Raw genomic sequence first — 55984 nt, 5'->3', positions numbered from 1 at the left:
GGCGTGCGCGTGAATGCCGTGGCACCGGGCTTCATCGCGACCCCGATCCTGGACACGATCCCGGCCAAGGTCATCGCCGAAATGGAGCAACGCGTGCCGCTGCACCGCCTGGGCAGGCCCGAGGAAATCGCCAATGTCTATGCCTTCCTGGCCAGCGACGAGGCCAGCTACATCAACGGCGCCGTCATCGAAGTCTCGGGCGGCATGTCGGTTTGAAGCGACGGGCCAACCGGCCCGACGGGCGCCAGCGTGACGGAATCGCGTGCTGTACTGCCCATTCACGCGCAAAGGTGCGCCCGGCACCCCCCGGCGCGGGCGCGGCTGTGCAATCATGGACTCCCTCGCTTCGTCCCGCCACGGCCCGCATGCAGACAGCTCCCCTTCCGCCCAACGAGGAACAACGCCTGGCCCGGCTGCGTGGCCTGTGCGTGCTCGACACCCTGCCCCAGAAGGCCTTTGACGATATCTCGGCACTGGCCCAGGTGATCTGCGGCACCCCCGTGGCGTTGATCACCCTCATCGACCGCGACAGGCAATGGTTCAAGTCCCGCATCGGGGTGGACGTGACCGAGACGGCGCGCGAACTCGCCTTCTGCTCACACGCCATCCTCGACCAGGACAAGGTCATGGTGGTGGAGAACATGGTGCAGGACGCCCGCTTCCAGGACCATCCGCTCGTCACCGGACCCACCAACGTGCGCTTTTACGCAGGCGCCCCCATCGTCACGGGCGATGGCTTTGCGCTGGGCACGGTCTGCGTGGTCGACCAGATGGCGCGCCAGCTGCATTCGGTGCAGCTCGACGCCCTGAGCCGCCTCTCTGCCCTGGTGGCCACGCTGCTCGAACACGAGAAAGCGCGCCAGGTCGAAGCCGCGCGCACCGCCCACGCAGCCAGACAGGAACACGAAGAACTCACCGCCATGGCCGCCGCAGGCCTGGACCTGCAGGCCTATATCGATGCAGACGGCGTGTACCGGCACGTCAACCAGACCTACCTGAACTACATCGGCTGCACGCGCGAAGAGGTCATCGGCCTGACCGTGAAAGAGCGCCTGGGCGATGCCACGTACCACAACATGGTCGAGGCGCAGATGGCCCGCGCCATGGCCGGCGAGACCGTGATCTACCAGCGCCAGTCCCAGTTCAAGGTCGCCGGGACGCGCCACATGGAGGTGGCCCTGCTGCCGGTGCGCGGTGCGGGCAACGAGGTCGTCGGGGTGGTCATGCGCGGGCGTGACATCCAGGAGCTCAAGAACAAGGAGCGGCTGCTGGGTGAGACCATCGTTCAGCTGGAGAAAAAGACGCTGGAGCAGGAGCGTTTCATCCACATCATGTCGCACGACCTGCGCGAGCCGATCAACTCCATCAACAACTTCACCTCGCTGCTGGAGGCCGACCACGCCCAGGACATGCCTCCACCCGCACGGCGCTACCTGGGCTTTGTGCGCGCTGGGGGTCTGCGCATGGCAAGCCTGCTGGACAGCCTGCTGCGCTACGTGCGCCTGGAGCGCCACGCGCTCGCCAGCGGCCCGGTGGACATGGCCGCGCTGGCCGAACAGGTGCGCGACGACCTCACCGCCGCCCTCACGCAGGCACAGGCCCGGATCGAGCTGGAGCCCATGCCCACCGTGCAAGCCGACGAAGCCCTGCTGCGCATCGCGCTGCAAAACCTCATCGCCAATGCCATCAAGTTTGCGCAGCCGCAGGTGGCTCCTGCGGTGCGGGTGAGCGCCACGCGGCAGAACGGTTTTGACCAGATTCACGTGGAAGACAACGGCATCGGCATTTCACCCGAGCACCAGGCCAGCATCTTCGACATGTTCAAACGGCTGCACACCCGAAAGACACACGATGGCTCCGGCCTGGGGCTCTCCATCTGCCGCCGGATTGCGGCCCTGCACGGTGGCCACCTCTCGGTGCACTCGGTGCCCGGCGAAGGCAGCCGCTTCACCCTGCACCTGCCTGTGCCGCACGGCACGCCCTCCTGAGGCCCGGCCATGTTCGCTCCGCAACGCTTCATCCTGGTCGACGACAACGAGGCCGACAACGTCTATCACGAGATCATGATCCGCCGCGCCGGCTTCACGGGCGACGTGCTGGTGTTCGAACGCGCCCAGGACGCCCTCGACTTCGTGCGCTCCGATGAGCTGGAGACCCCCACCTGCCTGTTTCTCGACATCAACATGCCGCAAATGGACGGCTTCGAGTTCGCCCGGCTCGCACAGCCCGTGCTGCAGCACAAGCCGTCCATGCTCGTGATGATGCTCACCTCCTCGGACGCACCGCAAGACAGGCTGCGAGCGAGCGACATGCCCTTGATTCAAGGCTTCGTGACCAAGCCGCTGACGCGAGAGCGCGTCCGGGACATGCTGGACGCGACCTGATGCGTGGCAGCCATGAGTCATACCCCCGACGGCCGCGAGGCACTTGACCCCGTTCAGCTGCGCGGCGTGCGCCCGGGCGACATGGGCTGGGTGGTGCAGCAGCATGGCGAGATCTATGCCCGCGAGTACGGCTGGAACAGCGAGTTCGAAGCCCTGGTGGCAGAAATCGTTGCGGGAATGATTCGCCAGCACGACCCGGCCTGGGAGCGCGGCTGGATCGCCGAGCTGAACGGCGAACGCGTGGGCTCGGTGTTTGTGGTGCGCAAAAGTGCCACCGAGGCCCAGTTGCGCCTGCTCATCCTCAGCCCCGCCGCACGTGGGCTGGGCCTGGGCGGGCGACTCACCGACGAATGCCTGGCCTTCGCCCGCGCCAAGGGCTACCGCAAGATGGTGCTCTGGACCAACAGCATCCTGTCCGCTGCGCGCGCCATCTACGCCCGGCGCGGCTTCGCACTCGTGCACAGCGAAGCCCACCACAGCTATGGGCAGCACCTGGTGGGCGAGACATGGGAGCTGACGCTGTAAGCCGATAATTCCGGCATGCCGCCCGCCCACACACCGCCCGACGCAGCCGAGCTGCCCCATCTGGAAGCCCCCCAGTCCAAAACCGACCTCTTCGTCTCCTTCACCTGGCTGGCCCTTCAGGGCTTTGGCGGTGTGCTGGCGGTGGTGCAGCGGGAGCTGGTCGAGAAAAAGCGCTGGATGACGCGCGAGCAGTTCGTCGAAGACTGGGCCGTCGCGCAGATCATGCCGGGGCCCAATGTGGTCAACCTCGCCATGATGATCGGTGGCCGCTACTTCGGTCTGCCGGGTGCCCTGGCCGCACTGGCTGGCATGCTGAGCGCCCCCATGGTGCTGGTGCTGCTGCTCGCCGCGCTGTACGGCAGCGTGGCCGACAGCGCGGTGGCCCAAAACGCCTTGCGCGGCATGGGCGCCGTGGCGGCCGGGCTGGTGACCGCCACCGGCATCAAGCTGATTTCAGCGCTCGACAAAAACGCCATGGGCATGGGCGTGTGCTTGGGCCTGGCCCTGCTCACGTTCATCGCCATCGCACTGCTGCGCTGGCCACTGCTGTGGGTGCTTCTCAGCATTGGCGGGTGTGCCTGCCTGTGGGCCTACCGCGTGCTCAGCGACGTCGACGCGGACCGCCAGAAGAAGGGCGAGGCCTGATCATGATGGTGCCCAACGCCGCCAACTGGCTCGACCTCTTCACCCACTTCGCCTCGCTCTCGCTGCTGGCGGTGGGCGGTGCCATCACCACCGCACCCGACATGCACCGCTACCTCGTCTACCAGAACGGCTGGCTGAGCGACGCGCAGTTCACCTCGTCCATCGCCCTTTCTCAGGCCGCGCCTGGCCCCAACGTGTTGTTTGTGGCCGTGCTGGGATGGAACGTGGGCCTGAATGCGGGGGGTGGCCCGGCGGCGGGCTGGTCGGCCTGGGCGCTGGCGTTCCTCGGTGTGCTGGTCACCATGGTCGCGATCCTGCTGCCGTCCTCGGTGCTCACGTACTCCGCCACACGCTGGGCACACCAGAACCGGGAACTGCGCGCAGTGCGCGCCTTCAAGACCGGCATGGCCCCCATCGTGATCGCACTGCTGATCGCCACCGGCTGGCTGCTTACCGGTTCGCACGACCACCCCGCGCGCGACTGGCCGCTGTGGATGGTGACGGTGTGCGCCACGCTGCTGGTGTGGCGCACCAAGCTCCACCTGCTGTGGATGATCGGCGCCGGCGCACTGCTCGGCGCGCTCGGCCTGGTCTGAAGCGCTACTGCTGCTGGTGCGCCTGCAGCATGGCGCCCATCTTCTGGTGAATGAGGTTGATCGCCTTCAGCGGGCGCACCATCACCTTGAAATCGACAATGCGGCCGTCGTCGTTCCAGCGGACCATGTCAACGCCATTCACCGTGATGCCATCGATCTCCACCTGGAACTCCAGCACGGCGTCACGCGGCCCCACCAGCTCGCGCACATACTGGAACGATTCGTTGAAGAACACCTGAAACGCCGCCGCCAGGTATTGCGTGGTCACCGCCCTGCCCGTCTGCGGCGTGTGCACCACCGGTGAATGAAACACCACGTCTTCGGCCAGCAGATCGCGCAGGCCTTTGACGTTGCGGGTCTTGACGAGCTCGTGCCAGGTGCTGAGGGTATCGATGGGCATGGGGTCTCCTTCGAGGTTGTCTGAGGGCGAGCAGAGGTTAACGCATGGGTGCTTGCCGCTGGCGTCTTGGCTCAGGGTGTAGCTGCGGCTGGTGCCGCTGATGCTGAGCGTGACGGTGCTCATGCGGTTGTGCGAACGCTGTGGGTGCTTCATGTGCTCCTCCAAAAAACTGAAAAACGTGTGACAGGGTGAATGGCAGGCCACGCTATTGAGGGGCGACGATGGTCAGGGTGTTGGCCGGGGTAGCCAGAGCGTCGGTGCTGCCGCCGGGCACGCGCAGGCGCAGCACGCGACTGCCAATGGCCGCGCCGGGCTCTACCAGCCCCTGAGCATCAGAAGCTTCTACTTGAGCAACGCCGAGGCGAAGCTGGTCGCGGCGAGCTTGAAGACCTTGCTCAAGACCACGGACGTGGTCGTGGACGAGAAGCTGAACTTGCTCATCGTTCGCGACACTCCGCAAGCCATCGCCGTCGTCGACCGGCTGATTTCCCTGCAAGACATGCCGGAACCCGAGGTGATGCTGGAAGTCGAGATCGTGGAGGTCAAACGCACGCGACTTCTGGACCTCGGGGTGCGCTGGCCAGATCAGTTGAGCCTGACGCCCCTGCCCCGCACCAGCGGCTCCCCCTTGACGCTGGCAGACCTGCGCAGCACCACCACTGGTGCGGGCATCGGCGCACTCACCATCAATGCGAAAAAGACCGACACCGATGCCAACATCCTGGCCAACCCGCGCATCCGCACGCGCAACCGGGAGAAAGCCAAGATCCTGATTGGTGAACGCGTCCCCAACATCACGGCCACATCCACAGCGACGGGATTCGTCGCCGAATCGATCAACTACGTCGATGTCGGCCTGAAACTGGAAGTGGAGCCGACCATTTATCTCGATGGAGAGGTTGCGATCAAGGTGGCTTTGGAGGTGAGCAACATCATCAGCCAGGTGCAGACCAAGCAGGGGTCTGTGGCTTTTCAGATCGGCACACGCAACGCTCAAACGGTGTTGCGCTTGAGGGACGGCGAAAACCAAGTGCTCGCGGGACTGATCAACGACGAAGACCGAAGGAGCGCGTACAAGGTGCCCGGCCTGGGCGAAGCTCCTGTGGTGGGGCGTCTTTTTGGCAGTCAAAGCGATGACGCAAGCAAGACGGAGATCGTGCTCTCGATCACCCCACGAATTCTGCGCAACGTGCGGCGCCCCAGCGCAGACATCATCGATTTCGAGTCGGGCACCGAGAACCGCTTGGGCGCCCTGACTGGCCCAGCGCCCAACAACCCCTCGCCAAACGCTGCTGACAAATCAACACAAACGCAACAAGCGCCAACGAATGGAGCGGGTAACTCGCAACCCTCGAGCATTGCACCTTTGCCCGAGAAACCTGCGGTGGCATCGCCCGTGGCTACAGGCGCCACGTTCTCTTTGAAAGCGCCCACCGACATCCGCGTGGGCGATGAATTCGACGTGATGGTTGGCCTGCAGTCCGAAGCACCTGTGGGGGCAGCGCCGGTCACGATGGGCTTTGATGCCCGTGCGCTGAGCGTCATTTCCGTGGTGGAAGGAAGCTACTTGAAGTCCGATGGCGCGGACACGACCTTCACCAGTCGCGTAGACCCAGCAGGACAAGTTTTCATGAGTGCCAAGCGCGCTGGAGAACGCGGGAGCACCGGCAGCGGCGTGCTCGCTGTCGTGCGCCTGCGTGCCAACAGCGCCCCCGGCCGCACGGCCAGACTGGAATTGCTGAACGCCGCGACCACGGGGGTCGATGGGGCAGCCCTTGCCAACACATTGCCCGCGCCTCTGAGCGTTCGGGTCAATCCCTGAGTGCGGCCACCATGCGCGGATTCACCTTGATCGAGCTGATGGTCACCCTGGCCATCTTGGCCGTGCTGGCCACGCTGGTGGTGCCTGTTGCACAGATTCAGGTGCAACGCCATAAAGAGCAAGAGTTGCGTGCTGCACTGCGCGACATCCGAACCGCCATCGACAACTACAAACGCGCGACCGACGAAGGGCGCGTGCGCAAAGACGTTGGCGCAAGCGGTTACCCACCGACGCTGGACGTGCTGGTGGACGGGGTGGAAGACCAGCGTGACCCCCAGCGGAACATGCTCCGATTTCTGCGCCGACTGCCACGCGATCCATTTCACGGCGATTCGAGCGACGACGCAGCCACAACATGGGGGAAACGCGCTTACGCGAGCGAAGCAGACGACCCTCAAGAGGGCAGCGACGTCTACGATGTGTACTCACGCTCCTCGCTGCGCGGACTCAATGGCGCTCTGCTGCGCCAATGGTGAGCAGCATGCGAGACGCCGACCCACGTGAGCCTTGCGGATTCACGCTCATTGAGCTGCTTGTGGTGCTGGCCATCGTGTCGACGCTCCTGTTGCTCGTGGCACCGCGTTACTTTCAAAGGGTCGACGTCGCGCAGGAAGCAGTTTTGCGCGACAACCTGCGCACCACGCGACAGGTGCTGGATCACTTTCAGGCTGACCACGGACGTTTTCCGGAATCCTTGCAAGAGCTGGTCGACAAACGATACCTGCGCGCGCTCCCTGTTGACCCGCTCACTGGGTCCGCCGATACCTGGACGTTTCTGCCTCCTCCGGAAGGCCTGGAAGGCACGGTCTACGACCTGCACAGTGGATCGCCGGATACCGCGATGGACGGCACGATGTATGCAAACTGGTGATTCGCGACGCCGTCAGGGCGGGTACGCCTACCTGCTGCTGTTGCTGGCGGTTGCCGTGACGGGCGCTGCCAGCAGCGCGGCTGTTCAGATCGGTGCGACGGAGTCGCGCAGAGACGCTGAGCGGCACTTGCTGACCATCGGCAACGGTTTGCAACAAGCGCTGCTCGACCATGCCGCCCCACCCAAAGAACTCGACGATCTCCTCAAAGACAACCGGGTGCCTGGCTTGAAGCGCCACCTTCGGCGCGTACCCATCGACCCGCTGACTGGACGAGACACCTGGGGGCTGGTTCGCGACGGGCAAGGTGGCATTGTGGGCATCTACAGCCTGGCCAAGGGCACTCCCATCAAACGCACCGGGTTCGAATCTCGGTGGGCGCACTTTGAGCAGGCCAACAGTTACCAGGCCTGGGTGTTTGGCAAACGCACGACGCTCATGGCGCCGTCGGCGGCACCGAGGGATATCCAGCGCCGCGATGCGCCGATGCCTCAGCTGCGCTGACGCAGCGCCTCGTACAGGCACACACCGCTGGCCACGGACACGTTCAGGCTTTCCACCGCGCCGGCCATGGGAATGCTCACGAGTTCGTCGCAGGTCTTGCGCGTGAGCTGGCGCATGCCCGCGCCTTCGGCGCCCAGCACGAGCGCGACCGGGCCCTTGAGATCCACCTGGTACAGCGTCTTGGGGGCGTCGTCGCTGGTGCCGATGACCCAGATGTTGCGCTCCTTGAGCTCGCCCAGCGTGCGCGCCAGGTTGGTCACCATGAAATACGGCATGGTCTCGGCCGCGCCGCTGGCCACCTTGGCCACGGTGGCGTTGATGCCGGCAGCGTGGTCCTTGGGGGCGATCACCGCGTGCGCGCCCGCGCCATCGGCCACGCGCAGGCAGGCGCCCAGGTTGTGGGGATCGGTGATGCCGTCGAGCACCAGCAACAACGGCGGGATGCCGGTGGGTTCGAGCTGCTCCAGCAGGTCGTCGAGCGAGCGCACCTGCGCCACCGCCTCCACGCGCGCGGCCACGCCCTGGTGACCATGGCTGCCGGCGAGCTTGGCGATGCGCAGGCCGTCGGCTTCGATCAGCCGGGCGTTGGCTTCGCGGGCCTTGTCCAGAAACTGGCGCATGCGCGCGTCGCGCCGCGTGGGCTCGTAGTAGATCTCGATGATCGATTGCGGCGCGGTTTTCAGGCGCACGCCCACGGCGTGAAAGCCGAACAGCACTTTGGGGGATGACATGCGGCGATTATCGACGCAGGCCGTCTTCACGCGGCATGAGCGAGCTCGCCGAGCAGGCGCAGCGCAGCTTCGAAACGCGGATCGCCGGGGTGCCCCACGTTGAGGCGCAGGTGGTGCGTGAAGCGCCGGTCGGCCGAAAACAGCACGCCCGGCGCGGTGCTGATGCGGTGCGCCCGCGCTCGGTGGTGCAGCGCAAGCGCGTCCACGCCAGGCGGCAGCTCCAGCCACACAAAGTACCCGCCCAACGGCCGCGTGACGCGGGTGCCGGCCGGAAAGTGCCGCGCCACCAGGCGCTGTGCGTGCTGCTGCTGGGTGGCCAGGGCCTCGCGAAGGCGGCGCAAATGGCGGTCAAAACCACCTTGGGCCAGGTAGTCCGCCAGCGCGAGCTGCGGCGCGATGGCCGTGGCCAGCGAGCTCGACATCTTCAGGCGCTCCACCGTACCGACGTAGCGGCCTGCGGCCGCCCAGCCCACGCGGTAGCCGGGTGCCAGGCACTTGGAAAACGACGAGCAATGCAACACCCCGCCTTCGCGGTCAAACGCTTTGGCAGGCGGTGGGCGGCGCGCGCCGGCATGCAGCTCGCCATACACATCGTCCTCAATCAGCGGCACCTGGTGGCGCGCCAGCAGCTCCACCAGCGCCTGCTTGCGGGCCGGCGGCATGAGCGCTCCCAGCGGGTTCTGAAAGTTGGGCATGAACCAGCAGGCGGCCACGCGCTGGCGGTCCAGCAAGCGGGCCAGGGCGTCGAGGTCCACACCTTCGTGCGGATCGGTGGCCACCTCGACCGCCTTGAGGTGCAAGCGCTCCAGCGCCTGCAGCGCGGCATAAAACGTGGGCGACTCCACCACCACCACGTCGCCGGGTTTCGTGACCGCCTGCAAACACAGGTTGAGCGCCTCCATGGCACCGTTGGTGATGACGAGTTCGCCCGCGGCCAGTGGCACGCCGTGCAGGGCGTAGCGGCGAGCCAGCGCCTGCCGCAGGCCTTCGTCCCCGGCCGTCAGGGCGCCGGTGATCCGGTGCGGCGGCAGCCTTCGCATGGCGCGCGCCCCGCTGCGCGCCAATGCGTCAAAGGGAAACAGGTGCGGCGCCGCAAAAGCCGAGCCCAGGGGCACCACGTCGGCGTCGCGCGTGGAGCCCAGCAGATCGAACACCAGGTCGCTGATCGCCACCGGCGTGGCCGCCGACGCGGGCTGCGCCGCCTGCAAGGCAGCGCGCCTGGGTCGGCGCGTGGCGCGCACAAAGAAACCCGAACGCGCGCGCGCCTCCACCAGGCCCTGGAGCTCCAGTTGTCCGTAAGCCTGAAACACCGTGGAAGGGCTCACCGCACGCTGTGCGCACGTCTCGCGCACCGAGGGCAGCCGGTCGCCAGGGCGCAACACACCGGCGCGAATGCCGTCGGCGATGTCTTCGGCCAGTTGTTGATAGCGGTGGAGGCGTTCGCTGCTCATGGACAGGGCGTCTTGTGGCTGGTGGATGAATGTTGAGCGTGCGTCTTGTGCATCTGATCTGGTGTATTTTCAATAAAACTGAATCTTGCTGCTCAGATGGATCGGCGCCAAGATCCCTCCAGGCGTTCTGACCCGACACCCCAGGGCCGGAACCGAACCGCAGCCACCCGGCTCCCACCTCCCATGCGCCTTGCCTTGAAGACCCTTTTTCCCCATTCGACACCACGCCACCGATGGTCTGCCCTGCTGTGGCTCGCGGTCATGTTCATGGCCTGGCCCGCCGCCGCTCAGGCACCCCGCTTCGAAGACACGATGGCCCAGCGCATGCTGGCCTGCACCGCCTGCCACGGCGTGCAGGGCCGCGCCGCGCCCGATGGTTACTACCCGCGCCTGGCCGGCAAACCAGCCGGCTACCTGTACAACCAGCTGCTGCACTTTCGCGATGGCCGCCGCACCTACCGCCTCATGACGCAGATGGTGGACCCGCTGAGCGACGCCTACCTGCTGGAGATCGCAGAACACTTCGCCGCCATGGACGTGCCCTACCCCGCGCCGGCCCGGGTGGACGCCACGCCTCAGGACCTGCAACGCGGTGAACAGCTGGCCCTGCGCGGCGACACAGCGCGTCGCCTGCCGGCCTGCGCGGCCTGCCACGGCGCAGCGCTCACGGGTGTCCAGCCCGCCACGCCGGGTCTGCTCGGCCTGCCGCGCGACTACATCAACGCCCAGCTCGGCGCCTGGCGCACCGGCCAACGCAAGGCGCACGCGCCCGACTGCATGGCCGACATCGCCCAGCGCCTGGACATCCAGGACATTTCTGCCGTGAGCGCGTGGCTGTCCACACAGCGCCTGCCGGCCAACACACATGCGGTGGCGCCCAGCGCAACGCCGCTGCCCCTGTCTTGCGGCAGCGCGCAGCCACCCCGGGCAGGAGGCCGACCATGAGCGCCGCTGCCACCTCGCGGTCACATTCAATCCGTTGGGCGCGCCTGGTGAAGCTCATGGCCGGGGCGACGCTGCTGACCGGTGTGATGGTGCTGGCCTGGCGGGGCTGGCCAGCCCAGCCCATCGCGGTGGCACCCGCCGAGCAGGCCGTCGACCTGCGCGACCCCCACACCATCGAGCGCGGGCGCTATCTCTCGGTGCTGGGCAATTGCCAGGCCTGTCACACCGCTCGCGGCGGCGCGCCATTTGCCGGCGGATACGCCTTGTCCACGCCGTTTGGCACCGTGTATGGCAGCAACCTCACGCCTGGTGACAGTGGTCTGGGCCAATGGAGCGCCGATGATTTCTGGCGCGCCATGCACCACGGCCAGGGCCCCGACGGCCGATGGCTCAACCCGGCCTTCCCGTACAACAACACGACATGGATCACCCGCGAGGACAGCGACGCGCTTTACGCCTATTTCCGAACCCTCCCCCCGGCTGAGGAGGCCGTGCCCGCGCACGACGTGAGCTGGCCCTACAACACCCAGCTGGCGCTCAAGGCCTGGCGCACGCTCTACTTCTCGGCCGGACCCGAAGCCCCGCCGACCTCGGCGGCGCGCGCACCCGAGATGCTGCGCGGCGCCTACCTTGTCAACGGCCTGGGCCATTGCAGTGCCTGCCATGTGCCGCGCAACGCCCTGGGCGGCCAGGGCGACATGCTGGGCCTGTCCGGTGGCCTGATTCCCATGCAGCGCTGGTACGCACCGTCGCTGCTCGACCCTGCCGAGGCGGGTCTTCAAACCTGGTCTGTCGAAGACATCGTGGCGCTGTTCAAAGACGGCCGCGCCAGAGACGCCATCGTGTCCGGCCCCATGGCCGAGGTGGTGCAACACAGCACGCAGCACTGGACCCCCCAGGACCTCACGGCCATGGCCACCTATCTGAAGCAGTTGCCCGTGCCCGCGCCATCCCGCACGCAAAAACCCCCTGCTCCCGACACCCGCGCCATCACGGCAGGTGCCCGGCAATACGAGCAGCACTGCGCGCAGTGCCATGGCCAACAAGGTGAAGGGGTGATGAGCAACGGCGCACTGGCGTATCCCGCCCTGGCGGGCAACCGAACCGTCACCATGGCCTCGCCTGCGAACCTGGTGCAGATCGTGCTGAACGGTGGCTTTGCACCCGCCACCGAAGGCCATCCCAGGCCTTTCGGCATGCCGCCTTTCGTGCTGCAACTCAGCGACAGCGAGCTGGCCGATGTGCTCACCTTCGTGCGCACGCAATGGGGCAACCAGGCCCCCCCGGTCAGCGCCCTGGACGTTCAGCAACTCAGGGGGCCGCTTGGGCGCTGAGTTGCACGTGATCTGCCTGTGTGCCCAATGGTGCGGCACCTGCAGGGAATGGCATCCGGTGATGGACGACATCGCCCGCACGCTGCCGCACGTGCGGTGGCGCTGGCTGGACATTGAAGACGAGGCCGAGCTGCTCGGTGACCTGGACGTGGACACCCTGCCCACGCTGCTGGTGGGCCGCGGCGATCAGGTGCTCTTCCATGGGCCGGTGCTGCCCAAGCTCGACCTGCTGACGCGCCTGATCGAAACCCTCAGCCACCAGACGAACAGCGCCACTGGAGTCGACGCAGAAGCGCTGGCGTTGTGGCAGCGGCTGCGCACCGCCGCTTGAGTGCGCTCAGGCGGGCTCGGCCGCGACCTGCCCCGCCTCGATCGTGATGCGACGCTCACAGCGCTGGGCAATGCCTCGGTCGTGCGTCACCAGCACGAGCGTGGTCCCTTGCTCGCGGTTGAGCTCGAACATCAGCTCCATGATCTTGCCGCCGGTGGCAAAGTCCAGGCTGCCGGTGGGCTCGTCGGCCAGCAGCACGGCGGGCTGCACCACAAAGGCGCGGGCCAGCGCCACGCGCTGCTGCTCCCCGCCTGAGAGCACCTTGGGGTAGCTGGAAAGCCGCTCACCCAGCCCCACGCGCTGCAACATCTGCGTGGCGGTGGCGCGCGCATCGCGCCGGCCTGCAAGCTCCAGCGGCAGCATCACGTTCTCCAGCGCCGTGAGGTTGCCCAGCAGCTGAAAGCTCTGAAACACAAAGCCCACCTTCTGTGAACGCAGCGCGGCGCGTTCGTCTTCGTTCATGGCGAACAAATCGACGCCATCGATGTGAACTGTGCCGCTGGTGGGCGTGTCCAACCCCGCAACGATGGACAGCAGCGTGCTCTTGCCCGAGCCGGATGCGCCAACGATGGCCGCGGTTTCGCCCTTCTTCAAGGAAAAATCGATATCGCGCAGAATCGTCAGGGAGCCGGTGGAGTCGGTCACGGACTTGAACACATGCTGGACCGCAATCATCACATCGGACATGGAAGGACTTCTCAAGTTGAAACGCCGTCACTTTAACGCGCTGGCCATTGCGCTGTGCGCACTCGCCGCTGCAGGGTCTTCAGGCTTCACCCTTGCTCAGACACCCGCCGACCCCGTCATCCTGGTGGTGGGCGATTCCCTCAGCGCCGAATACGGACTCAAGCGCGGCACCGGCTGGGTCGCCCTTCTGGATGAGCGTCTGAAGCGCGAAAAAGTTCGCGCCCGCGTGGTGAATGCCAGCATCAGCGGCGACACCACCTCGGGCGGGCGCTCACGGATCGCGGCGCTGCTCAAGCAACACCAGCCAGCGCTGGTGGTCATCGAGCTCGGCGGCAACGACGCGCTGCGCGGACTGCCCCTCAACATGACGCGCGACAACCTCGCCGCCATGACGCGCATGGCACGCGATGCCGGCGCCAAGGTCTTGCTGCTGGGCATGGAAATGCCGCCCAACTACGGCGCGAAGTACGCACAGGAGTTCCGCGACGTGTTCACCACCGTTGCCAAGGCCGAGAAGACCGCCCTTGTGCCCTTCTTTCTCAAAGACGTGGCCGACACCAAGGACCCCACTGCCCTCTTTCAGGCCGACCGCATTCACCCCAACGAGACGGCGCAGCCCACCATGCTCGCCAACGTCTGGCCCGAGCTGCGCAAGTTGCTCGCGGCTCGATAATCGGACATGCCTGTCCGCACCCTCAACGCCACCGAGGCGCTTGCCCGTCTCCACGACTTCGACACGCTCATTGATGCGCGCACCGAAGACGAGTACGCCCTCGACCACCTGCCCGGGGCCGTGAACTGGCCCACGCTGAACAACCAGCAGCGCATCGACATCGGCACGATGTACAAGCAGGTCAATCCCTTTGAGGCCAAGAAGCGCGGCGCAGCGCTCTCTGCGCGCAACATCGCGGCCCACATTGAGCGCGAGGTGATCGACAAGCCCAAGGGATGGAAGCCCCTGCTGTACTGCTGGCGCGGGGGCAACCGCAGCGGCGCGCTGGCCACGATCCTGGGTGCCATCGGCTTTCAGGTCACGTTGATCGAGGGTGGCTACAAGAGCTCACGCGCGGCGCTGCTGGAAGCCCTGCCCGCCCTGGCACAGGGCTTGTCGTACCGTGTGGTGTGCGGCCCGACCGGCAGCGGTAAAACACGCCTGCTGCATGCGCTCGCAGCCCAGGGCGCGCAGGTGCTCGATCTGGAAGCCCTGGCCAACCACCGCAGTTCGGTGTTGGGTCATATCCCGGGCGTCGCGCAGCCCAGCCAGAAACGTTTCGACTCCCTCGTGTGGGACGCGCTGCGGCACTTTGACCCGGCGCGGGTGGTGTACGTCGAAAGCGAAAGCAAGAAGGTCGGCAATGTGCGCGTGCCCGAGGCGCTGATCGACGCCATGCGCGCCAGCCCCTGCGTGGACTTGCAGCTGAACGACCACGAGCGCGTGGCGCTGCTGCTGGAAGACTACGACTTCTTTGTCAAAGACCCCGAAGCCTTTTGCGAACGCCTGGGGGCACTGACCGAGCTCCGCGGCAAAGCCGTGGTGGCGAGCTGGACCGACAGGGTGCGTGAAGGCAGAACGCCGGAGGTCGTACTGGAGCTGCTGACCGGGCACTACGACCCGATGTATGCCCAGTCGATTTCGCGCAATTTCACGCAGTTTGCGCAAGCGCAGCCGCTGGTGCTTTCAGACCGTTCGCCGGCCTCGCTGGCGAACGCTGCGCAGGCCTTGCTGGCCCACGAGACGGCGCTGGCACCCGCCACCTGAGGGGATCGCCTCACGGCGTTGAGGTGCCGGGCTGGGCGGCTCAGTCTGCCGCGCTGTCGCCACCGGCGGGTGCGTCGCCACCCGGTACGTCGGGCGAGCCCTCTTCCTGTGCATCGGGTGCATCGCCATCGGTGTGCTGGCGCCCGGCGGCTTTGGCTTTGAGCTTGTCCTCTTTCTTTTTCTTCTTGGCGAGCTCGCGCTGGCGCTTTTCGTATCCGTAATTGGGAGTGGCCAAGGGAGTCTTTCAGGTCGGTGATGAGAGGATGGGATCAGGCATGCAAGGCGCGCAGGGCCTGCGCCAGGTCGGCGCGCAGGTCTTCCACGGACTCCAGGCCGATGGCAAAGCGTACCAGAGCGCCAGCGCCCGACCAGCCATGGGGGCGGATCGACGACAGCTTGTAGGGTGCGCACAGGCTGATCGGGCCCGCCCAGCTCCAGCCGAGTCGGAAAAGGCGAAGGCTGTCACAGAACGCGTCCACACGGGCCTGGGCAATGGACGCATCGAATATCGCACTGAACAGGCAAGCGGCAGCCGTGGCATCGCGTTTCCAGGCGGCATGGCCGGGTGAATCCGGCAGGGCGGGATGCAGCACCTGCGCAACGCCGGGCTGTTGCTGCATCCAGGCGGCCAGTTCACGGGTGCTGGCGTCCTGCGCGTGGTAACGCAGGGCCATGCTCGGCAATCCACGCAGCACCAGCTCGGCGTCGTTGGCACCCACGCCAATGCCCAGGCGCATGCGGGTCAGCAGGATCTGCCGGTGCAGCTCGGGGTCGCGCGTGATCACCGAGCCCATCAACACATCGGCGCCACCGCTGGGGTACTTGGTCAATGCCTGGATGGACACATCCACGCCCAGGTCGAACGGCTGAAACGCGATGCCTGCGCCCCAGGTGTTGTCCAGCGCGGTAACGATGGGACGTCCGCCCGCACGCGCGGCATTGGCCTGGCGGACCTGCGCCACCAGTGCCGGGATATCCGGGTACTCCAGCGTGATCGAGCCTGCGGCTTCGAGCCACACAAGGCGCGTCTGCGGGCCGATCTTGCAGGCGAGATCGGCCGGGTCCATGGGGTCGTAGCTGCGGTGCGTGATGCCCCAGGCGGCCAGCTCGGCCTCGGCAAACACCTTGCCCGGGCCATAGGCGTTGTCGGGCACCAGCATTTCGTCACCGGTGCGCAGCAGCGCCATGTCCACCAGCGTCATGACCGCCAGGCCGCTGGGCGCCAGCATGCAATGCGTGCCGCCTTCGAGCGTGGCCAAGCGTTCTTCGAGTGTGAAGGTGGTGGGCGTGCCGTGCAGCCCGTAGGTGTAGCCGCTCTTGTCTTTCCAGTCGTAGGTGCGCAGCGCCTCGACGTTGGGGAAGAAAACCGTGGACGCCTTGTGCACACCCGGTGCCATGGCCTCAAAGCCCTCAGGGGGCTTGTAGGGGTGGTGGATCAGCCGGGTGGTCAGGTCGTCGTTCATTCAGTTCAGAGCTTCCACTTTTCAAGAAGTTGCGCCGGGCGCATGCTGTCATAGCCTTCGAAGGGCTGATGAATCCAGGGGTTTGTGGGCAGGAATTCCACCGAATAGTCGGGCGTGAACGTGGAGAGCTGCTTGGTCCAGATGACGGCGCTGCGCATCTCGGTGATGGGCTTGTAGTTGTTCTTGAGCAGGTCGATCACGGCCTTGAGCGTGTGCCCGGAATCGGCCAGGTCGTCCACCAGGAGCACCTTGCCAGCGATCTCACCCTTGGGGGTGGTGATGTAGCGAGCGATGTCCAGGTTGCCCTGCTCGGTACCGGCTGCTGCACGGTAGGAGCTCGTGGACATGATCGCCAGGGGCTTGTCAAAAATGCGCGAAAGGATGTCGCCGGGACGCATGCCGCCGCGCGCCAGACACAGGATGGTGTCGAACTCCCATCCCGACTGGTAGACCTTGAGCGCAAGCTTTTCGATCAGGTTGTGGTACTCGTCGTAGGAGACGTAGAGGTGTTTGCCGTCTTCGGTCAGCATGCGGGCTCCGGGTGGGAATGTCGATCAGGATTCTGCACGAAGGGCGGCGCACCGCCCCCGTGGTTTTCACCCATGGAAAGGGTGGTGCAACAAGATGGTGTGGTCGCGGTCGGGGCTGGTGGAGACGATGTGGATCGGCACGCCGGTGGTTTCCGCAATGCGCGTGAGGTAACGCTGCGCATTCACCGGCAGGTCTTCGTAGCGCGTGACGCCCACGGAGGAGTCGCTCCAGCCCGGCAAGGTTTCGTAGATCGGCTTGCAGCGCGCGATGTCTTCGGCGCCCATGGGCAGGATGTCAACGGTCTGACCATCCAGTTCATAGCCCGTGCACAGCAGGAGCTCCTTCAGGCCATCGAGCACATCCAGCTTGGTGATGCAGAGCCCGGAGAGGCCGTTGACCTGCGCCGACCGCTTGAGCAGCGCCGCATCGAACCAGCCACATCGGCGGCTGCGTCCCGTGGTCACACCCTTTTCTGCGCCCACGGTGGCCATGTGCCAGCCGGGCGTGCCTTCCTTTTCCCACTCCAGCTCGGTGGGGAAAGGCCCACCGCCCACGCGCGTGCAATAGGCCTTGGTGATGCCCAGCACATAGTGCAGCAGGCCCGGGCCCACACCGGAGCCCGCGGCCGCATTGCCCGCCACGCAATTGCTGGACGTGACGAACGGGTAGGTGCCGTGATCAATGTCGAGCAGCGTGCCCTGGGCGCCCTCAAACAGCAGATTGCCCGCCTTGTGGCCTTCGTTGAGCTCGCGCGACACGTCGGCAATCATGGGCTTGAGCAGTTCCGCCTGCTGCATGGCTTCGGCATACACGGCGTCGAACTGAATCGCGCCATCCTTCATGTAGGGCGCGATCTTGTCGTCCCAGGCTATGTCGGCAGAGTGCAGCCACGTGGTGAGCAGGTGGTTGTGCAGATCGAGCAGCTCGCGCAGCTTGGCAGCGAAGCGCTCGGGGTACTTCAGGTCTTGCACGCGCAATGCACGGCGTGCGATCTTGTCTTCGTAGGCAGGGCCGATGCCACGGCCGGTGGTACCAATCTTCTCGGTACCCGCCTTGACCTTCGCGGCTTCGCGGGCGATGTCGATCGCGGCATGAAAGGGAAGGATCAGCGGGCAGCCCTCGCTCACGCGCAGGCGCGAACGCACTTCGACTCCCGCCTTCTCCAGGCCTGCGATTTCCTCAAACAGCTTGCCCACAGAAAGCACCACACCATTGCCGATGTAGCACTTCACGCCGGCGCGCATGATGCCACTGGGGATGAGGTGCAAAGCCGTCTTCACACCGTTGATGACCAGCGTGTGGCCGGCGTTGTGGCCACCCTGGAAGCGCACCACCCCGGTGGCGGTTTCGGTCAGCCAGTCCACCAGCTTGCCCTTGCCTTCGTCACCCCACTGGGTGCCCACCACCACCACGTTGCGTCCGGGGGTCACGGCGCTGCTGCTGTTTGTCATTGGCTGATTTCCGTTTGAAGAGGTTGTACTGTCCAGGCGCCGCGGCGTGCCGCATCGGGCACGAGTTCGCGGTCGCAGTGAAATTCGTCGACATGGTGCTCGTGGCCCGGCAAGGCGCACACCACGGTATGGCCCTGTGCACGCAACTCGGCAATGGCCTGCCGCAAGCTGGCGTCCATGCCCCAGGGCGCACGAATCGCAGCGACCAGGGGGCGGGGAGCCACAGCGGCCACGAGTTCCTTCAGGTCCAGACTGAAGCCGACGGCGGGGCGGTTGCGGCCGAACACGGCGCCCACCTCGTCGTAGCGGCCACCGCGCGCGAGTTCGAGCGCCTGCCCCGACCCGCCTTCTGTGCCGAGTGCAAACAAGGCGAAGCGCATGCCGGTGTAGTACGCATAACCACGCAGGTCGGCCAGGTCGATCGACACCGCCATGCCCTGCCCCTGCGCGTGGGAGGCCAGCCAGCGCAGGCCATCTAGCGCGGCATGCAGGGCTGGCGACGGCTGCAGGACGCGTTGCGCCTCGTCAAGCACGGCCGTTCCGCCAAACAGGTTGGGGAGAGCGCACAGATCGTGTCGAACCGCCGCAGGCAAATCGCGGGCGAGCACTTCCAGCTCAGCAACATCCTTGGCGTTGAGCGCGGCGTGGATTCGGGCCTCCTGCGCAGAGCTGAGTGAGACCGGCGCAAGCACCGCATCGATCACTCGCACGTCAGCCATGTCCAGCTGCAAGCCACGCACCCCGGCGCTGCGAAGACAGGCCTGCGCCAGTTCGATCACTTCCAGGTCGGCCTCCTGGCCTGCGTGGCCGTAGATCTCGGCACCAAACTGCAACGGCTCGCGGCTCGCCAGCGGGCGATCAATGCGGGTGTGCACGACGGGTCCGCAGTAGCTCAGACGCGCCACGCCCTGGCGGTTGAGCAAATGGGCATCGATGCGGGCCACCTGGGGTGTGCTGTCGGCACGCAAACCCAGGGTGCGTCCGGAAAGCTGATCCACCAGTTTGAAGGTCTGCAGCCCGAGGGCTTCGCCCGTGCCGGTGAGCAAGGATTCAAGGTGCTCCAGCAGCGGTGGCATCACGAGCTCGTAGCCGTAGCCACGGGCCGTGTCCAGCACCCCCCTGCGAAGTTCTTCGATGTGCCGGGCCTCGGAAGGCAGGACATCGGCTATGTGATCCGGGAGGACCCAGGCAGACATGGATATTTCAGGGGAGCTGTTAAAAACGCGATTTTACCGGTCCCTCGCGCGCGGTCCGCGCAAGCGCGACCCCGCGCCGAAGACGGCGGCCGAAATGGGGAAAGACCCGGTCAGCCCAACGACCACCAGAGCAGCACGCCGCTGCCCAGGCAGATCAAGCCGAAGAAGCGCAACTGACCATCGCGCAAAGTGAGCATGTCGGTGAACACGCGGCGCCAGAGCCTGGGCGCCACGAGCGGCAACACACCTTCGAAGACCATCACCAGCGCCAGCGCCGGCCAGATCACCTCAGACAGCTCCATGGGTCAGCGCCTGCGCATGTCAGCGCGCTGGCGCCACGTTGCTGCTGCGCATTCCCCTGAAGAAGTCGGACGATGGATCGACCACGAGCACGTCAGACTTGCTGGAGAAACTGGATTTGTAAGCGTCCAGGCTGCGATAGAACTGGGCGAACGCAGGGTCCCGGCCGAAGGCATCGGAGAATGCTGCAGCCGCCTTGGCATCACCGGCACCCTTGATGGCCTGGGCATCGCGGTACGCCTCAGAAACAATCACTTCGCGCTGACGGTCGGCATCGGCGCGAATCTTCTCACCCTCGGCAAAACCGGTTGAACGGAGTTCGTTGGCCACCCGCTTGCGCTCGGCCTCCATCCGCTGGTACACCGATGCCGTGATGCTTTCCGCGTAGTCCACGCGCGTGATCCGCACGTCAACGACGTCCATGCCCCATGGCTTGTCAGCCCCACGCACAGCGGCCAGCACTTCGCGCTTGACGTCTTCCATGAGCTGCTCACGGCGCGTGGACAGCAGTTCGTTCACCGTGCGCTTGTTGACTTCCTGCTGGAAGGAGTTGCGCACCACCCGGTTGAGCTGCAGCGCACCGGCGCGCTCATTGATACCGACGTTGCGGATGTACTCCTGCGGCTCGCTGATGCGCCAGCGAACGTACCAGTCGATCACCACGCGCTGCTTCTCAGCGGTGAGCGTGGGCTCGGTGTCCGTGCTCTCCAGCGTCAGCAGACGCTTGTCGATGTAGGACACGTTCTGAAACGGCGGCGGCAGCTTGAAGTTCAAGCCAGGCTCCGTGACGACCTGTTTGATCTGGCCCAGCTGGAAGACCACACCGAACTGGCGCTGGTCCACCACGAACAGCATGGAGCTGGCGATTGCCAGGGCCACGATGAAGGAGGTGATGATGAAACCGAGTTTGTTCATGTTGATTCTCTGATCGCTGCGGAGGCTCAGCGGCTCTCGCGCTCACGTGAGCGCGCCGCGTTGTCCATGCTGCGGCTGGTGGGCGCCGGCGTGGTGGTGGGGCTGGGCACGGGCAAGCTGGCGGCAGGTGTCGATGCAGAAGCGGGCTGACCCGTCATCTGCATGATCTTGTCCAGCGGAAGGTAGAGCAAATTGGAGCCCGACTTCGAATCGACCAGCACCTTGGTCACGTTGCTGTAGATCTCCTGCATCGCATCGGTGTACATGCGCTCGCGCGTCACCTGGGGCGCCTTCTGGTACTCGGCAAGCACCGAGCGGAAACGCTGCGAATCACCCTCTGCCTGCGCCACGATGCGGGCGCGATAACCTTCGGCCTCTTCGGTCAGGCGCGAGGCCGCGCCACGGGCGCGAGGCACCACGTCGTTGGCGTAAGCCTGTGCCTCGTTCTTGGCACGCTCGCGCTCCTGTCCTGCCTTCAGCACGTCATCAAAGGAGGCCTGCACCTGCTCCGGGGGCCGTACGCCGCCCTGCTGCAGGTTGATGCCCACCACCTCGATACCGACCTTGTAGCGATCCAGGATCTGTTGCATCAAGTTGCGCACACGGGGGGCGATCTGGTCCCGCTCTTCTGCCAGCGCGGCATCCATCTTCATCTTGCCGACCACTTCGCGTACCGCCGTTTCGGCCACCTTGACCACCGCAGCATCCGGGTCGCGGCTCTCGAACAGGAAGGCACGCGCATCATTCAGGCGGTACTGCACGGCAAACTTGATTTCGACGATGTTTTCGTCTTGGGTCAGCATGGCCGACTCGCGCAAGCCGGTGGCGGGCACCACGTTGTCACGGCCGACATCCACGGAACGGATTTGCGTGACGAACACCGTCTCGTGCCGCTGCACGGGATACGGCAAGCGCCAGTTGAAACCAGCCCCCACCGAGCTGTGGTACTTGCCGAACTGGGTGATCACGGCCTGCTGACCTTCTTGCACGATGAAGAATCCCGTGCCGAGCCAGATCAGGAGGGCCACACCAGCGATGAGGCCGACGCCAATGCCAGCGGTTTTTGGGCTGGGGTTGAAAGCGGGTCCACCGCCACCCGTTCCGTTGCCGCCACCATGACCGCCACCGCGCCCCTTGTTGCCGAGCAACCCGCCGAGCTTGCGGTTGAAGTCGCGCCAGAGTTCGTCGAGGTCAGGTGGGCCCTGGTTGGGACCCTGCCCACGCGGCGGGCGCGACGCGTTGCGATCTTCGTCACGCCCGGCTTCGGAGCCATCCTTCTGTCCCTCATTGCGGGAGGCGTCGTCGCCCCTGCCCCAACGCGGATCGTTCAGGTTGAACATGCCCCGCAACCCACGCCAGCCGCGGGAAGACGCAGAGCGGGCCGATTGCGAAGCACCGGGAGGAGGGGTTTGCAGATTCACATCCATGGGTAGCCAACTCTTTTGTCGATTCAAAACCATCACATTGTGCCCAATCAAGACAGCGACTCATCGATTTCCGGCAGTGGACCGGGGGGTAAGGGGTGAAGCCCCCCTTTTCGCCCGATCACGTGGTCAGCAAGCAAGGCCCGCAATTCAGGCAAACCTGTGCCTGCTTTGGCGCTGACGAAGATACGAGGAACGGATTGGCCTTCCAGTTCCATGGCATCCACAAGAACGTGGGGAACGTAAGCGGCATCCATGGCGTCGAGCTTGTTGAAGAGCAGTATCTGGGGCACTTGGTCGGCACCAATGTCTTTGAGGACGCCCAGCACCGATGCGATCTGCTCAGGATGCGAGGGGTTGGAAGCGTCCACCACATGCAGCAATAGGTCCGCATCGGCCGCTTCCTGCAGCGTGGCCGCGAACGCGTCCACCAGCCCGTGCGGCAGGTCGCGAATGAATCCGACCGTATCGGACAGCGAGACCGAGCGCCCTGCCTCACCCAGGTAGAGCTGGCGGGTGGTGGTATCCAGCGTGGCAAACAGCTGGTTGGCCGCGTAGGCACGGGCTTTGACCAGGCCATTGAACAGCGAGGATTTGCCAGCGTTCGTGTAGCCCACCAGTGAGATGGAGAAAGTGTCCCGACGCTCTCGCTGGCGGCGCTGGGTGGAGCGCTGCTTTTTCACCTTTTCAAGCCGGTCTTTGGTGCGCTTGATGGCCTCGCCAATCATTCGGCGGTCCAGCTCGATCTGCGTTTCGCCGGGGCCACCCCGCATGCCGATCCCACCACTCTGGCGCTCCAGGTGAGACCAGCGGCGCACCAAGCGCGTCGACAGATATTGCAACCGCGCCAGCTCCACCTGCAGCTTGCCTTCGTGGCTGCGGGCGCGCTGGGCGAATATTTCCAGGATCAACAGGGTGCGGTCGTTGACTGGCAAGCCCAGATGCCGCTCAAGATTGCGCTGTTGAGCGGGGCTTAACGCCTGATCGAAGAGCACCTCGGTGGCGCCCGTCGATTGCGCCAGCATCTTGATTTCATCCGCCTTGCCCGATCCCACAAACAGAGCGGGGTCTGGCGCACGGCGTTTGCAGCTCACCCGGTCGGCCACGCGATAACCGGCAGTTTGCGCGAGCAAACCCAGTTCTTCGAGACCCGCATCAAAGTGCGGGACACCAAAATCCACCCCGACCAAAATGACCGATGGCGTGGAAGGCGACGAGGATGCGGGTGAATTCAAATCGGTGTCACGACAGCGCGAAAAGCGCCGCCGGCCCCGCAAGTCGGGTGCAGGGTGCGGGTGCGATTCGAGAAGGAGATCAGGAGGTCGATGGCTCGTCCGCGCCAACTGCCGAGAATTGCACGGGGCGGCCTGGAACGATGGTGGAGATGGCGTGCTTGTAGACCATTTGCGTCACGGTATTGCGCAGCAACACCACGTACTGGTCAAAAGACTCAATCTGACCCTGCAATTTGATGCCGTTGACCAGATAAATCGACACGGGCACATGCTCGCGGCGAAGCTGGTTCAGGAAAGGGTCTTGCAAGAGCTGGCCTTTGTTATTGCTCACGATATGCTCCGTGTTCAACTGAAGTTAAAGAGGAATGGACCATACCACAGCACCGGCGCCGGACCGATTCCACCCCCCATTTCCTATTCCTTGAAGGGGTTGGCAGACGTCTTGAATTCGATCCGCAGGGGTGTTCCCACCAGGTCAAACGCCTTGCGGAATCGACCCTCCAGAAAGCGCTTGTAGGCGTCTGGCACGTTCTCCAGCGAGTTGCCGTGGATCACGATCACGGGCGGGTTCATGCCGCCTTGGTGCGCGTAACGCATCTTGGGGCGGAACATGCCGCTGCGTGTGGGCGCCTGAAACGCCACCGCCTCCATCAGCAGGCGGGTGAGCACAGGCGTGGACATCTTGCGCATCGCCGAGGCATGCGCCTGGGTGATGGATTTCCAGACCGGGCCCAGGCCCTGGCGCTTCTGGGCGGAAATGAGGTGCAGGGAAGCGAACTTGAGAAACGCGAGCCGGGTTTCCACCTGACGCTCGATCTGCTCGCGCTGGTAGGCGTCCACGGCGTCCCACTTGTTGATGGCCAGAACCACGGCCCGGCCGCTTTCCAGCGCATAGCCGGCGATGTGGGCGTCCTGATCGGTGACGCCCTGTGTGGCGTCCAGCAGCAACAGCACCACATTGGCGTTTTCGATCGCCTGCAGGGTCTTGACCACCGAGAATTTTTCGATGGCCTCGAACACCCTGCCCTTGCGCCGGATGCCGGCCGTGTCGATCAACTCGAATTTCTGGCCTGCACGCTCAAAGGGCACCGAAATCGCGTCGCGGGTGGTCCCGGGCAAGTCAAAGGCCACCAGACGCTCTTCGCCCAGCCAGGCGTTGATCAGCGTGGACTTCCCCACATTGGGGCGCCCGGCCACCGCCAGACGGATCACACCCGTTTCCACCTCCGGCTCTTCTTCGTCCTCAGGCGGCAGCCCAGGGATGCGCTCCAGCGCGGCGTCGAGCATGGAGCGAACGCCCTGCCCGTGCGCGCCCGACACGGGCATCACCTCGCCAAGACCCAGCTCGAAAAACTCAACCAACTGCAGGCCTTGGGTCATGCCCTCGGCCTTGTTGGCCACCAGCAGCGTCGGCTTGCCCAGCCGGCGCAGGTAACCTGCAATTTCATGGTCCTGGGCGCTGATACCGGCGCGGGCATCCACCACAAAGATCACCACATCGGACTCGGCCACGGCCTGGCGCGTCTGCTTGGCCATTTCCTTGTAGATGCCCTCGCTGGCATCGGGCTCGAAGCCTCCCGTGTCGATCACGATGTATTCGCGCCGGCCTTGCTTGCCGCTGCCGTAATGGCGATCCCGGGTGAGGCCGGCAAAGTCGGCCACGATAGCGTCGCGAGAACTCGTCAGGCGGTTGAACAGGGTGGACTTGCCCACATTGGGCCGGCCCACCAGGGCGATGACGGGTTTCACAAAAAAGCTTTCGTTCAGACGATCACGAACGGGATGTTCGCGGTGTGCATTACTGGGGGCGCCAGGCGAAAACGCCGCCATTGCGCGTCTGCACCACCAGCGCGTCGCCGGCCAGCACGGGCGCGGCTTCAATGGCCGAGCCGTCGGTGGTCAGGCGGGTCATTTCGCTTCCATCTTCACGCGAGACGAGGTGCACGAGGCCACGGCTGTCACCGACGGCCACCACGCGGCCCAAGGCCAGCGGAGCACTCAGCCCACGGTATTTCAGGCGATCAATACGCCAGGCAGGTTCGCCTGTGGCACGTTGCCAGGCCACAAATCCGCCGTCGGCTTCGCTGCCGAACACCAGACGATCGTCACCGTGCACGCCAGTGGTGCCCTGCGCACCTTTGGTCCACACGAGCGTGCCGCGGCTGGCATCCACGCAACCCACAGCGGCCGAATAGGCCCGCCCACACACGCTGCTGCCAATACGGCTCACAGGCCCGACGATGTCAACGAGGCGTTCGACCTCGTTGGTCCCGCGGGACGTCGCCACGGGCACCTCCCAGCGCACCGCACCGTTGTCGGGATTCAAACCAACCAGTCGCCCCGAGAGGCCGGCAATCAGGGTGTCGCCAACCGCCAGCAAAGCGCCGGTCTGGCTGAGCACCAGTGGCTCGGCCGGACGGTTCTGGCTCCACAAGCGCGCGCCGGTCTTGCCATCGAAGGCTGTGACGGTGCGGTCGGCCGTGAGCACGAAGACGCGCTGACCGGCCACGAGGGGACTCGTGAAGGAGCGGGCCGGCAGGCGAACGCGCCACAGCTCACGCCCATCGGCCATTGCCACCAACTGGTTGTTGCGCGTGATGACGGCGGCCGTTTGGCCATCCGAGCCGACGCCCGCGGCGATGGGCGTGTCCAGGCTGACGCGCCAGATGTCTTTGCCGTTGGCTGCATCCAGCGCAGCCACCGCGCCGGCATTGTTGGCCACAAAAACGCGCCCGGCTGCAAAAAGCGGGGCCAGCGAGGCGTTGCTGGGGCCCATCTGGGCAGACCACGCCAGCTGCGTGCCCATCAGTGCGGCGACCGGGGGCAACTCCGCCGGCTGAGGCTTCTTTTGACTTGACGAGCAAGCCGAGAGAAAGGCGGCAGCCACCAGCAGGGCAGCCGGCAGCGCGCGACGAGACACCAGCTTGTAAGAACGGGTCATGGAGATGGGCATGGTGTTCAGCGTGCGGTTGAGGACAGGCTGGCGGCGTCCACGCCCAGGGCGGCGAGCTTTACTTCCACCAGCCGACGGTATTCGGTGCGCTCGCCCAGGGCCTTCCAGGCCGCCTGGTATTGCGCGCGCGCTTCGTCGGTCTTGCCCTGCGCCATCAGGACATCACCACGCCGGTCCGCCACCAAAGGCTCGAAGGATTTCGGCACCGATGCGTCCAGCGTCTTGAGGGCTTGATCGAAGGCCTGGGCCTCGACATCCAGCGCGGCCAGACGCAGGCGGGCAACAGCCTTGTAGGACGGATCACCGGATTTCTCGGACGCCCATGTCAGCGCGGCACGGGCCTTGTCGACTTGTCCGGCGTCGAAGAGCGTTTTGCCCGCGAGCAGTGCGGCCTGGCTGGCGAAAGTGGTTCCACCAAATCCGGACTGCAGATCGGCCAGTGCGCGCTCCAGCCGCTCGGTATCGCGGGCCAGCACGGCGCGATCGACCTCGTCGTACAAGGCAGCCGCCTTCACGCCCTGGGTACGCTGCCAGTAATTCCAGCCGTTCCAGGCGGCGAAGGAACCGAAGACGACGATGAGCACCCAGCTGATCCAGTTGCCGTACTGGGCCCAGAAGTGTTTGATCTGGTCGATCTGTTCCTGCTCTTCGAGGTCGAGGTGTTTGGCCATATGCGTTGCTCAGCTGAGAAGTTCGTGCGACGTGCGCGCAACGGGGGATTGTAGGCGGGCGACTCCGGGCAATCTGCCGAGCGCCCTTACATGCGAAGGCAGGCCGATCAAGCGCCGCGCAACCGAGCTGCCCAGTCAGCCACGGCATTCAATGGCAAGAGGCTCTGCGCTTCAGCGACAGCCTCCAGGCGCGGCCCGCGCAGCGCCTTGAGAGCCACAGCGCCCTGCTCCAGTTCCTGCTCGCCGAAGATCAGCGCGAAGCGGGCGCCGCTGGCGTCGGCCTTCTTGAACTGCGACTTCATGCTGCCCATGCCGTCCGCACCGCCGGCATGCATCTGCACGTTGACGCCTTGTTGGCGCAACTGCCGCAGCACGGGCATCACTTGCGGAACGCGCGCTGCGTCCGGCACCACCGCGTAGGCGTCTGGCGCTGGCTGCTCGGGCAGAAGGCCCTGCTCCTTGAGCAGCTCCAGAATGCGTTCCATGCCCAGTGCCCAGCCGACCGCAGGCGCTGCCTTGCCCCCGATCTGCTCGAACAGACCGTCGTACCGCCCGCCCGCGCACACCGTGCCCTGCGAGCCGAGCTGCGTGGTGACGAACTCGAACACCGAGAGGTTGTAGTAGTCCATGCCGCGCACCAACCGGGGGTTGATGCGGTAGGACACACCATGCGCGTCCAGCAGCGAGCGAAGGCGATTGAAATGATCGAGCGACGCAGCACCCAGGTGATCCATCAGTCGCGGCGCAGCGTTGACGAGGTCCTGCATGGCCGGGTTCTTGGTGTCCAGGATGCGCAAGGGATTGCTGTGCAAACGGCGCCTGGCCTCTTCGTCGAGCTGGTCGACGTGAGCCTCAAGGTAGGCGATCAATGCCTGGCGGTGCGCCAGACGCTCCGTGGGTTGTCCCAGGCTGTTGATCTCGAGCTCGATTCCGGTGAGGCCCAGCGCAGCCCAGAGATCGCAGGCCAGCACGATGAGCTCGGCATCGACATCGGGCCCCGCAAAGCCCAGGGCTTCGGCGCCAAACTGGTGGAACTGGCGATAGCGGCCGCGTTGGGGACGCTCGTGGCGGAACATGGGGCCCATGTAGTACAGGCGCTTGCCACCGTCGTACAGCAAGGAGTGCTCCAGCGCGGCGCGCACCACGCCAGCGGTGTTTTCGGGTCTCAGCGTCAGCTGCTCGCCGTTGAGACGGTCCTCGAAGGAGTACATCTCCTTCTCGACGATGTCCGTGACCTCCCCCAGTCCCCGCACGAACAGCGCCGTGGGCTCCACGATGGGCGTGCGCAGGTTGCGGTAGCCGTAGCGGCGCATCAGCGTTCGCAAGATGTCTTCCAGCCACTCCCAGTGCGCGGACGCGGGAGGGGCGATGTCGTTCATGCCTTTGACGGCGCTCAGTTTCTCGGCCATGGTGTCGTGCGGATCAGGCGTGGGTGCCGAACCGTTTTTCTATGTAGTTTTCGACGATCGTCTGGAACTCGCTGGCGATGCCCGCACCACGAAGCGTCATGGCCTTCTGGCCGTCGATAAAGATCGGTGCGGCGGGAGCCTCACCCGTCCCGGGCAGGCTGATGCCGATGTCGGCGTGCTTGCTCTCGCCGGGGCCGTTCACGATACAGCCCATCACAGCCACCTTGAGGTTCTCGACGCCTGGGTAGCGCGCACGCCACACGGGCATGGAACTGCGCAGGTAGTCGTCAATCTGCTTGGCAAGTTCCTGGAAAGTGGTGCTGGTGGTGCGGCCGCAACCCGGGCATGCCGTGACCGACGGAACAAACGCGCGCATGCCCAGCGCCTGAAGGATCTCCAGCGCAATCACCACCTCTTGCGTCCGGGCCTCGCCCGGTTGAGGCGTGAGCGAGACGCGAATGGTGTCGCCAATGCCCTGCTGCAATAGCACCGAGAGCGCGGCGGCCGAAGCCACTGCGCCCTTGGTGCCCATGCCGGCTTCGGTCAAGCCCAGGTGCAAGGCGTAGTCGCAGCGCTGCGCCAGCGCCTGGTACACGGCAATCAGATCCTGCACCCCGCTGACCTTGCAGGACAGCACGATGTTGTTGCCGTTCAGGCCAATCTCTTCAGCCCGTTTCGCAGAATCCAGCGCCGACCGGATCAGCGCCTCGTACATGACCTGGCGTGCTTCCCAGGGAACACTGCGGGCGGCGTTCTCATCCATCAAACGGGCCAGAAGATCCTGGTCCAGGCTGCCCCAGTTCACGCCGATGCGGATGGCCTTGTCGTACCTGGCCGCGATCTCCACCATCTGCGCGAACTGACGGTCGCCCTTGTCGCCACGCCCCACATTGCCGGGGTTGATGCGGTATTTGGAAAGCGCCTGGGCACACGCCGGATGATCGGTCAGCAACCGATGGCCGTTGTAGTGAAAGTCACCGATCAGTGGCACGTTCACGCCCATCCGGTCGAGCTGCTCGCGGATGTACGGCACGGCCTGCGCGGCCTCGTCGTTGTTGACGGTGATGCGGACCAGCTCGGAGCCGGCCAGCGCCAGTTCTTTCACCTGAATCGCGGTGCCTACGGCATCGGCGGTGTCGGTGTTGGTCATGGATTGCACGCGAACCGGTGCGTCGCCACCCACGGTCACCCGGTGATCACCCCACGCCACCACCCCCTGCCGGGTGCGGCGCGTGCGCGCGGCCGACACAGGGATGGGATCACACGAAGCGGTGGCTTCTCGCTGGCTGTCCATGCTTATTTCACCTCGAAGCGGGCCACGCTGTTGCGAACATGGCGGGTCACATCAAAGGGCTTGCCTCTCACGGTCACCTGCGCGGCCTCCGCACGCCCCAGAACAACGGTGTACGGCGGTGCACTGGAAAAATCGACCGAATCGCCCGCTTGCAGCACACGCTGGATCACCACACTGCCCGCGCCATTCACCACCTCGACCCACGACTCCCCCGTGGCGGAGATGGTGAGCAGCGCATTGGCGCCAGCTGCAGGAGTGGAAGGTACTGGCGCGGCCACTGCAGCAACGCTTTCCGCGGCGGCAGCAGCAGCCGGCCCCGGTGCAGCGGTGGAAGGCGCCGCAGTGGCGGAAACGGCAGGCGCCACCGCGGGTGACGACATCGGCACCGCGTCGGACGGCGCGCCAGCCGTGCCAGCGGGTGCGGGCTCCTGGCTCGGCACGGGCTCCACGGCGGCCACAGGTTCCGCCGTCTCGACCGGTGTCACCACGTTGGCAGCGCTCGCCGGCAGGGACGACGCGTCTTCCAGACGGGGCATGAAAACGATCACCAATGCGCCCAGCAGCAACACAATGGCGGCCAGCAGCGCTGGCCGGGACAACCAGCCCAGCGGATTCAGCGGCGCGGGATCGTGCGCAGGCTGAAACCGCGCATTGATGCCATTGCGAGGCCCGCCCAGCTCGGTCTTCACCCCTTGTGGTATCTGCTCCAGGATCGGTGCGGCGTCGATCTTGAGGTGTCGGCAAACGCTTGACGCCAGTGCGCGCGCGAAGGTCAGATCGGGCAACTCGCTGTAGCGCCCGGCTTCCAGCGCCTCCAGCTTGCGCACCGGGACTTTGAGCGCCGCCGCCAATGCCCCGATGTGCAGACCCGCAGCCTCGCGCGCCGCACGCAGCAAAACGGGCCTCGCATGGCCTTCGCCTGCTGACGGCGCACCTTCGTTGGCAAACACCTCACTCATCAAATGCTCTCCGTTGGTAGGACGCCCACTCCCTCGATTCGGGGTACCGGCGGCCCAGTTGCTGCGCCAGCTGTGCCATGGCCTCGGTGTTGCCCAGGCGTTGCTCGACCTTGATGCCCAGCCACAAGGTCTCGGCATTGGCCAACTCGGTGTTGTTCAAGCGCCGGATCGTGAACTGCGCCTTCGCGGTGTCGCCCCGACGGAACTGCAACGCGGCCAGGTTGTAGGCCGTGATGGGGTTGCCGGGATCGAGCTCGTATGAGCGGGCCAGGCTGCCCTCTGCCTCGGGAAACTGGGCAGCGCGCACCTGGCAGATACCTTTGGCCATCAGCGTCTTCGCCTGTCCGCCATACACGGGGCTGGCCAGCGCCTGCTGGAAGAGTTCGACCGCTTGCGGATAGCGTCCCTGCTGACACGCGAAAAGACCGTAATGGTGGAGCACGTCGGGATCACGCGGGCTGAGCAGCTGAGCGCGCTTGAAACTTTCTTCAGCCAGTCTCAGCTCATTGAGCCGGGCGTACACAAGACCACGCAGCGTGTACGCCGGCGCGTAGTTGGGATCGTTGCCCAGCGCGAGCTTGATCTCGTCCAGCGCCACCGTGGTCTGCCCTTGTTCGAAATAGCTCGATGCCAGCTCGACTCGAATGCGCGCGCGTTTTCGCGCCTCGGGCTCGTCCGACTCGGTCACCGGCTCCGTGCCGCTGGCCACGGCTGCCGCCGTGGTGGCGGGCAAACCCCTCGTCTGGGCGCAGCCCGTCAGGAAGGCCAGCCCGAACGACAGCGCCAGAACCCACAACATCCCCCGCGGCAAAGCGCTGATGCGGCGCCCCCCAAACCCGATGCGGATCGCTTGTGTCATGCCGGCCTTTCCTGTTGAACGAAACGGATGGGATGTTCGGTCACCTGACGGCGTTGCGCCAGACGCTGCGCGGCGTTGGTGCGGTCCAGCACATCGCCCGCTAGCTGACCGCAAGCGGCATCGATGTCGTCGCCGCGCGTCTTGCGCACGGTGGTGACCACGCCAGCTTCGGTGAGCACCTGCGCAAAGCGCTGCACCACCGCACGGGGCGAGCAGGTCAAGCCCGAATCGGGAAACGGGTTGAAAGGGATCAGGTTGATCTTGCACGGCACGCCGCGCTCGCCATGGCGCTGAATCAAGGCGAGCAGTTCGCGCGCATGCTCGGGCTGGTCGTTCACGCCATCGAGCATGCAGTACTCAAAGGTGATGAAGTCGCGCGGCGCAGCCGGCAGGTAGCGCAGGCAGGCATCGAGCAGTTCCGCGATGGGGTATTTGCGGTTGAGGGGCACGAGATCATCGCGCAGCGCATCGTTGGGCGCGTGCAGCGAAACCGCCAGGGCCACGGGGCAGTCCTGCGCCAGACGGTCGATCATCGGAACCACACCCGAGGTGGACACCGTCACTCGGCGACGCGACAGGCCGTAGCCGTGGTCATCCAGCATCGTGCGCAGCGCGGGTACGAGCGCGTTGTAGTTTTGCAGCGGTTCGCCCATGCCCATCATGACCACGTTGGTGATGACACGTTCAGCGCGCTTCAGATGGCACCGTAGAAAATGCTCGGCATGCCAGAGCTGGGCCAGAATTTCGCCTGTGGTGAGGTTACGCGAGAAACCCTGGTGGCCTGTCGAACAAAACCTGCACCCCACAGCGCACCCGGCTTGCGATGAGATGCACAGCGTGCCGCGGTCTTCTTCCGGAATGAACACCGTTTCGACGGCGTTGCCACCCCCCACGTCGAACAGCCATTTGATCGTGCCGTCCGCGGAGTCCTGCCGCGAGAGCACTGGCAAGTCGGTGATGGTGCAAACACCCGGCAGCTTGTCGCGCAAGCTGCGGGCCAGGTCGGTCATCTGCGCAAAGTCAGATGCCCCCTTTTGATGAATCCAGCGAAACAACTGGACAGCGCGAAAGCGCTTCTCGCCCAGCTGCTCGCAAAAGGCGGCCAAACCCTCGAGATCGAAGTCGAGCAGATTGGCCGTCATACCATGATCAACGCGAATAGACGTTGAGGCCGGCGAAGAAGAATGCCACTTCGGCGGCAGCCGTTTCAGGCGCGTCGGAGCCGTGAACCGCGTTGGCGTCGATGCTGTCAGCAAAGTCGGCGCGGATGGTGCCGGCAGCCGCCTTCTTCGGGTCGGTCGCGCCCATCAGGTCGCGGTTTTTGGCAATCGCGCCTTCGCCTTCCAGCGCCTGGATCATCACGGGGCCCGAGATCATGAAGTCGACGAGGTCCTTGAAGAAGGGGCGCTCCTTGTGCACAGCGTAGAAAGCTTCGGCCTCACCACGCGACAGATGTGCCATGCGGGCCGCCACGACCTTGAGGCCAGCAGCTTCAAAACGGGCGTAAATCTGGCCGATGACGTTCTTGGCAACGGCGTCGGGCTTGATGATCGAGAGGGTGCGTTCGATGGCCATAGAAATCCTGAAGTTATTGGGGTGAATCTGCCAAGGCCTCGGTGGCCTTACAAAGCCCACGATTCTACATTGGCTGCCCGACGAGGCATGGTGGGTTCAGTTGAGCGCTCGGTGTCAGCGGCCGCCGGACCGCCCTCCGTTGCCGCGGCGCCGCGAACCACCCGGTGGCCCGCCTCGCCCGGCCTCCTGATCGCGCCGCCGCTGCAAGGCGTCCTGCCCGATATAACCGAATGATGTCTTCATGGGATCTGGTTGCGCGCCTGCGCCGGCAGCGCCCGGACCTTTGCCGCCTCTGCCACCGCGCGGCTTGGCGCCTGACGGCGCACCCATGCCGTAGCCGCTGCTGCTGCGGCGATCTCCGAAGCCGGGGCTCTCCGCGCGGCTTCCCGGTGGCTTGCCCTGGCTGCGGCCCGCCTTGCCGTTCTGCTTGCCACGCTGGGCCGGGTGACGACCACCCGGGCGCGGCGCCCTCGGCTCGTCGGCGTCGACGAGCCCTGCGGCAGCGGTCAGTCGACCAATGTCACGGTCATCCAGCTCGAGCCACACACCCCGCTTGAGACCGCGGGGAAGCATGACCGCTCCGTAACGGATCCGGATCAAACGGCTCACGGCATGGCCCACGGCCTCGAACATGCGGCGCACTTCCCGGTTGCGGCCTTCACCGATCGTCACCCGGTACCAGCAATTGGCACCCTCACCTCCACCGTCTTCGATGGATGCGAACTGCGCCACGCCGTCGTCCAGCTTCACGCCGTCGAGCAGCCGCTGCTTCTCTTCGTTCGACAGCGCACCGAGCACACGCACAGCGTATTCACGCTGCAAGCCAAAGCGGGGATGCATCAACCGGTTGGCCAGCTCACCGGAGTTGGTCAGCAGCAGCAGCCCCTCGGTGTTCAGGTCAAGCCGACCCACCGACTGCCACTTGCCCTGCATGAGCCTGGGCAGACGACGGAATACCGTGGGGCGGTTCTGGGGGTCGTCGTGGGACACCACCTCGCCCGCGGGTTTGTGGTATGCCAGCACCCGCGGCGGCGGCGGGGTCATGCGCACGCGCACGGGCTTGCCGTTGACCTTGATCACATCGCCGAACTGAATGCGCTGCCCGATGTGCGCGGGCTCGCCATTGACGGAGATGCGTCCTTCGAGAATGAGCTGCTCCATCTCCAGGCGCGAGCCCATGCCCGCTTGCGCGAGCACCTTGTGCAGCTTGGGCGACTCCGCCTGGGGTGCGAGCACGCGCTTGACCGGCAAGGGCAGGTCTTGCTCTTGCTCTGCATCAAAGGCGCCGCTCACCACATCTTCAAAACCCAGGGCATCGGCTGCCGGCGCACCGGAGGGAACGTCGGTCACGGCAGCGGGCCCGACGGCCTCATTGGCGGACTCAATGGCTACCGAGGGCACTGAGGGCACTGAGGGCACTGGGCCAGCGGCCGACTCAGGCGTTGCGGGAGGGGTGTTCGCCGGATTCATGATCGTCCTGGGTGATGGAATCCGAGCTCTGCGGATCGGATTCGCTGGTAAGGGCTGCTGGCTGGTCGTCTGTCACAACGGTGGATGGATCTGGATCGTCGGCATCGGGTGCCTCGGCTTCGGCCGACGACACATTCGCGGAAAGTGCATCGAAGTCCAGCCGACCCAAAGCCGACTCTTGAACATTGCTGCCTTCCAGGGGAGGCAGTTGATCAAGAGAAGACAAGCCCAGATCGTCCAGAAACTGCCGCGTGGTCGCAAAGAGCGCGGGCCGGCCCACGGTTTCACGGTGCCCGATGACCTCTACCCAGCCGCGGTCTTCGAGCTGCTTGAGGATGAGCGAGTTGATCGTCACGCCGCGGATGTCCTCCATATCCCCCCGGGTCACCGGCTGGCGGTAGGCGATGATCGCAAGCGTTTCCAGCGTTGCCCGGCTGTAGCGCGGCGGCTTCTCGGGATGCAGGCGGTCGAGATAGGGACGAAGCTCGGGACGGCTTTGAAAGCGCCAGCCACTGGCGACCTGAACGAGCTCAACCCCACGCCCCGTCCATTCGAGCTGAAGATCGGCCAGCAAGATTTTCAACGTATCCGCCGAGATCTCGGCGTCAAAGAGCGTCCCGAGTTCCCGCACAGACAGCGGCTGGGGTGCGCAGATCAACGCCGTCTCGAGGACGCGCTTGGCATCCGTGGTGTTCATGGTGTCAGTCTGTCAAAAACCGGTCGTGACCGGGACGGTGCAGGGATGGGTACGGGACCCGTCGCAGTCAAACCGGCGAGGACGGTGGCATCCGTCGGCGCGTGACGCGTGTACACATTCGGCACGCCTGCCGGGCCAGGTATCGGGGGTGGTATCGGGGCCTTGACTCGAGTTCGCAAGGGCGGCTGGCTCGGCAACGCTCACCCCGGGAAATCGCCGTCAACGCTGGCTGAATTGTAGCGGAGCCCACTCTGTTCGATCGCCAGCAGCATGTCAGGCGGTGGATTCGAGCGAAACGTGAGCGTCGCACCGGTCACGGGATGTTGCAGCGTCAAACGCACCGCATGAAGCGCCTGTCGCGGCATCCCCCACACCGCACGCCCCCCGTACAGCGTGTCCCCGGCGAGCGGATGCCCAAGCCACGCCATGTGGACCCGAATCTGATGCGTGCGCCCTGTATGGAGCTTGCAGGCCACCAGGCAGGCGGAGTCTGAACCGTCGAGCAGGCGGAAGGTGGTCTGCGCGGCCTTGCCAACGCCAGTGTCCAGACGCACCACCGACATGCGAAGGCGGTTGTGCACATCCCGGCCTATCGGTTGATCGACGCCCTTCTCGGCACTGCCTTGCCAGCGACCATGGGCAAGCGCCAGGTACTGGCGACTGACCTCGCGGGCGGCAATGGCCCGAACCAGCGCCTCTGCGGCCTGACGGGACTTGCCCACCAGCATGAGGCCGGAGGTGTCCTTGTCGAGCCGATGAACAATGCCGGCGCGCGGCAAGTCGGCGGCCTGTTTGTGGTGCGCCAGAAGACCGTTGAGCAGCGTACCGGTCCAGTGCCCTGCCGCGGGATGTACGACCAGGCCGGCGGGCTTCTGGATCACCAGCAAATGAGCGTCTTCGAAGACCACATCCAGCGCCATGGGCTGTGCCACGAAGGCCTGCGCCTGCTGCGTCGGCCGCAAAGCGACAGTCAACCGATCACCAGCAGCAATCTTCGCGGCAGGCTTGCGCAAGGCCGCACCGCGTACGACGACAGCGCCGTCAGACATCAGTTGTTGCAGGTACGACCGGGAGAACTCGGGAATCAGCTTGGCCAGCGCACGATCAATGCGCCAGCCGTGCATGTCAGGCGGCACGTCAAGGACGCGCGTTTCCACGTCGGGCGCGAACTCGTCACTGATCGGGGAGCCCTCGACGTCGTCCCCTTGCATGGAACCTTCCGGCAAGTCCCCCGTCGATATAATTTCGGATGCCAAACCCATTGTCCCGTTGTAAAGGTGCGCCTGTGAAGTTGATGCCCAGATTATCGGCTGTACCCCTGAGCACGCTGGCCTGTGTGCTGGCATTGAGCGGGTGCAGCACGACGCAGAAAGACGAAACGGCAGGGTGGAGCCCCAACCGCATTTACAGCGAAGCCACCGAGGAACGCGCGGCGGGCAACTTCGAAAAGTCGGTTTCGCTGCTGGAAAAGCTGGAAGGGCGTGCAGCCGGCACTCCTCTGGCTCAGCAGGCACAGATCGACAAGGCCTTCACCCAGTACAAGGCGGGCGAACAGGCGCAGGCGCTGGCCACCCTTGACCGGTTTCAAAAACTGCACCCCGCCAGTCCGGCCATGGACTATGTGCTGTACCTCAAGGGGCTGGTGAGTTTCAACGACAACCTGGGGCTTTTCGGCGCCCTCGCCCGTCAAGACCTGTCCGAGCGCGACCAGAAGGCGGCCAAGGAATCGTTCGAGTCTTTCCGCGAACTCGTGGCGCGGTTCCCGGACTCCCGCTACAGCCCGGACGCGCGTGCGCGCATGACGTACATCGTGAACTCGCTGGCGCAGTACGAAGTGCACGTCGCTCGCTATTACTACAGTCGCGGCGCCCATGTGGCAGCCATCAACCGCGCACAGACCGCCCTCACCGACTACGTGGATGCGCCTGCGCTCGAAGAAGCGCTGTTCATCATGCTTCGGTCGTACGAGGCGCTTGGCATGACGCAACTGCGCGATGACACGCGACGCGTGATGCAGGCCAGCTACCCGCAGAGCGAATACCTGACCAAGGGCTTCAAGTCCGTGGACGAACCTTGGTGGAAGATCTGGTAAGCACCAGAGCGTCGATCGCGTCCTCCAGGTCCGCCTCGTCGTTCAGGCGACGCATGTCTGGCAGCGACTGCAGCAAGATGTTTCCGTAAGACCGGGTCAGCGCACGCCGGTCGCCCAACACCAGAATGCCGCGATCCGACTCAGAGCGGATCAAGCGACCCGCGCCCTGCTTGAGCGCCATGGCAGCCTCGGGCAGAAACACATCCCGAAACGCGCTCAAACCCAAAGCCTCTTGCTGCTCGCCGCGTGCCTGCATCAGCGGGTCATCGGGCGGCGCGAAGGGCAACTTGTCGATGACCAGCAGTTGCAGGGCATCGCCGGCCAGATCCACGCCCTCCCAGAATGACGCGGAGGCGACCAGCACGCAGGGCTCGCTCGCCGCGCGAAAGCGCGCCAGCATCGAGCGCTTGGAATGCCGCCCCTGCGCAAGCACGCGCAAGGGTCCGCATCGTCCGTGCGCCACCTCGCTCTGAAGCTGGTCGGCCAGGCGGGCAACCGCCCTGAGGGTGGTCGTCAACACCAGCGTGCGCCCGCCCAACCTCGAAGCCCAGCGAGCCACCGCAAGCGCCAGAGAGAGTGTGTGTGAGGCGTCCGCGGGATCGGGCAAGTCGCTTGGCACGTACAACGCGGCCTGTGCGGCGTGATCGAAAGGGCTGGCGACGCGCAGCGTCTTGAGCGCTGGCGAGTGCTCAAGCCCCAGGCTGCGCGTGAACCAGCTCAAGCGCTCGTCGCTCCCGAGCGTGGCCGAGGCGAACAGCCAACTGCGAGGGCCCGTCGCTGAGGCACTTGCGACCAAGGGTCGAAAAAGAAGCGAGCTGTCGGTGGGTGCGCACACAACACGCCACTGATGTGCATCGCCCCATTCGACCCAGCGAACATCCCCTGCGCGCAACGTGGCCGCGTTCAGCATGTCGCCCCACAGCGTGTGCAGGGCCTGCATGCGAGCCCGCAGGCGCTCCAGCTCAACCGACGCGGCTGCGGTGCCTGTCAGGGCTTCCCCTGCATCGGCCAAGGCACGTGACACGTCGGCCACACAGCGCTTCCAGCTGGCGGGCTCCACTCCGTCGGGTACGAGTGCCTGCCAACGCAGCCGGGCGCCAGCCACACCCGCCTGGCGTGGAACGTCAGCCAGCGCGCGCGCCGATTGCTGCAGGGTGAGTGCCAAATGCGCCCAAGGCCGCTGCCCACGCGCCCACCGGGGCCCGTGTGAGGCGAGATCGCGGGCGATCTCGCGCAACTGCGCCGAACCGAAAGAACGCCCCAGAAACCCGATGCCCGTGTCGTTCAGCCGATGCGCCTCATCGAAGACCACCAGTTCAGCCGGAGGCAGCAGGGACGCGCCATCGGACCCCTGCAACACGTGATCTGCAAAAAACACATGGTGGTTGATCACCACCCACTCCGCCTGCCATGCCTCCTGACGGGCCCGGTTCACATGACAGACCGCAAGCCGCGGGCAAGCGTCGCCCGCACAGTTGTCCAAGGTCGACGTCATGAGGGGCCGCAGCGGCGACTGTTCGTCCAGGGTATCCAGTTCAGCGAGGTCACCGCGATGTGACTGCACCGCCCAGCGCAACGCCTGGGAAAGCCCGGCCGAAATCGCCGGATCGCGAAGTCCTCGCGATGCCGGCCCGTGCAGCGACTGCTCCAGGCGATGAAGGCACACGTAGCTCGAGCGCCCCTTGAGAAGTGCGACGCGAACAGGCAAACCCAGCGCACCGGCGACCGCAGGAATGTCGCGATGAAACAGCTGGTCTTGCAGGGCCTGCGTGGCGGTCGAAATGATCGCCCGGCGGCCACTGAGCAACAGCGGGGTCAGATAGGCGAAGGTCTTTCCAACACCCGTTCCCGCTTCCACCGCCAGGCTGTCACCCGACTCGATGGCCCGGGCGAAAGCCGTTGCCATTTCGATCTGCCCGGCACGTGCACTCCACCCCTGCTGAGCACGCGCCAACGGACCGTTCGGCCCGAAAGCCGAAGCGACAGCGTCCTCCAACAGACCTGCGGTGGGTTGCGATGCGCAAGTGGTCACGCTTTCGATGATAGGTTGAGCCGTGCCCTGGTAGATGTGGATACCATTGGTCCCACTCTCCCTTCGCGCCCATCCCGCCCACATCAAACATGTCCAAAGGCTATCGCATCCAGGCCTCCACCGGCATCCACCGGGGTGACCGCGACTACCAACAAGACCAGGTCAACCTGATGGCACACCCACGCCACAGCGGTTGCCTGTTGGCGGTCTTGGCCGACGGCATGGGCGGGCGCAGCGGCGGACGCAAGGCGTCTGACCAGGTGATGCTCACTGCAAAGCAGCTGTTTGACCGGTATGACCCGGAAACCGACGATGCGGCTGCACTGCTGCGCCAGATCGTCGAGGAATCCCATCTGGTCATCAAGCTCACTGCCGTCTCCGCCGAGCAGGAGCCACACAGCACGATCGCCGCGTTTCTCATCAACCCGGCGGGCGACAGCCACTGGGTACACGCCGGTGATTCGCGGATCTACCATTTCCGGCACGGCAAGATGGTGTTTCGCACCATGGACCATTCGTACGTCCAGACCCTTGTCAACCAGGGTGAGATCAGCGAGGACGAGGCGCTGGACCACCCGCATGCCAACATCCTGATGGGTTGCCTGGGAACCGAGAATGACCCACCGGTTGATATCCACGTCGTGCCACAGCTCAAGGCGGGCGACGCGCTGATGTCGTGCAGCGATGGCATCTGGCATTACTTCACCCCGGAAGAGATCTCCAGCACCATCGCCATGCTGTCGCCTCGGGAGGCCTGCGAATTCCTGATTCAGAAGGCCCGCACCCGCGCCAAAGGCACGGGCGACAACCTGTCGCTGGCCATTGTGAAGTTCGATCCCCTGACCTGATTCAGGTCAGGCCGGTGTCCACCAACCGGTGCTCGAGCGACAGGAATTCCTGAGACTGCATCTCGGTGAGGCGCGATACCGTGCGGGGAAACTCGTGCGACATCGGACCTTCAACGTACAGGTCCTCCGGGGGCACGGCCGCCGACATCACCAGCTTGACGCGGCGGTCGTACAGCACGTCCACCAGCCAGGTGAAGCGGCGCGCCTCAGACGCCTGCCGCACCGACATCTGCGGCACGTTGGAGAGCAGCAGCGTGTGAAACTGGCTGGCAATTTCGAGGTAATCGTTCTGGGAACGCGGCCCGCCGCACAGCGTGCGGAAGTCGAACCAGATCACGCCTCCCGCGCGCCGAAGCGCGCGAATCTGGCGGGCCTCGATGTGCATCACAGGGTCCTGATCGCCCATCTCGGCCAACTCGCCAAAGGTGGTCTCCATCGCGGCGTCAGCCTGTGGACCCAGCGGGCAGTGGTACAGCTCAATGTGGTTGAGCGTGCGCTGGCGGTAATCGGTGCCGTTGTCGACGCTGAGCACTTCCAGCCGTTCCTTCAACAGCTCGATCGCCGGCAGGATGCGGTCCCGGTGCAGGCCATCGGGGTAGAGCTGGTCGGGGTGGAAGTTGGACGTGGTGACAAAGCCCACACCGGCCTTGAAGAGTGCGTCGAGCAGGCGGTGCAGGATCATGGCATCCGTCACATCCGCCACGTGAAACTCGTCGAAGCAGATCAGCTTGTAACGCTTGGCCATGCGAGCGCCAAGCTCGTCGAGCGGGTTCACGGTGCCCTGCAGCTCGCGCAGTTCGCGGTGCACCTCGCGCATGAACTCATGGAAGTGCAGCCGCGTCTTGCGACGCAGCGGCACAGCGTTGAAGAAGCAATCCATCAGAAAGCTCTTGCCCCGCCCCACGCCGCCGTACATGTATACGCCGCGGGGAATCTCCGGCTTGATGAAAAGCTTCTTCAGCGAGTTCGAACGCTTCTGCTTGTAGTCGGCCCACTCCTGCGCGCACCGCTCCAAGGCCTCGATGGCGCGTTGCTGTGCAGGATCAGTCGTGTAGCCGCGCTCTTTGAGCGCAGCTTCGTAGGTGCTGCGGACGCTCAAGATGGATGCGTCAGAAGTTCAGCGTGCGCTTGTCCACGGCCAGCGCGGCTTCCTTCGTCGCTTCAGAGAGCGACGGGTGCGCGTGGCAGATGCGCGCGATGTCCTCGGCGCTGGCCTTGAACTCCATCGCCACCACCGCCTCGGCGATCAGCTCGCTGGCCATCGGGCCCACGATGTGCACACCCAGGATTTCGTCGGAGGTCGCGTCGGCAAGGAACTTCACCATGCCGGTGGTGTCGCCCAACGCCCGCGCGCGGCCGTTGGCCAGGAAGGGGAACGTGCCCGCCTTGTATTTGACGCCATCGGCCTTGAGCTGCTGCTCGGTGCGACCCACCCAGGCGATCTCGGGGCTGGTGTAGATGACCCAGGGGATGGTGTTGAAGTTGACATGCCCATGCTGGCCAGCGATCCGCTCGGCCACCGCCACGCCCTCTTCCTCGGCTTTGTGGGCCAGCATCGGGCCACGCACCACGTCACCCACCGCCCACACGCCCTTGAGGCTCGTGCGGCAGTCAGCGTCCACCACGATGGCGCCGCGCTCGTCGAGCTGCAGGCCAACGGCCTCCGCATTCAGTCCGATCGTGTTGGGCACGCGGCCAATCGAAACGATCAGCTTGTCCGCGTCGAGCTTCTGCTCTTCACCCTTGGCGTTGGTGTAAGCCACGCTCACACCCTTCTTGCCTGTCTTGACCTCGCCGACCTTCACGCCGAGTTCGATCTTCAGGCCCTGCTTGTCAAAGGCCTTCTTGGCCTCTTTGGCGATCTGCTCGTCCACAGCGCCGAGGAACGTAGGCAGGCCTTCCAGAATGGTCACGTCCGAGCCCAGCCGGCGCCAGACAGAACCCATTTCGAGGCCAATGACGCCCGAGCCGATGAGCACCAGCTTCTTCGGGACGGCACCGATGCGCAGTGCGCCGTCGTTGGACAGCACGGTCTCTTCATCAAACGGTACGCCCGGCAGCGCGCGGGCATTGGAGCCGGTCGCGAGGATGACCTGCTGACCCGTGATCACCTCGTCTTTCGCACCCCTTACCTGGATCTCGTAGCCGGCCTCCACAGCCTTCACGAACGAGCCTCGGCCATGGAAGAAAGTGACCTTGTTCTTCTTGAACAGGTACAGGATGCCATCGTTGTTCTGCTTCACCACCGCGTCCTTGCGACCGATCATCTTCGTGATGTCGATCTTGACGTTGGTGGCGCTGATGCCGTGATCGGCAAAGTGATGGTTGGCGTGGTCGAAGTGCTCGGAGGATTGCAGCAGCGCCTTGCTGGGAATGCAGCCCACGTTGGTGCAGGTACCGCCTGGTGCGGGGCCGCCTGCGGCGTTCTTCCACTCGTCGATACAAGCGACCTTGAAGCCGAGCTGCGCCGCACGGATGGCTGCGATGTAGCCACCAGGGCCACCACCGATCACGACGACGTCAAATGCTTGAGACATGTTTTTTCCTGAGTTCAAAGGGCCAACGCCCCTGAAGGGGCGTTGGCGAAAGGGAGATCGATCAGATGTCGAAGAGGATGCGTGCCGGGTCTTCCAGCGCTTCCTTCATCGCCACCAGGCCGAGCACGGCCTCGCGTCCATCGATGATTCGGTGGTCGTACGACATGGCCAGGTAGTTCATCGGCCGGATCACGATCTGACCGTTTTCCACCACCGCGCGGTCCTTGGTCGCATGCACGCCCAGAATGGCCGACTGCGGCGGGTTGATGATGGGCGTGGACAGCATCGAGCCAAAGGTGCCGCCGTTGGAGATCGAGAACGTGCCGCCGGTGAGGTCGTCCAGACCCAGCTTGCCGTCCTTGGCCTTCTGGCCGAACTCGGCAATCTTCTTCTCGATGTCGGCAAAGCTCATCTGGTCGGCGTTGCGCAGGATCGGCACCACCAGACCGCGAGGCGAACCCACGGCAATGCCGATGTCGAAGTAGCCGTGATAGACGATGTCGTTGCCATCGACCGACGCATTGATGATCGGGTACTTCTTGAGCGCGTGTACCGCGGCCTTCACGAAGAAGCTCATGAAGCCCAGCTTGACGCCGTGTTCCTTCTCGAACTTCTCCTGGAACTTCTTGCGCATCTCCATCACCGGCGCCATGTTCACTTCGTTGAACGTGGTCAGGATGGCGTTGGTCGCCTGCGACTGGAGCAGGCGCTCGGCGACGCGGGCGCGCAGGCGCGTCATGGCCACGCGCTCTTCCGGGCGGTCACCCAGGTCAGGCGCGACCACCGGCACCTGGGGCAGCACCTTGGCGGGCGCACCGGTCGGGATGGACACAGGCGCAGCCACAGCCGCCTTGGGAGCAGCCACGGCCGACAGCACATCGCCCTTGGTCACGCGACCGTCCTTGCCGGTACCGGCCACGGAACCTGCGGCGAGGTTGTTGTCTGCCATGAGCTTGGCGGCAGCGGGCATGGCCACGCCAGCCTTGGATGACGACACGGCCGCTGCAGCAGCGGGTGCGGCCACGGGTGCCGCAGCGGCAGCAGGTGCGGGTGCCGCGACGGGCGCAGCAGCGCCGGCCACCGCGGCGGTGTCGATGCGGGCGATCAGCTGATCGGCAGCGACGGTCGCGCCGTCCGCCTGGACGAGCTCCACCAGCACGCCAGCAGCCGGCGCGGGCACTTCGAGCACGACCTTGTCGGTTTCGATCTCGATGAGGATTTCGTCGGCGGCGACGGCCTCACCGGGCTTCTTCTTCCACGTCAGCAGGGTGGCTTCGGCCACCGATTCGGACAGTTGCGGAACTTTGACTTCTACGATTGCCATGAGTGTTCTACCTGGAGTTTTTGGGTACGTCGAACGCACCGGGCTTCAGACGTCTTCGTCAGATGCCCGGTGTCCGACCATTTCACTTGGTGAGGATGAAGCCCTTGAGCTTGCCAAAAGCGGCTTCGATCAGCGTTTTCTGCTGTTCCTGGTGCAGGTGCGCATACCCCACAGCCGGCGAGGCAGAAGCCGCGCGTCCGGCATAGCCCAGTTTCTGACCGTCGAGCATGTTCTCGTGGATGTAGTGCTGCACGAAGAACCAGGCGCCCTGGTTCTGCGGCTCGTCCTGGCACCACACGATGTCCGTGGCGTTCGGGTACTTGCGGATCTCGGCACCAAACACCTTGTGCGGGAACGGGTACAGCTGCTCGACGCGCAGGATCGCGACATCGTCCGAACCGCGCTCTTCGCGCTTCTTCACCAGGTCGTAATACACCTTGCCCGAGCAGCAGATGACGCGCTTGACCTTGTCGGCCTTCTTCACGACGTCAGGGTTCTGCTCGGGAATCACGGTCTGGAAGCCGCCCTTGGTGAACTCGGACAGCGGCGAGGTCGCGTCCTTGTTGCGCAGCAGCGACTTGGGCGTGAAGATGATCAGCGGCTTGCGCAGCCCACGAATCATCTGGCGACGCAACACGTGGAAGATCTGGCTGGCCGTGGTGGGCTGCACCACCTGCATGTTGGTGTCGGCAGCCAGCTGCATGAAGCGCTCAAGGCGCGCCGAGCTGTGCTCGGGGCCCTGGCCCTCGTACCCGTGGGGCAGCATCATCGTGATGCCGTTGACACGGCCCCACTTGACTTCACCCGATGCGATGAACTGGTCGATCACGACCTGCGCGCCGTTGACGAAATCGCCGAACTGCGCTTCCCAGATGACCAGGGTGTTCGGGTCGTTCGATGCGTAGCCATATTCAAAACCGAGCACGGCCTCTTCCGACAGGATCGAGTCGATCACCACGAACGGCGCCTGGTTGTCGGCCACGTTCTGCAGCGGCACGTAGGTACCCTCGTCGTACTTTTCGCGGTTCTGGTCGTGAATGACGGCATGACGGTGCGTGAACGTACCGCGGCCGCAGTCCTCGCCCGACAGACGCACCGGGAAGCCGCTGGCCACCAGCGACGCGAAGGCCATGTGCTCGCCCATGCCCCAATCCACCGGAATGTCCCCACGGCCCATGGCGGCACGATCGGCATACACCTTCTTCACCAGCTGATGCGGCGTGACGCTGTCGGGGATCGTGGTGAGGCGCTCGGAGAGGCGCTTCCACTCAGCCATCGGAATGGCGGAGTCGGCGTTGTCCGTCCACTTCTTGCCCAGGTAAGGGCTCCAGTCGACCGCGAACTTGCTCTTGAAGTTGGTGAGCACGGGGTCCACGGTGTGGCGGCCGGCATCGAGTGCCGCGCGATACGCCTTGACCATGTCATCACCCAGCGTCTCGCCCAGGCCCTGCGCAGCGAGCTTGTCGGCGTACAGCTTGCGCGTGCCGGGGTGGGCAGCGATCTTCTTGTACATCAGCGGCTGCGTGAGGCTCGGCGTGTCCTGCTCGTTGTGGCCGAGCTTGCGGAAGCAGACGATGTCCACGACCACGTCCTTCTGGAAGGCCATGCGGAAGTCGAGAGCCAGCTTGGTGGCGAACACCACGGCCTCGGGATCGTCACCGTTCACGTGCAGCACCGGTGCCTCGATCATCTTGACGACGTCAGAGCAGTACAGCGTGGAGCGGCTGTCGCGCGGGTCGGACGTCGTGAAACCGATCTGGTTGTTGATAACGATATGCACCGTGCCACCCGTGGAATAACCACGCGTTTCGGCCAGTGCCAGCGTCTCCATCACCACGCCCTGGCCAGCGAAGGCCGCGTCGCCGTGCACCAGCACCGGCAGCACCTGCTTGCCCAACGGGTCGCCACGGCGATCCATGCGGGCACGCACGGAACCTTCCACCACGGGGTTGACGATCTCGAGGTGCGAGGGGTTGAACGCGAGCGACAAGTGCACGGGACCGCCGGGGGTCGTGACGTCGGAGCTGAAACCCTGGTGGTACTTCACGTCGCCTGCGGGCAACTCTTCGGGCGCTGTGTGGTCGAACTCGGCAAACAGGTCCTTGGGCATCTTGCCCAGGGTGTTCACCAGCACGTTCAGACGGCCGCGGTGGGCCATGCCGATCACGATCTCCTGGATGCCAATCTGGCCCGCCTGGCTGATCAGTTCGTCCATGGACGCGATGAAGCTTTCACCACCTTCGAGCGAGAAACGCTTCTGGCCGACGTACTTGGTGTGCAGGAAACGCTCGAGGCCTTCGGCCGCGGTGAGGCGATCAAGAATGTGCTTTTTCTTGTCGGCGTTGAAGGCCGGTTTGGTGCGGGTGCCCTCCAGACGCTCCTGCCACCAGCGCTTCTGGCCCTGGTCGGTGATGTACATGTACTCGGCACCGATGGAGCCGCAGTACGTCTCGCGCAGCGCGTTGAGCAGCTCGCGCAAGGACATGGTTTCCTTGCCGAAGAATGTGTTGCTGGTGTTGAACACGGTCTCCAGGTCGGCATCGGTGAAGCCGTAGAAGGAGAGTTCGAGCTCGGGGATGTGATCGCGCTCGGCGCGCTTGAGCGGATCGAGATCGGCCCAGCGGGCGCCGACGTTGCGGTATGCGGCGATCAGCTGCTGGACGGCAACGCGTTTGCGGCCCAACTCGGAATCAGCACCGGTGGCCACGACGACCTTGGTGCCACCCTGCTTGGCACGCTCGGCAAACGCATTGATGACGGGAAGGTGGGGAACGTCTCGCGCGTCGGTGCCATCACCGGCTGGGACGTTTTGCAGCGCGTCGAAGTAACCACGCCAGTTGTCGGGAACGCTGCCTGGATTCTCCAGATAGTTTTCGTACATCTCTTCCACATACGGCGCATTGCCGCCGAAGAGGTACGAGTTGCCCTTGTAGGCAACATAGACGTTGCCCGCGTTCGATTGGGAATCGCTCATAAATCCGCTGACCTCCGTTTCCCTTGGGGAAACATAAGCTGGTTAAGAAAACCTTCCGCGGCACGGCTGGACCGTTAGGCGGATGCGACAGTGACTGTGGAAGGACCTGACTGCAGCCCGCGATTGTGCCACCGCAAGGCTTGACGTACGTAAAAAGATGCAAGCGCAGCGGTGGAAATCACGAAGCGACGCGCGGTGACAGCCGCTGCGACGCGGGCACCGAGCTGGGTTCGTCCATTTCGATGGCGATTTGCGTGCACACCGTGCGACACAGGGTGACCGCCTTTTCACTCTGAACCCGGTAGATCACCTGCGTGCCGTCCTTGCGTTTGGCCAACACGCCGGCGCGGTAAAGCAGGTTCAGATGTTGCGAGAGGTTGGGTTGCGTGGTGTCGATTTCCTGCAACAGTTGCGACACCGACTTTTCCTTGTCGCACAGGGCGCTGAGGATGCGCAGCCGCATGGGGGTGGCGAGCACGCCGAAAAGTTCGGCCGCGAGTTCGAACACGCGGACTTTTTCAACTTGGCCTTCGGACGCGATCATCTGTTCCATGGCGGGGCGTTGCTCGTGTGAATATAAGCATGAATCATACTTACAAAAGCCCCGCGCCACCACGCGGTTTTCGGCGCCTAGCGTCCGACGGTGGGCACCGTCAGGCCAGCAAATCCTTGATCTGCTGCAGGGCCGCCGGGTCGTCCATGGTGGTCAGGTCTCCGGGGTCGCGCCCTTCGCACACGGCCTGGATGGCGCGGCGCAGGAGTTTGCCGCTGCGGGTCTTGGGCAACACACTCACAAAGCGGACGCGGGCGGGACGCGCGACCGCGCCGAGCTGTTCGTCCACCCGCTTCATGATCTCGCCCTCGAGCTTCAGTTTGGCAGCGTCATCTCCAAGGGCCGACGTGTCCTTGGCCACGACAAAGGCCATTGCCACCTGCCCCTTGAGTGGGTCCGCCACCCCCACCACCGCCACTTCGGCCACGTTGCTGTGGCTGGAGATGCTCTCCTCGATCTCGCGCGTGCCGAGCCGGTGGCCCGCGACATTGATGACGTCGTCGGTGCGCCCCAGGATGTAGAAATAGCCGTCCTTGTCGCGAATGCCCCAGTCGAACGTGCTGTAGACCAGTTTGCCGGGGATGCTCTTCCAGTAGGTGTTGACGAAGCGCGCATCGTCGCGCCATACGGTCTGCATGAAGCCGGGAGGCGTCGGACCCTCAATCACCACAACGCCCTTTTCATCCGCCCCGGTGAGCTCTTCACCGGTCGACTCGTGCAGCAGCTTGACGTTGTAGCCATACATGGGCACGCCCGGACTGCCGAACTTGCTGGCCTTCTTCTCGACGCCGTTGGCCACCGTGAGGATCGGCCAGCCGCTTTCGGTCTGCCAGTAGTTGTCGATGATGGGAACACCCAGGCCTTCGCTGATCCAGCGCGCAGTGGGCTCGTCCAGCGGCTCACCCGCCAGAAACAGGGCCTTGAGGCTGGAGAGGTCGTACTGCTTCAGGTACGCCGGGTCCTGCTTCTTGAGCACACGCACGGCCGTGGGGGCGCTGAACATGACCGTGACCTTGTACTTCTCGACCAGTCGCCACCAGATCCCACCGTCAGGCCGGATAGGCAGGCCTTCATACAGGATGGTTGCCATGCCCGCGATGAGCGGACCGTAGACGATATAACTGTGGCCCACGACCCAACCGATGTCGCTGGTGGAGAAGTAGGTTTCGCCCGGCTCGCCCATGAAGATGTGCTTCATGCTCGCAGCCAACGCCACCAGATAACCGCCCGTGTCCCGCTGAACGCCCTTGGGCTTGCCCGTGGTGCCACTGGTGTAGATGGTGTAACTGATGTCCGATGACGCCATCCACTCGCAGGGCACCTGGGCGTTGAGCTGTCGCTCGCGAAGTGCCGCGTAGTCGTGGTCTCGTCCTGGCACCAGATTCATTGCCGCGAGACCGCGGTTCACCAGAATCACCGAGGCGGGCTTGTGGCTGGAGAGATGAATCGCCTCGTCGAGCAACGGCTTGTACTCCACCACCTTGCCCCCACGCGAACCTGCGTCGGCACTGACGATGAGCACAGGCGACGCATCTTCAATGCGGTTGGCCAGCGAGTGGCTCGCAAAGCCGCCGAACACCACGGAGTGAATGGCGCCAATCCGCGCACAGGCCAGCATGGCGAAGGTCGCCTCGGGGATCATGGGCATGTAGATCAACACGCGGTCGCCCTTCTTCACCCCCTGCCCCAGCAACACGGCTGCCATGCGCTGCACCTCGGCATGCAACTCCCGAAAGCTGTAGGTCCGCTCGGTGTCGGTTTCGGTGGACACGTAAATCAGCGCGTTCTGGTCGGCGCGGTCCTTCAGGTGACGATCAACCGCGTTGTGGCAGAGGTTCGTCTGGCCGCCCTCGAACCAGTGGGCGAACGGTGGGTTGTCGTTGTTGCAGACGCGGTCAAAGGGCTTGTTCCATTCCACCAACCCGGCCTGCTCGGCCCAGAAGGCCTCCCGGTCCTCGATGGAGCGGCGGTAGAACTCGGCGTAGCCCTGTGATCTGCTCATGAATGTCTCCTGCGGGTAACGTGGCGCGGGGTGCGCTCAAACTGAATTCATAATTATTCAGAGCCGGCTTGCTGGCCGCTGACACGGCGCGACACGCTGGTCGCGCCCATCCGGTTTATTTGATCATGGCCTGAACGTCGCGAAAAGCCGGGTGGTCTGCGGTGCGCAGCCATTCGAAGGCGACCATTTCCGTCGTCACCAGCTCCGCGCCTGCGCCAGCCAGCCTGTCGAACGCGGCATCGCGGTTGCGCTCGGTGCGCGAACTGCAGGCGTCCGTGACGACCCAGACATCAAACTCCTGCTCGATCAGCTCCAGAGCGGTCTGCAACAAGCACACGTGCGCCTCACAGCCGGCCAGCACCACCGTTTGCCGTTCGCTGGCCGGCGCTGCGGCCGGCTTTTGCAAATGTTTCGGCAAGCTGCGGGCATTGCCTCCACCGCCCGAGCGTGCGGGCGGACGCAGCCAGTCGGCCAGACCGTCTGAGACGGCGCTGAAATGCATTTTGGGCAGCGTCTTCTGGCAAAGCTCTCTCAGTTCAGGCGCGTTGGGGCCCAGCTTTTCGGGGTTCTGCTCGGTGCCCCAGGTCGGCACGCGCAACGCGTGCGCCATGCGCGCCAGGCGCACCGCGTTCGCCAGCACCTGTGGCCCTTCAAAAATGGCCGGCATCAGGCGGGCTTGGTAATCCACCAGCACCAGTTGGGAGTCGGAGGCGTCCAGCAGCATGGTCATTCTTTCAATTCAAGGCGTGGGCAAAAGCAGGATTCTGGCAGGCCATGAGGGCATCCCTTTGCCCGCGCCTCAGCCTCCGAACAGATCGGGTTGATCCAGCGCCCGCGCAGAGGTGTCCCCTCCGGGCGCGGTTCGCGCCACGAGATGATCCACATACGCCTGAAAGAGCGCCTCGGGCGATTGCCCGAACATGCGGATACGCCCTGTGTGCTGCAGCAGCAGCAAGCCCACGCCGTGCGCAAACAGGGCTGTGTTCTCGCGCAGGGCCGCCTCGGCAGACTGGCCCATGGCCTGCAACGCCTGCTCGCAAGGGCGCAGCGCGTCATGAAGGCGGCCATTCAGCTGCTGGTTCAACTCGCTGGTGAGCCCGCGCGGGGCCAGGCCCTGCACCAGGTAGAAGCCCAGGTCCAGGTCGCGGGGGTTGCGGGCGTAGAAGTCAAACCACGCCCGGGCCTTGACCGCCAAGGTGAGCGCTGCCCCAGGGCGTGGCGGCTTGGCGTTGGACACCGTGTGATTCAAGCGCTCCAGCGACTCGGCCAGCAAGGCCGCGTAGATCGCCTCTTTGCTGTCGAAATAGCTGTAGATCGCCCCGGGCGTGTAACCGGCCCGCTTGGCAATCTCGCGAATGCTCGCGCCCTCGACCCCCTTCTCGGCAAATACGCTGCGCGCCGCCTCCAGCACCAGGGCACGCCGCGAGTCGGACATGGCGGCCTGACGCTGCTGTCGCTGGTGCCTTTGAACCCGTGCCGCTTCGGTCTGCGCCGCTGAAGGTACTGGCGTGAGCTCATGCAAAAGAACGTTCATGGGCACAGTTTATCGCTGGCATTGCACATCCGATCTTCAAATTTGAACAATTGCATAAAACATTGAACAGTGTTTAAATTTAAAAACAAGAACGAATTCATTCAACAGCCATTCCATTTGCTGAAGAGGAGACAAGCATATGAACAGTTCGGCCAGCGCCGCGATGATGATGAGTGGCCAGGACTTTCGGGAGTCCTTGCGCAGACTCAAACCCCACGTGTTCGTCGATGGCCGTGTGGTCACCAGCGTGGCCGACGACCCTGCCTTGCAGCCGGGCATCAACGCCATCGCCCTCACCTATGACCTCGCACTGCAACCCCGGTATGCGCCATTGATGACGGCGGTGCAATCCACCAGCGGCCGCACCGTCAACCGACTGACCCACATCAACACCAGCAGCGGTGATTTGCTGAACAAGCTGGAGGCGGTGCGCCTCGTGTGCCAGGAAACCGGCTGTGCCCAGCGCTACCTCACCCACGACGCGCTCAACGCGATCGGCCAGGTCTCGGCGCGCATCGATGACGCTCGCGGTACCACCGAAAACACCGCGCGTTTCCTGAACTACCTGCACCGCGTGCAAGACCAGGACCTCACGCTGGGCATCGCCATGACCGACGCCAAGGGCGACCGCAGCCGCCGCCCGCACGAGCAGGCCAACGTCGACAGCTACGTTCATGTGGTGGAGCGCAACGCCAAAGGCATCGTCATCAGCGGCACCAAGGCCATCGTCACCGGCGCGCCCTACGTCCATGAATTGCTGGTCATGCCCTGTCGCAACATGGGCCGTGAGGACGCCGACTTCGCCGTGTGCTGCGCGGTCCCGGTCGATGCGCCAGGCCTGACCATCGTGGCCCGCCCGGCCGGCCGGCCCGGCGACAAGGTGGAACATGGCGAGGCCTTGTTCAGCCGCCGGTACGGGCAAAGCACAGGCGTGTGCATCTTCGACCGCGTGCTCGTTCCATGGGAGCGCGTGTTCTACGCCGGCGAATGGGAGCACACCGGTCACCTCACGTACAGCTACGCCACCCACCACCGCCACACCTGCATCGGCGCGCGCGCGGGATTCGGCGACCTGCTGATCGGCGCCGGGGCCTTGATGTGCGAGGCCAATGGCTTTGACCCTGGCAAGGAAAGCCACCTGCGCGAGCAGATGGTGGAGCTCATCACCATCACCGAGGGCTTCTACGCGTGCGGCGTGGCCGCCAGTGTCTACGGCAAGGCCGACGAGCACAGCCACACCTACATGCCCGATCCGGTGTTCTCCAACATCGGCAAGCTGCTGCTGGCCACCCAAATCTACGACATGCACCGCATCGCCCACTACGTCAGCGGCGGCCTGATCGTCACCTTGCCGGGCCCGGATGAAGACCACAACCCGCACACAGGCGCACAGCTTTCGGAGGTGCTGCGGGCCAACCCGGATGTGCCCTACGAGCAGCGCATCCAGACCGCGCGCTTTCTGGAAGACCTGACGGCGGGCTACCAGGGGGGCTGGTACAGCGTGATCAGCCTGCACGGCGGTGGGTCTCCGGCGGCCATGAAGCAGGAAATCTGGCGCCACTACCCGGTGGGCAACAAGGTGGAACTGGTGGAGCGCCTGCTGGAACGCGGCGTGGCAGCCGACGGCAGCGCCACCGCAGCGCCGCACGATCCCGCACGCGCCATCACCCGGAACCGGCAACCCGGCAAGTGCTGCGACACCGGATGCACAACGCCGGGACAGCCCGTGATGATCGATCTTCCGTCGGTCACGGGCACCCTTCCGTCGAAAAGGCCGCTCGACGTCGGCAGGCCACTCTGAAAGTTGTTGTAAATCAAAGAGTTGTCTTCGCATTCTCGCTTGACTTCCAGCAGCAGCGCCGATAACCTCCCCCAGATGACGCGCTGGCTCCCTGCCCTTCTGTTGAGTTGCTCTGCCCTGGTGCATGCCGCGCCGGGCAATGGCGCTTACGAAGACATGGACACCCTGCTCAACGACAAAGGTCTCATGGCCCGCATCGGCCAGCAGGTGCAGCACGCCCGTGACACCGTGAGCGAACAAGCCTCCAGCCTGGTGATCAACGCCATGGCCTTCCTCGACGTGCCCTATCGCTATGGCGGCAACAGTGCGGAAACGGGCTTCGACTGCAGTGGTTTCGTGCGCGCCGTGTACGAACAGTCTCTCGGCAAGATCCTGCCCCGGCGGTCCGACGAGCAGGCCGCCGCCACCCAGACCATTGACCGCAGCGAACTCAAGCCGGGTGACCTGGTGTTCTTCAACACCATGCGCCGCGCCTTCAGCCATGTGGGCATCTACGTGGGTGACGGCAAGTTCATCCATTCGCCACGCAGCGGCGCGCAAGTGCGCATGGAAGACATGCGCATGGCCTACTGGAACAAGCGTTTCAACGGCGCGCGGCGCGTCCAGCCCGCAGACGGCAACCCCTGACCCCCGCAAGGGCGGGAACCCCGCCCGCCCTCGCCGAGCGCCCGGCCTCTGATCCACTACTCCATGCGGATGCCGGCGCCCCTGAGTCGCCGGTTGCTGACCCACTCTTCACGAATGAGCCTCGCAAATGCGGCACGGTCCATCGTGGCCGGCAAGTTGTCGGACGCGAGCAGCCGCTCCTGAATGCCCGGCGTCTGGACGGCGGCGTTGATTTCGCCGTTCAACCGGTCGAGCACCGCCGCTGGCGTACCCGCCGGGGCAAACAGACCGAACAACGACGTGATGTTGGCCTGCGGCAGGCCCAGTTCGGCAAAGGTGGGGACCTGCGGCAGCACGGCTAGGCGCTCGGGCGCGCCCACCGCCAAAGGCTTGAAACGCCCTGACTCCATGTAGCGCAACTGTGCGAGCGCCACATTCGTCGACAAGAGCTCGAACTGGCCACCCAGTGCATCTGTCAGCTGCTGCCCGCCACCCTTGTAGGGGATGTGCGTCACCTGAATGCCGCTGCCCATCTGCACCTGCTCCAGCACCAGATGTCCGGCGGTGGCCAGCCCGGAGGTGGCCCACCGCAGTGCGTGCGGCCGCGCCCTCGCCTGTGCCAGCACATCGGCAAACCGCGACCCCGAAAACGCTGGCGTGCCCACGATCACCACTGGCGTGAGCATCACGCTTGCCACCGGGACGATGTCATGCAGCGGGTCGTACCCGACGGTGCCCAGATGCGGTCGCAAGGTGAGCGGACTGACCGCCGAAAAAGCCAGCGTGAGGCCATCGGGCGCCGACCGTGCCAATGCCTGCATGCCCACGCTGCCGCCGCCACCTGCACGATGCTCCACGCGCACAGGCACACCCAGCGTCGTGGTCAGTCGATCCGCCAGCGCCCGTGCCACGCCGTCACTGAGACCACCGGGTGGATACACCACCACGATGCGCAGCCCGGGCATGGGCCACGGCGACTGGGCGGCGGCGTCACACAAGGCAGGCAGCGCCAGCGCCGCGGCCAGCCAGCGCCGGCGAGAAAACGTCATGACGCGGTATCCACGCTGATGCGCGAGGGCGTTTGCGGCTGCGAGCTGCGCGCCGTGTCGCGTGCCATCTTGAGGAAATGGGACACGGGCCCGCTGGCGTCTTGCGTGCGGTAGACCAAGGTCAAAGGTGCATCCAGCGGCGCGCCATCGATCAGCGGCAGATACGCCACCGCGTGCGCGTGCAAGCCGCGCATGGACGCCGGCACCACCGCCACACCCGCCCCTGCAGCCACCAGATTCAGGCTGGACACCATGCGCTCCACTTCGGCCACCACACGCGGGCGAAAACCGCGCGTCTCACAAAGCGCGAGGAGGTTGGCGTAGAGGCCTGGAGCGCCGGGTTGGCGCACCAGCACAAACCCCTCATCCTTCAGCTCCGTCAACTTCAGGGCCTTTGGTCTGCGGCGGGTCGCCAGCGCGTGGTCGCCAGGCAATGCAACCAGCACGGGCTCTCGCAGAAGCACCTCAAACGTCAGGCTGGGTGGCTGCGACACGGGCACACGAATCAGCCCGCAGTGCAGCCGCCCGGCCTCCACCGCTTCCGTGATGCCTGCGGCGTGGTCTTCGCGGATCGACAACGCGATGCCTGGCCACGCCCGCCGGCAGGCCCGCAGGGTTTCGGGTGTGAATGCGTGCGCCGCAGCCGAACTCGTGAAGCCGACGTTGAGTTCGCCCTCTTCACCGCGCGCCACGCGCGCCATGCGCGTGCGCATCGCCTCCATGTCGTCGACCAGCCGCCGGGCCTCCACTTCAAACACCCGGCCTGCATCGGACAAGGTCACGCCTTTGGGATGCCGATGAAACAAGGTCACGCCCAGCGCTTTCTCCAGCGCCTTGATCTGCAGGCTCAGCGGTGGCTGCTGAATGCCCAGGCGCTCGGCCGCGCGCGTCATGTGACCCGCTTGCGCAACCGCGAGGAAATAGCGAAGGTGGCGAAACTCCATATCTTTCAGATATTGAAAATGGCGTTTCAGTATATTTGACGCAAGGTTGAGGTCCGCCTATCGTGCCGTGTTTCGCACCCACACAAGGAGACAAACGTGCACATCCGCCCCCTCGCATGGCTGGCGCTCGCCGCCTTCACCGGTCACATGGGCCTGGCCCATGCACAGCCCACCGACCCGAAACCCCATGCGTGTCCGACCGAGGTACCGACCGGCGCGACATGCCACGTCGGTGAAGACGGCCTCGGTGGGTTCTACTGGATCGCCGTGCCGGCCGGCTGGAAACCGCAGACCGGTGTGCTG

At 64.9% G+C, this 55984-nt stretch carries 56 protein-coding genes and 1 pseudogene (2 of these 57 cut by a window edge); 20 read left to right on the top strand and 37 right to left on the bottom strand.

What is annotated here, in order from left to right; genetic code table 11:
* The 6 genes and pseudogenes from fabG to KXJ60_RS11725 form a co-directional block, all read left to right on the top strand.
* Positions 1-216, top strand: the 3' portion of a protein-coding gene (gene fabG / locus KXJ60_RS11750; RefSeq protein WP_291127468.1) for a 3-oxoacyl-ACP reductase FabG. Its footprint begins 528 nt before the window's first position; only the last 216 of its 744 coding nucleotides appear in the window; the start codon falls outside the window, past its left edge; the stop codon is at positions 214-216.
* Positions 217-365: 149 nt separating this feature from the next.
* Positions 366-1988: an ATP-binding protein gene (locus tag KXJ60_RS11745; RefSeq protein ID WP_291127465.1), complete on the top strand. Its 1623-nt coding sequence runs from the start codon at positions 366-368 to the stop codon at positions 1986-1988.
* A gap of 9 nt (positions 1989-1997) precedes the next feature.
* The gene (locus tag KXJ60_RS11740) at positions 1998-2384 is read left to right on the top strand and encodes a response regulator (protein ID WP_291127462.1); all 387 of its coding nucleotides are present in this window, start codon (positions 1998-2000) and stop codon (positions 2382-2384) included.
* A gap of 72 nt (positions 2385-2456) precedes the next feature.
* A pseudogene (locus KXJ60_RS11735) lies at positions 2457-2909 on the top strand (GNAT family N-acetyltransferase); the annotation flags it as partial.
* 15 nt (positions 2910-2924) lie between these two features.
* The gene (locus tag KXJ60_RS11730; RefSeq protein ID WP_291127458.1) at positions 2925-3554 is read left to right on the top strand and encodes a chromate transporter; all 630 of its coding nucleotides are present in this window, start codon (positions 2925-2927) and stop codon (positions 3552-3554) included.
* Between the two features lie 2 nt (positions 3555-3556).
* Entirely contained in the window at positions 3557-4150 is a 594-nt protein-coding gene (locus KXJ60_RS11725; protein ID WP_291127455.1) for a chromate transporter, read from the top strand.
* A gap of 4 nt (positions 4151-4154) precedes the next feature.
* Here the strand turns inward: KXJ60_RS11725 and KXJ60_RS11720 are convergent, their stop codons facing one another.
* Complete coding sequence (locus KXJ60_RS11720; protein WP_291127452.1) at positions 4155-4703, bottom strand: nuclear transport factor 2 family protein; 549 nt, start codon at positions 4701-4703, stop codon at positions 4155-4157.
* Between the two features lie 193 nt (positions 4704-4896).
* Between KXJ60_RS11720 and KXJ60_RS11715 the strand changes: the two genes are divergently transcribed.
* The 4 genes from KXJ60_RS11715 (at position 4897) to KXJ60_RS11700 (ending at position 7745) form a co-directional block, all read left to right on the top strand.
* Positions 4897-6372, top strand: a complete 1476-nt coding sequence (locus tag KXJ60_RS11715) for a cohesin domain-containing protein (RefSeq protein WP_291127449.1) — start codon at positions 4897-4899, stop codon at positions 6370-6372.
* Positions 6373-6383: 11 nt separating this feature from the next.
* Complete coding sequence (locus KXJ60_RS11710; RefSeq protein ID WP_291127446.1) at positions 6384-6848, top strand: type II secretion system protein; 465 nt, start codon at positions 6384-6386, stop codon at positions 6846-6848.
* Between the two features lie 5 nt (positions 6849-6853).
* Complete coding sequence (locus KXJ60_RS11705; RefSeq protein WP_291127443.1) at positions 6854-7243, top strand: prepilin-type N-terminal cleavage/methylation domain-containing protein; 390 nt, start codon at positions 6854-6856, stop codon at positions 7241-7243.
* Positions 7244-7370: 127 nt separating this feature from the next.
* Positions 7371-7745: a hypothetical protein gene (locus KXJ60_RS11700; RefSeq protein ID WP_291127440.1), complete on the top strand. Its 375-nt coding sequence runs from the start codon at positions 7371-7373 to the stop codon at positions 7743-7745.
* Here KXJ60_RS11700 and rlmB read toward each other — a convergent pair.
* Positions 7733-8476: a 23S rRNA (guanosine(2251)-2'-O)-methyltransferase RlmB gene (rlmB, locus tag KXJ60_RS11695; protein WP_291113339.1), complete on the bottom strand. Its 744-nt coding sequence runs from the start codon at positions 8474-8476 to the stop codon at positions 7733-7735. The two genes, KXJ60_RS11700 and rlmB, sit on opposite strands and share 13 nt — an antisense overlap.
* Positions 8477-8502: 26 nt before the next feature.
* Complete coding sequence (locus tag KXJ60_RS11690; RefSeq protein ID WP_291127437.1) at positions 8503-9927, bottom strand: PLP-dependent aminotransferase family protein; 1425 nt, start codon at positions 9925-9927, stop codon at positions 8503-8505.
* 267 nt (positions 9928-10194) lie between these two features.
* Between KXJ60_RS11690 and KXJ60_RS11685 the strand changes: the two genes are divergently transcribed.
* The 3 genes from KXJ60_RS11685 to KXJ60_RS11675 are packed head-to-tail and all read left to right on the top strand — an operon-like array spanning position 10195 to position 12537.
* Positions 10195-10872, top strand: a complete 678-nt coding sequence (locus KXJ60_RS11685; RefSeq protein ID WP_291127434.1) for a c-type cytochrome — start codon at positions 10195-10197, stop codon at positions 10870-10872.
* Positions 10869-12206: a cytochrome c gene (locus tag KXJ60_RS11680; protein WP_291127432.1), complete on the top strand. Its 1338-nt coding sequence runs from the start codon at positions 10869-10871 to the stop codon at positions 12204-12206. Before KXJ60_RS11685 ends, KXJ60_RS11680 begins: the two co-directional genes overlap by 4 nt.
* A complete protein-coding gene (locus tag KXJ60_RS11675) occupies positions 12112-12537 on the top strand; it encodes a thioredoxin family protein (RefSeq protein ID WP_291127428.1) in 426 nt (141 codons plus the stop codon). The genes KXJ60_RS11680 and KXJ60_RS11675 overlap by 95 nt, the downstream gene beginning before the upstream one ends.
* Positions 12538-12543: 6 nt before the next feature.
* On the opposite strand, the gene KXJ60_RS11670 is transcribed toward KXJ60_RS11675, so the two are convergent.
* Positions 12544-13224 carry an ABC transporter ATP-binding protein gene (locus KXJ60_RS11670; protein ID WP_291127425.1) on the bottom strand — a complete coding sequence of 227 codons (681 nt, stop codon included), beginning with the start codon at positions 13222-13224 and terminating at the stop codon, positions 12544-12546.
* Here KXJ60_RS11670 and KXJ60_RS11665 point away from each other — a divergent pair.
* Both KXJ60_RS11665 and mnmH read left to right on the top strand, forming a co-directional pair.
* On the top strand, positions 13223-13897 hold the full coding sequence (locus KXJ60_RS11665; RefSeq protein WP_291127423.1) for an arylesterase: 675 nt from the start codon (positions 13223-13225) through the stop codon (positions 13895-13897). The two genes, KXJ60_RS11670 and KXJ60_RS11665, sit on opposite strands and share 2 nt — an antisense overlap.
* Before the next feature lie 6 nt (positions 13898-13903).
* A complete protein-coding gene (mnmH, locus tag KXJ60_RS11660; RefSeq protein ID WP_291127420.1) occupies positions 13904-14983 on the top strand; it encodes a tRNA 2-selenouridine(34) synthase MnmH in 1080 nt (359 codons plus the stop codon).
* A 40-nt stretch (positions 14984-15023) separates the two neighbouring features.
* Here mnmH and KXJ60_RS11655 read toward each other — a convergent pair whose 3' ends face one another.
* The 22 genes from KXJ60_RS11655 to KXJ60_RS11550 form a co-directional block, all read right to left on the bottom strand.
* The gene (locus KXJ60_RS11655) at positions 15024-15218 is read right to left on the bottom strand and encodes a hypothetical protein (protein WP_291127418.1); all 195 of its coding nucleotides are present in this window, start codon (positions 15216-15218) and stop codon (positions 15024-15026) included.
* A 34-nt stretch (positions 15219-15252) separates the two neighbouring features.
* Complete coding sequence (locus tag KXJ60_RS11650; protein ID WP_291127415.1) at positions 15253-16446, bottom strand: PLP-dependent transferase; 1194 nt, start codon at positions 16444-16446, stop codon at positions 15253-15255.
* Between the two features lie 5 nt (positions 16447-16451).
* On the bottom strand, positions 16452-16976 hold the full coding sequence (locus KXJ60_RS11645; RefSeq protein WP_291127412.1) for a phosphoribosyltransferase: 525 nt from the start codon (positions 16974-16976) through the stop codon (positions 16452-16454).
* Positions 16977-17042: 66 nt separating this feature from the next.
* Positions 17043-18428, bottom strand: a complete 1386-nt coding sequence (locus KXJ60_RS11640) for an adenylosuccinate synthase (RefSeq protein WP_291127409.1) — start codon at positions 18426-18428, stop codon at positions 17043-17045.
* Positions 18425-19624 (bottom strand): ATP phosphoribosyltransferase regulatory subunit, encoded by a 1200-nt coding sequence (locus tag KXJ60_RS11635; protein ID WP_291127406.1) that lies wholly within the window; start codon positions 19622-19624, stop codon positions 18425-18427. The genes KXJ60_RS11640 and KXJ60_RS11635 overlap by 4 nt, the downstream gene beginning before the upstream one ends.
* Positions 19625-19734: 110 nt before the next feature.
* Complete coding sequence (locus KXJ60_RS11630) at positions 19735-19926, bottom strand: DUF2065 domain-containing protein (RefSeq protein WP_291127403.1); 192 nt, start codon at positions 19924-19926, stop codon at positions 19735-19737.
* A 19-nt stretch (positions 19927-19945) separates the two neighbouring features.
* Entirely contained in the window at positions 19946-20839 is an 894-nt protein-coding gene (hflC, locus tag KXJ60_RS11625) for a protease modulator HflC (protein ID WP_291127400.1), read from the bottom strand.
* A 26-nt stretch (positions 20840-20865) separates the two neighbouring features.
* Positions 20866-22179: an FtsH protease activity modulator HflK gene (gene hflK, locus KXJ60_RS11620; protein ID WP_291127397.1), complete on the bottom strand. Its 1314-nt coding sequence runs from the start codon at positions 22177-22179 to the stop codon at positions 20866-20868.
* A gap of 134 nt (positions 22180-22313) precedes the next feature.
* A complete protein-coding gene (hflX, locus tag KXJ60_RS11615; RefSeq protein ID WP_291127394.1) occupies positions 22314-23498 on the bottom strand; it encodes a GTPase HflX in 1185 nt (394 codons plus the stop codon).
* Positions 23499-23577: 79 nt separating this feature from the next.
* Complete coding sequence (gene hfq, locus KXJ60_RS11610; RefSeq protein WP_291127392.1) at positions 23578-23847, bottom strand: RNA chaperone Hfq; 270 nt, start codon at positions 23845-23847, stop codon at positions 23578-23580.
* A gap of 65 nt (positions 23848-23912) precedes the next feature.
* Positions 23913-25247, bottom strand: coding sequence for a ribosome biogenesis GTPase Der (gene der / locus KXJ60_RS11605; RefSeq protein WP_291127389.1), 1335 nt, complete (start codon positions 25245-25247; stop codon positions 23913-23915).
* A gap of 49 nt (positions 25248-25296) precedes the next feature.
* Positions 25297-26439 carry an outer membrane protein assembly factor BamB gene (bamB, locus tag KXJ60_RS11600; RefSeq protein WP_291127385.1) on the bottom strand — a complete coding sequence of 381 codons (1143 nt, stop codon included), beginning with the start codon at positions 26437-26439 and terminating at the stop codon, positions 25297-25299.
* A gap of 17 nt (positions 26440-26456) precedes the next feature.
* Entirely contained in the window at positions 26457-27122 is a 666-nt protein-coding gene (locus tag KXJ60_RS11595; protein WP_291127382.1) for a tetratricopeptide repeat protein, read from the bottom strand.
* Between the two features lie 107 nt (positions 27123-27229).
* Positions 27230-28531: a histidine--tRNA ligase gene (gene hisS, locus KXJ60_RS11590; protein WP_291127379.1), complete on the bottom strand. Its 1302-nt coding sequence runs from the start codon at positions 28529-28531 to the stop codon at positions 27230-27232.
* Positions 28532-28544: 13 nt separating this feature from the next.
* Positions 28545-29825, bottom strand: a complete 1281-nt coding sequence (gene ispG, locus KXJ60_RS11585) for a flavodoxin-dependent (E)-4-hydroxy-3-methylbut-2-enyl-diphosphate synthase (protein ID WP_291127376.1) — start codon at positions 29823-29825, stop codon at positions 28545-28547.
* A 2-nt stretch (positions 29826-29827) separates the two neighbouring features.
* A complete protein-coding gene (locus tag KXJ60_RS11580; RefSeq protein WP_291127373.1) occupies positions 29828-30784 on the bottom strand; it encodes a RodZ domain-containing protein in 957 nt (318 codons plus the stop codon).
* Positions 30777-31643 carry a type IV pilus biogenesis/stability protein PilW gene (gene pilW / locus KXJ60_RS11575; RefSeq protein WP_291127370.1) on the bottom strand — a complete coding sequence of 289 codons (867 nt, stop codon included), beginning with the start codon at positions 31641-31643 and terminating at the stop codon, positions 30777-30779. The genes KXJ60_RS11580 and pilW overlap by 8 nt, the downstream gene beginning before the upstream one ends.
* Positions 31640-32785: a 23S rRNA (adenine(2503)-C(2))-methyltransferase RlmN gene (gene rlmN / locus KXJ60_RS11570; RefSeq protein ID WP_291127367.1), complete on the bottom strand. Its 1146-nt coding sequence runs from the start codon at positions 32783-32785 to the stop codon at positions 31640-31642. Before rlmN ends, pilW begins: the two co-directional genes overlap by 4 nt.
* 7 nt (positions 32786-32792) lie before the next feature.
* Positions 32793-33218, bottom strand: a complete 426-nt coding sequence (gene ndk / locus KXJ60_RS11565; RefSeq protein WP_159593822.1) for a nucleoside-diphosphate kinase — start codon at positions 33216-33218, stop codon at positions 32793-32795.
* Between the two features lie 114 nt (positions 33219-33332).
* Complete coding sequence (locus tag KXJ60_RS11560) at positions 33333-34688, bottom strand: pseudouridine synthase (protein ID WP_291127359.1); 1356 nt, start codon at positions 34686-34688, stop codon at positions 33333-33335.
* Complete coding sequence (gene scpB, locus KXJ60_RS11555) at positions 34654-35385, bottom strand: SMC-Scp complex subunit ScpB (protein WP_291127358.1); 732 nt, start codon at positions 35383-35385, stop codon at positions 34654-34656. The genes KXJ60_RS11560 and scpB overlap by 35 nt, the downstream gene beginning before the upstream one ends.
* 200 nt (positions 35386-35585) lie before the next feature.
* The gene (locus KXJ60_RS11550) at positions 35586-36596 is read right to left on the bottom strand and encodes an RluA family pseudouridine synthase (protein WP_291127356.1); all 1011 of its coding nucleotides are present in this window, start codon (positions 36594-36596) and stop codon (positions 35586-35588) included.
* 83 nt (positions 36597-36679) lie between these two features.
* On the opposite strand from KXJ60_RS11550, the gene KXJ60_RS11545 reads away from it, so the two are divergent.
* Positions 36680-37477: an outer membrane protein assembly factor BamD gene (locus KXJ60_RS11545; protein WP_291127354.1), complete on the top strand. Its 798-nt coding sequence runs from the start codon at positions 36680-36682 to the stop codon at positions 37475-37477.
* Here the strand turns inward: KXJ60_RS11545 and KXJ60_RS11540 are convergent.
* A complete protein-coding gene (locus KXJ60_RS11540; RefSeq protein WP_291127351.1) occupies positions 37440-39383 on the bottom strand; it encodes an ATP-dependent DNA helicase in 1944 nt (647 codons plus the stop codon). The two genes, KXJ60_RS11545 and KXJ60_RS11540, sit on opposite strands and share 38 nt — an antisense overlap.
* A gap of 215 nt (positions 39384-39598) precedes the next feature.
* On the opposite strand from KXJ60_RS11540, the gene KXJ60_RS11535 reads away from it, so the two are divergent.
* Positions 39599-40357, top strand: a complete 759-nt coding sequence (locus tag KXJ60_RS11535; protein WP_291127348.1) for a protein phosphatase 2C domain-containing protein — start codon at positions 39599-39601, stop codon at positions 40355-40357.
* A 1-nt stretch (position 40358) separates the two neighbouring features.
* Here KXJ60_RS11535 and zapE read toward each other — a convergent pair whose 3' ends face one another.
* The 8 genes from zapE to KXJ60_RS11495 form a co-directional block, all read right to left on the bottom strand.
* Positions 40359-41456 (bottom strand): cell division protein ZapE, encoded by a 1098-nt coding sequence (gene zapE / locus KXJ60_RS11530; protein ID WP_291127345.1) that lies wholly within the window; start codon positions 41454-41456, stop codon positions 40359-40361.
* A gap of 10 nt (positions 41457-41466) precedes the next feature.
* Positions 41467-42894: a dihydrolipoyl dehydrogenase gene (lpdA, locus tag KXJ60_RS11525; RefSeq protein WP_291127343.1), complete on the bottom strand. Its 1428-nt coding sequence runs from the start codon at positions 42892-42894 to the stop codon at positions 41467-41469.
* A gap of 61 nt (positions 42895-42955) precedes the next feature.
* Positions 42956-44218 (bottom strand): 2-oxoglutarate dehydrogenase complex dihydrolipoyllysine-residue succinyltransferase, encoded by a 1263-nt coding sequence (gene odhB, locus KXJ60_RS11520; RefSeq protein ID WP_291127340.1) that lies wholly within the window; start codon positions 44216-44218, stop codon positions 42956-42958.
* Between the two features lie 82 nt (positions 44219-44300).
* Positions 44301-47192, bottom strand: a complete 2892-nt coding sequence (locus tag KXJ60_RS11515) for a 2-oxoglutarate dehydrogenase E1 component (protein ID WP_291127337.1) — start codon at positions 47190-47192, stop codon at positions 44301-44303.
* A 178-nt stretch (positions 47193-47370) separates the two neighbouring features.
* Entirely contained in the window at positions 47371-47745 is a 375-nt protein-coding gene (locus tag KXJ60_RS11510) for a metalloregulator ArsR/SmtB family transcription factor (protein ID WP_291127334.1), read from the bottom strand.
* 100 nt (positions 47746-47845) lie between these two features.
* Positions 47846-49747: a propionate--CoA ligase gene (locus KXJ60_RS11505; RefSeq protein ID WP_291127331.1), complete on the bottom strand. Its 1902-nt coding sequence runs from the start codon at positions 49745-49747 to the stop codon at positions 47846-47848.
* A gap of 115 nt (positions 49748-49862) precedes the next feature.
* Entirely contained in the window at positions 49863-50471 is a 609-nt protein-coding gene (locus KXJ60_RS11500) for an isochorismatase family protein (RefSeq protein ID WP_291127501.1), read from the bottom strand.
* A gap of 75 nt (positions 50472-50546) precedes the next feature.
* A complete protein-coding gene (locus KXJ60_RS11495) occupies positions 50547-51281 on the bottom strand; it encodes a TetR/AcrR family transcriptional regulator (RefSeq protein ID WP_291127329.1) in 735 nt (244 codons plus the stop codon).
* Between the two features lie 139 nt (positions 51282-51420).
* Between KXJ60_RS11495 and KXJ60_RS11490 the strand changes: the two genes are divergently transcribed.
* Entirely contained in the window at positions 51421-53082 is a 1662-nt protein-coding gene (locus tag KXJ60_RS11490) for a 4-hydroxyphenylacetate 3-hydroxylase N-terminal domain-containing protein (protein ID WP_291127326.1), read from the top strand.
* 75 nt (positions 53083-53157) lie between these two features.
* Positions 53158-53709 carry a C40 family peptidase gene (locus KXJ60_RS11485; RefSeq protein ID WP_291127323.1) on the top strand — a complete coding sequence of 184 codons (552 nt, stop codon included), beginning with the start codon at positions 53158-53160 and terminating at the stop codon, positions 53707-53709.
* 56 nt (positions 53710-53765) lie between these two features.
* Here the strand turns inward: KXJ60_RS11485 and KXJ60_RS11480 are convergent, their stop codons facing one another.
* Complete coding sequence (locus tag KXJ60_RS11480) at positions 53766-54737, bottom strand: tripartite tricarboxylate transporter substrate binding protein (protein ID WP_291127319.1); 972 nt, start codon at positions 54735-54737, stop codon at positions 53766-53768.
* Positions 54734-55681, bottom strand: a complete 948-nt coding sequence (locus KXJ60_RS11475; RefSeq protein ID WP_291127316.1) for a LysR family transcriptional regulator — start codon at positions 55679-55681, stop codon at positions 54734-54736. Before KXJ60_RS11475 ends, KXJ60_RS11480 begins: the two co-directional genes overlap by 4 nt.
* A gap of 96 nt (positions 55682-55777) precedes the next feature.
* Here KXJ60_RS11475 and KXJ60_RS11470 point away from each other — a divergent pair, with 96 nt between their 5' ends.
* Positions 55778-55984, top strand: partial view of a hypothetical protein gene (locus KXJ60_RS11470; RefSeq protein ID WP_291127313.1) — the start only. 1143 nt of this gene lie beyond the right edge of the window; only the first 207 of its 1350 coding nucleotides appear in the window; its start codon is at positions 55778-55780; the stop codon falls past the right edge of the window.

The organism is Hydrogenophaga sp. (assembly GCF_019264445.1).
Classification (GTDB): Bacteria; Pseudomonadota; Gammaproteobacteria; order Burkholderiales; family Burkholderiaceae_C; genus Hydrogenophaga.
Note: the sequence above shows the minus strand (reverse complement) of the source record. Positions and strands in the feature narration are given on the sequence as shown.

Coding starts and splice junctions, on each gene's coding strand:
- KXJ60_RS11745 (WP_291127465.1), top strand. CDS start 366: ATGCAGACAGCTCCCCTTCCGCCCAACGAGGAACAACGCCTGGCCCGG.
- KXJ60_RS11740 (WP_291127462.1), top strand. CDS start 1,998: ATGTTCGCTCCGCAACGCTTCATCCTGGTCGACGACAACGAGGCCGAC.
- KXJ60_RS11730 (WP_291127458.1), top strand. CDS start 2,925: ATGCCGCCCGCCCACACACCGCCCGACGCAGCCGAGCTGCCCCATCTG.
- KXJ60_RS11725 (WP_291127455.1), top strand. CDS start 3,557: ATGATGGTGCCCAACGCCGCCAACTGGCTCGACCTCTTCACCCACTTC.
- KXJ60_RS11720 (WP_291127452.1), bottom strand. CDS start 4,703: ATGAAGCACCCACAGCGTTCGCACAACCGCATGAGCACCGTCACGCTC.
- KXJ60_RS11710 (WP_291127446.1), top strand. CDS start 6,384: ATGCGCGGATTCACCTTGATCGAGCTGATGGTCACCCTGGCCATCTTG.
- KXJ60_RS11705 (WP_291127443.1), top strand. CDS start 6,854: ATGCGAGACGCCGACCCACGTGAGCCTTGCGGATTCACGCTCATTGAG.
- rlmB (WP_291113339.1), bottom strand. CDS start 8,476: ATGTCATCCCCCAAAGTGCTGTTCGGCTTTCACGCCGTGGGCGTGCGC.
- KXJ60_RS11690 (WP_291127437.1), bottom strand. CDS start 9,927: ATGAGCAGCGAACGCCTCCACCGCTATCAACAACTGGCCGAAGACATC.
- KXJ60_RS11685 (WP_291127434.1), top strand. CDS start 10,195: ATGGCCTGGCCCGCCGCCGCTCAGGCACCCCGCTTCGAAGACACGATG.
- KXJ60_RS11680 (WP_291127432.1), top strand. CDS start 10,869: ATGAGCGCCGCTGCCACCTCGCGGTCACATTCAATCCGTTGGGCGCGC.
- KXJ60_RS11675 (WP_291127428.1), top strand. CDS start 12,112: ATGTGCTCACCTTCGTGCGCACGCAATGGGGCAACCAGGCCCCCCCGG.
- KXJ60_RS11665 (WP_291127423.1), top strand. CDS start 13,223: ATGGAAGGACTTCTCAAGTTGAAACGCCGTCACTTTAACGCGCTGGCC.
- KXJ60_RS11670 (WP_291127425.1), bottom strand. CDS start 13,224: ATGTCCGATGTGATGATTGCGGTCCAGCATGTGTTCAAGTCCGTGACC.
- mnmH (WP_291127420.1), top strand. CDS start 13,904: ATGCCTGTCCGCACCCTCAACGCCACCGAGGCGCTTGCCCGTCTCCAC.
- KXJ60_RS11650 (WP_291127415.1), bottom strand. CDS start 16,446: ATGAACGACGACCTGACCACCCGGCTGATCCACCACCCCTACAAGCCC.
- KXJ60_RS11645 (WP_291127412.1), bottom strand. CDS start 16,976: ATGCTGACCGAAGACGGCAAACACCTCTACGTCTCCTACGACGAGTAC.
- KXJ60_RS11640 (WP_291127409.1), bottom strand. CDS start 18,428: ATGACAAACAGCAGCAGCGCCGTGACCCCCGGACGCAACGTGGTGGTG.
- KXJ60_RS11635 (WP_291127406.1), bottom strand. CDS start 19,624: ATGTCTGCCTGGGTCCTCCCGGATCACATAGCCGATGTCCTGCCTTCC.
- KXJ60_RS11630 (WP_291127403.1), bottom strand. CDS start 19,926: ATGGAGCTGTCTGAGGTGATCTGGCCGGCGCTGGCGCTGGTGATGGTC.
- hflC (WP_291127400.1), bottom strand. CDS start 20,839: ATGAACAAACTCGGTTTCATCATCACCTCCTTCATCGTGGCCCTGGCA.
- hflK (WP_291127397.1), bottom strand. CDS start 22,179: ATGTTCAACCTGAACGATCCGCGTTGGGGCAGGGGCGACGACGCCTCC.
- bamB (WP_291127385.1), bottom strand. CDS start 26,439: ATGACCCGTTCTTACAAGCTGGTGTCTCGTCGCGCGCTGCCGGCTGCC.
- KXJ60_RS11595 (WP_291127382.1), bottom strand. CDS start 27,122: ATGGCCAAACACCTCGACCTCGAAGAGCAGGAACAGATCGACCAGATC.
- hisS (WP_291127379.1), bottom strand. CDS start 28,531: ATGGCCGAGAAACTGAGCGCCGTCAAAGGCATGAACGACATCGCCCCT.
- ispG (WP_291127376.1), bottom strand. CDS start 29,825: ATGGACAGCCAGCGAGAAGCCACCGCTTCGTGTGATCCCATCCCTGTG.
- KXJ60_RS11580 (WP_291127373.1), bottom strand. CDS start 30,784: ATGAGTGAGGTGTTTGCCAACGAAGGTGCGCCGTCAGCAGGCGAAGGC.
- pilW (WP_291127370.1), bottom strand. CDS start 31,643: ATGACACAAGCGATCCGCATCGGGTTTGGGGGGCGCCGCATCAGCGCT.
- rlmN (WP_291127367.1), bottom strand. CDS start 32,785: ATGACGGCCAATCTGCTCGACTTCGATCTCGAGGGTTTGGCCGCCTTT.
- ndk (WP_159593822.1), bottom strand. CDS start 33,218: ATGGCCATCGAACGCACCCTCTCGATCATCAAGCCCGACGCCGTTGCC.
- KXJ60_RS11560 (WP_291127359.1), bottom strand. CDS start 34,688: ATGAATCCGGCGAACACCCCTCCCGCAACGCCTGAGTCGGCCGCTGGC.
- scpB (WP_291127358.1), bottom strand. CDS start 35,385: ATGAACACCACGGATGCCAAGCGCGTCCTCGAGACGGCGTTGATCTGC.
- KXJ60_RS11550 (WP_291127356.1), bottom strand. CDS start 36,596: ATGCAAGGGGACGACGTCGAGGGCTCCCCGATCAGTGACGAGTTCGCG.
- KXJ60_RS11545 (WP_291127354.1), top strand. CDS start 36,680: ATGCCCAGATTATCGGCTGTACCCCTGAGCACGCTGGCCTGTGTGCTG.
- KXJ60_RS11540 (WP_291127351.1), bottom strand. CDS start 39,383: ATGGCAACGGCTTTCGCCCGGGCCATCGAGTCGGGTGACAGCCTGGCG.
- KXJ60_RS11535 (WP_291127348.1), top strand. CDS start 39,599: ATGTCCAAAGGCTATCGCATCCAGGCCTCCACCGGCATCCACCGGGGT.
- lpdA (WP_291127343.1), bottom strand. CDS start 42,894: ATGTCTCAAGCATTTGACGTCGTCGTGATCGGTGGTGGCCCTGGTGGC.
- odhB (WP_291127340.1), bottom strand. CDS start 44,218: ATGGCAATCGTAGAAGTCAAAGTTCCGCAACTGTCCGAATCGGTGGCC.
- KXJ60_RS11515 (WP_291127337.1), bottom strand. CDS start 47,192: ATGAGCGATTCCCAATCGAACGCGGGCAACGTCTATGTTGCCTACAAG.
- KXJ60_RS11510 (WP_291127334.1), bottom strand. CDS start 47,745: ATGGAACAGATGATCGCGTCCGAAGGCCAAGTTGAAAAAGTCCGCGTG.
- KXJ60_RS11505 (WP_291127331.1), bottom strand. CDS start 49,747: ATGAGCAGATCACAGGGCTACGCCGAGTTCTACCGCCGCTCCATCGAG.
- KXJ60_RS11500 (WP_291127501.1), bottom strand. CDS start 50,471: ATGCTGCTGGACGCCTCCGACTCCCAACTGGTGCTGGTGGATTACCAA.
- KXJ60_RS11495 (WP_291127329.1), bottom strand. CDS start 51,281: ATGAACGTTCTTTTGCATGAGCTCACGCCAGTACCTTCAGCGGCGCAG.
- KXJ60_RS11490 (WP_291127326.1), top strand. CDS start 51,421: ATGAACAGTTCGGCCAGCGCCGCGATGATGATGAGTGGCCAGGACTTT.
- KXJ60_RS11485 (WP_291127323.1), top strand. CDS start 53,158: ATGACGCGCTGGCTCCCTGCCCTTCTGTTGAGTTGCTCTGCCCTGGTG.
- KXJ60_RS11480 (WP_291127319.1), bottom strand. CDS start 54,737: ATGACGTTTTCTCGCCGGCGCTGGCTGGCCGCGGCGCTGGCGCTGCCT.
- KXJ60_RS11475 (WP_291127316.1), bottom strand. CDS start 55,681: ATGGAGTTTCGCCACCTTCGCTATTTCCTCGCGGTTGCGCAAGCGGGT.